This window comes from Flavobacterium galactosi, from assembly GCF_048158585.1.
Lineage (GTDB): Bacteria > Bacteroidota > Bacteroidia > Flavobacteriales > Flavobacteriaceae > Flavobacterium > Flavobacterium galactosi.
This window is the reverse complement of record NZ_JBLNKV010000006.1, coordinates 288,358-346,028: the sequence shown is the minus strand read 5'-3', so window position 1 is coordinate 346,028 and position 57,671 is coordinate 288,358. Positions and strand designations below refer to the sequence as shown.

General features: G+C 33.7%; 54 protein-coding genes (2 of these 54 only partly in view). 23 read left to right on the top strand and 31 right to left on the bottom strand.

All coding sequences use genetic code 11. The features are described from left to right. The 4 genes from ACM55M_RS14735 to ACM55M_RS14720 form a co-directional block, all read right to left on the bottom strand. Positions 1 to 1,548, bottom strand: partial view of a translocation/assembly module TamB domain-containing protein gene (locus ACM55M_RS14735; RefSeq protein ID WP_416858411.1) — the start only. It extends 3,453 nt beyond the left edge of the window; 1,548 of the gene's 5,001 nt are visible here — the first part of the coding sequence; it begins with the start codon at positions 1,546 to 1,548; the stop codon falls past the left edge of the window. A gap of 205 nt (positions 1,549 to 1,753) precedes the next feature. Next, positions 1,754 to 3,436, bottom strand: a complete 1,683-nt coding sequence (locus ACM55M_RS14730) for a Na/Pi cotransporter family protein (protein WP_416858410.1) — start codon at positions 3,434 to 3,436, stop codon at positions 1,754 to 1,756. A 168-nt stretch (positions 3,437 to 3,604) separates the two neighbouring features. Further along, positions 3,605 to 4,405: an NIPSNAP family protein gene (locus ACM55M_RS14725; RefSeq protein ID WP_416858409.1), complete on the bottom strand. Its 801-nt coding sequence runs from the start codon at positions 4,403 to 4,405 to the stop codon at positions 3,605 to 3,607. Between the two features lie 52 nt (positions 4,406 to 4,457). Next, entirely contained in the window at positions 4,458 to 5,162 is a 705-nt protein-coding gene (locus tag ACM55M_RS14720; protein ID WP_416858408.1) for an aspartate/glutamate racemase family protein, read from the bottom strand. A 213-nt stretch (positions 5,163 to 5,375) separates the two neighbouring features. Between ACM55M_RS14720 and ACM55M_RS14715 the strand changes: the two genes are divergently transcribed. Continuing rightward, positions 5,376 to 6,221 carry a transglutaminase-like domain-containing protein gene (locus tag ACM55M_RS14715; RefSeq protein ID WP_416858407.1) on the top strand — a complete coding sequence of 282 codons (846 nt, stop codon included), beginning with the start codon at positions 5,376 to 5,378 and terminating at the stop codon, positions 6,219 to 6,221. Between the two features lie 27 nt (positions 6,222 to 6,248). Here the strand turns inward: ACM55M_RS14715 and ACM55M_RS14710 are convergent, their stop codons facing one another. From ACM55M_RS14710 to ACM55M_RS14690, 5 genes are all read right to left on the bottom strand, one after another. Beyond that, positions 6,249 to 6,803 carry a hypothetical protein gene (locus ACM55M_RS14710; RefSeq protein WP_416858406.1) on the bottom strand — a complete coding sequence of 185 codons (555 nt, stop codon included), beginning with the start codon at positions 6,801 to 6,803 and terminating at the stop codon, positions 6,249 to 6,251. An 88-nt stretch (positions 6,804 to 6,891) separates the two neighbouring features. Beyond that, on the bottom strand, positions 6,892 to 7,812 hold the full coding sequence (locus ACM55M_RS14705; RefSeq protein WP_416858405.1) for a helix-turn-helix domain-containing protein: 921 nt from the start codon (positions 7,810 to 7,812) through the stop codon (positions 6,892 to 6,894). Between the two features lie 69 nt (positions 7,813 to 7,881). Continuing rightward, the gene (locus ACM55M_RS14700) at positions 7,882 to 8,892 is read right to left on the bottom strand and encodes an aldo/keto reductase (protein WP_416858404.1); all 1,011 of its coding nucleotides are present in this window, start codon (positions 8,890 to 8,892) and stop codon (positions 7,882 to 7,884) included. Between the two features lie 167 nt (positions 8,893 to 9,059). Continuing rightward, entirely contained in the window at positions 9,060 to 9,428 is a 369-nt protein-coding gene (locus ACM55M_RS14695) for a nuclear transport factor 2 family protein (RefSeq protein WP_416858403.1), read from the bottom strand. A 38-nt stretch (positions 9,429 to 9,466) separates the two neighbouring features. After that, positions 9,467 to 9,904: an acyl-CoA thioesterase gene (locus tag ACM55M_RS14690; RefSeq protein WP_416858402.1), complete on the bottom strand. Its 438-nt coding sequence runs from the start codon at positions 9,902 to 9,904 to the stop codon at positions 9,467 to 9,469. Positions 9,905 to 10,172: 268 nt separating this feature from the next. Here ACM55M_RS14690 and ACM55M_RS14685 point away from each other — a divergent pair, with 268 nt between their 5' ends. Continuing rightward, complete coding sequence (locus ACM55M_RS14685; protein WP_416858401.1) at positions 10,173 to 10,535, top strand: hypothetical protein; 363 nt, start codon at positions 10,173 to 10,175, stop codon at positions 10,533 to 10,535. 160 nt (positions 10,536 to 10,695) lie between these two features. Here the strand turns inward: ACM55M_RS14685 and ACM55M_RS14680 are convergent, their stop codons facing one another. The 4 genes from ACM55M_RS14680 to ACM55M_RS14665 form a co-directional block, all read right to left on the bottom strand. Further along, the gene (locus tag ACM55M_RS14680; RefSeq protein ID WP_416858400.1) at positions 10,696 to 11,256 is read right to left on the bottom strand and encodes a TetR/AcrR family transcriptional regulator; all 561 of its coding nucleotides are present in this window, start codon (positions 11,254 to 11,256) and stop codon (positions 10,696 to 10,698) included. A gap of 69 nt (positions 11,257 to 11,325) precedes the next feature. Further along, complete coding sequence (locus ACM55M_RS14675) at positions 11,326 to 12,387, bottom strand: MBL fold metallo-hydrolase (protein ID WP_416858399.1); 1,062 nt, start codon at positions 12,385 to 12,387, stop codon at positions 11,326 to 11,328. 188 nt (positions 12,388 to 12,575) lie between these two features. Continuing rightward, positions 12,576 to 13,196, bottom strand: a complete 621-nt coding sequence (locus ACM55M_RS14670; RefSeq protein ID WP_416858398.1) for an HAD family hydrolase — start codon at positions 13,194 to 13,196, stop codon at positions 12,576 to 12,578. A 57-nt stretch (positions 13,197 to 13,253) separates the two neighbouring features. Next, positions 13,254 to 14,204, bottom strand: a complete 951-nt coding sequence (locus tag ACM55M_RS14665; RefSeq protein ID WP_416858397.1) for a phytanoyl-CoA dioxygenase family protein — start codon at positions 14,202 to 14,204, stop codon at positions 13,254 to 13,256. A gap of 147 nt (positions 14,205 to 14,351) precedes the next feature. Here ACM55M_RS14665 and ACM55M_RS14660 point away from each other — a divergent pair, with 147 nt between their 5' ends. After that, the gene (locus ACM55M_RS14660; protein ID WP_416858396.1) at positions 14,352 to 15,212 is read left to right on the top strand and encodes an AraC family transcriptional regulator; all 861 of its coding nucleotides are present in this window, start codon (positions 14,352 to 14,354) and stop codon (positions 15,210 to 15,212) included. Between the two features lie 178 nt (positions 15,213 to 15,390). Here ACM55M_RS14660 and ACM55M_RS14655 read toward each other — a convergent pair whose 3' ends face one another. The 3 genes from ACM55M_RS14655 to ACM55M_RS14645 all read right to left on the bottom strand — a co-directional run bounded on the left by ACM55M_RS14655 (position 15,391) and on the right by ACM55M_RS14645 (position 18,371). After that, positions 15,391 to 16,863 (bottom strand): serine hydrolase, encoded by a 1,473-nt coding sequence (locus ACM55M_RS14655; RefSeq protein ID WP_416858395.1) that lies wholly within the window; start codon positions 16,861 to 16,863, stop codon positions 15,391 to 15,393. Positions 16,864 to 16,903: 40 nt separating this feature from the next. Continuing rightward, positions 16,904 to 17,227, bottom strand: coding sequence for a nucleoside triphosphate pyrophosphohydrolase family protein (locus ACM55M_RS14650; protein WP_416858394.1), 324 nt, complete (start codon positions 17,225 to 17,227; stop codon positions 16,904 to 16,906). Positions 17,228 to 17,420: 193 nt separating this feature from the next. After that, on the bottom strand, positions 17,421 to 18,371 hold the full coding sequence (locus tag ACM55M_RS14645) for a C1 family peptidase (protein WP_416858393.1): 951 nt from the start codon (positions 18,369 to 18,371) through the stop codon (positions 17,421 to 17,423). A gap of 681 nt (positions 18,372 to 19,052) precedes the next feature. On the opposite strand from ACM55M_RS14645, the gene dnaK reads away from it, so the two are divergent. Then, entirely contained in the window at positions 19,053 to 20,939 is a 1,887-nt protein-coding gene (gene dnaK / locus ACM55M_RS14640) for a molecular chaperone DnaK (RefSeq protein ID WP_416858392.1), read from the top strand. A 186-nt stretch (positions 20,940 to 21,125) separates the two neighbouring features. On the opposite strand, the gene fumC is transcribed toward dnaK, so the two are convergent. After that, entirely contained in the window at positions 21,126 to 22,523 is a 1,398-nt protein-coding gene (gene fumC / locus ACM55M_RS14635) for a class II fumarate hydratase (RefSeq protein WP_416858391.1), read from the bottom strand. Positions 22,524 to 22,770: 247 nt separating this feature from the next. On the opposite strand from fumC, the gene ACM55M_RS14630 reads away from it, so the two are divergent. Then, complete coding sequence (locus ACM55M_RS14630) at positions 22,771 to 22,941, top strand: hypothetical protein (protein WP_143386564.1); 171 nt, start codon at positions 22,771 to 22,773, stop codon at positions 22,939 to 22,941. Between the two features lie 148 nt (positions 22,942 to 23,089). Here the strand turns inward: ACM55M_RS14630 and ACM55M_RS14625 are convergent, their stop codons facing one another. Together ACM55M_RS14625 and arsC are read right to left on the bottom strand one after the other, a co-directional pair. After that, complete coding sequence (locus ACM55M_RS14625) at positions 23,090 to 25,552, bottom strand: TonB-dependent receptor (protein ID WP_416858390.1); 2,463 nt, start codon at positions 25,550 to 25,552, stop codon at positions 23,090 to 23,092. A gap of 82 nt (positions 25,553 to 25,634) precedes the next feature. Next, entirely contained in the window at positions 25,635 to 25,976 is a 342-nt protein-coding gene (gene arsC / locus ACM55M_RS14620; RefSeq protein ID WP_416858389.1) for an arsenate reductase (glutaredoxin), read from the bottom strand. A gap of 99 nt (positions 25,977 to 26,075) precedes the next feature. Here arsC and ACM55M_RS14615 point away from each other — a divergent pair, with 99 nt between their 5' ends. Continuing rightward, entirely contained in the window at positions 26,076 to 27,035 is a 960-nt protein-coding gene (locus ACM55M_RS14615) for a CPBP family intramembrane glutamic endopeptidase (RefSeq protein ID WP_416858388.1), read from the top strand. Then, entirely contained in the window at positions 27,028 to 28,074 is a 1,047-nt protein-coding gene (locus ACM55M_RS14610) for an AMP-binding protein (protein ID WP_416858387.1), read from the top strand. Before ACM55M_RS14615 ends, ACM55M_RS14610 begins: the two co-directional genes overlap by 8 nt. A gap of 68 nt (positions 28,075 to 28,142) precedes the next feature. On the opposite strand, the gene ACM55M_RS14605 is transcribed toward ACM55M_RS14610, so the two are convergent. The 5 genes from ACM55M_RS14605 to lpxD all read right to left on the bottom strand — a co-directional run bounded on the left by ACM55M_RS14605 (position 28,143) and on the right by lpxD (position 33,973). After that, positions 28,143 to 28,565 carry a DoxX family protein gene (locus tag ACM55M_RS14605; RefSeq protein WP_416858386.1) on the bottom strand — a complete coding sequence of 141 codons (423 nt, stop codon included), beginning with the start codon at positions 28,563 to 28,565 and terminating at the stop codon, positions 28,143 to 28,145. 140 nt (positions 28,566 to 28,705) lie between these two features. After that, positions 28,706 to 29,338 carry a hypothetical protein gene (locus ACM55M_RS14600; protein WP_416858385.1) on the bottom strand — a complete coding sequence of 211 codons (633 nt, stop codon included), beginning with the start codon at positions 29,336 to 29,338 and terminating at the stop codon, positions 28,706 to 28,708. 207 nt (positions 29,339 to 29,545) lie between these two features. After that, positions 29,546 to 31,108 carry a S41 family peptidase gene (locus ACM55M_RS14595; RefSeq protein WP_416858384.1) on the bottom strand — a complete coding sequence of 521 codons (1,563 nt, stop codon included), beginning with the start codon at positions 31,106 to 31,108 and terminating at the stop codon, positions 29,546 to 29,548. Positions 31,109 to 31,177: 69 nt separating this feature from the next. Beyond that, the gene (locus tag ACM55M_RS14590; protein ID WP_416858383.1) at positions 31,178 to 32,806 is read right to left on the bottom strand and encodes an acyl-CoA carboxylase subunit beta; all 1,629 of its coding nucleotides are present in this window, start codon (positions 32,804 to 32,806) and stop codon (positions 31,178 to 31,180) included. A 168-nt stretch (positions 32,807 to 32,974) separates the two neighbouring features. After that, positions 32,975 to 33,973 (bottom strand): UDP-3-O-(3-hydroxymyristoyl)glucosamine N-acyltransferase, encoded by a 999-nt coding sequence (lpxD, locus tag ACM55M_RS14585; protein WP_416858382.1) that lies wholly within the window; start codon positions 33,971 to 33,973, stop codon positions 32,975 to 32,977. Between the two features lie 230 nt (positions 33,974 to 34,203). On the opposite strand from lpxD, the gene ACM55M_RS14580 reads away from it, so the two are divergent. After that, positions 34,204 to 34,917, top strand: a complete 714-nt coding sequence (locus tag ACM55M_RS14580) for a L,D-transpeptidase family protein (RefSeq protein ID WP_416858381.1) — start codon at positions 34,204 to 34,206, stop codon at positions 34,915 to 34,917. Between the two features lie 165 nt (positions 34,918 to 35,082). On the opposite strand, the gene prfB is transcribed toward ACM55M_RS14580, so the two are convergent. Further along, a protein-coding gene (prfB, locus tag ACM55M_RS14575) for a peptide chain release factor 2 (RefSeq protein WP_314897553.1) occupies positions 35,083 to 36,181 on the bottom strand; the annotation gives its coding sequence in 2 pieces (ribosomal slippage) (positions 35,083 to 36,117 and positions 36,119 to 36,181; 1,098 coding nt in all). A 196-nt stretch (positions 36,182 to 36,377) separates the two neighbouring features. On the opposite strand from prfB, the gene ACM55M_RS14570 reads away from it, so the two are divergent. Further along, entirely contained in the window at positions 36,378 to 37,400 is a 1,023-nt protein-coding gene (locus ACM55M_RS14570) for a threonine aldolase family protein (RefSeq protein ID WP_416858380.1), read from the top strand. A gap of 84 nt (positions 37,401 to 37,484) precedes the next feature. Here the strand turns inward: ACM55M_RS14570 and ACM55M_RS14565 are convergent, their stop codons facing one another. Further along, the gene (locus ACM55M_RS14565; protein ID WP_035671607.1) at positions 37,485 to 37,805 is read right to left on the bottom strand and encodes a YbaB/EbfC family nucleoid-associated protein; all 321 of its coding nucleotides are present in this window, start codon (positions 37,803 to 37,805) and stop codon (positions 37,485 to 37,487) included. Positions 37,806 to 37,946: 141 nt separating this feature from the next. On the opposite strand from ACM55M_RS14565, the gene ACM55M_RS14560 reads away from it, so the two are divergent. Both ACM55M_RS14560 and ACM55M_RS14555 read left to right on the top strand, forming a co-directional pair. After that, positions 37,947 to 40,007 (top strand): S9 family peptidase, encoded by a 2,061-nt coding sequence (locus ACM55M_RS14560; protein WP_416858379.1) that lies wholly within the window; start codon positions 37,947 to 37,949, stop codon positions 40,005 to 40,007. Between the two features lie 71 nt (positions 40,008 to 40,078). Further along, entirely contained in the window at positions 40,079 to 41,119 is a 1,041-nt protein-coding gene (locus tag ACM55M_RS14555) for a PLP-dependent cysteine synthase family protein (protein ID WP_416858378.1), read from the top strand. Between the two features lie 246 nt (positions 41,120 to 41,365). Here the strand turns inward: ACM55M_RS14555 and ACM55M_RS14550 are convergent, their stop codons facing one another. Continuing rightward, positions 41,366 to 42,079 carry a YebC/PmpR family DNA-binding transcriptional regulator gene (locus ACM55M_RS14550; protein ID WP_416851363.1) on the bottom strand — a complete coding sequence of 238 codons (714 nt, stop codon included), beginning with the start codon at positions 42,077 to 42,079 and terminating at the stop codon, positions 41,366 to 41,368. Between the two features lie 182 nt (positions 42,080 to 42,261). After that, positions 42,262 to 43,344: a glycine cleavage system aminomethyltransferase GcvT gene (gene gcvT / locus ACM55M_RS14545; protein ID WP_416858377.1), complete on the bottom strand. Its 1,083-nt coding sequence runs from the start codon at positions 43,342 to 43,344 to the stop codon at positions 42,262 to 42,264. A gap of 260 nt (positions 43,345 to 43,604) precedes the next feature. On the opposite strand from gcvT, the gene ACM55M_RS14540 reads away from it, so the two are divergent. Together ACM55M_RS14540 and priA are read left to right on the top strand one after the other, a co-directional pair. Further along, positions 43,605 to 44,039: a DUF2147 domain-containing protein gene (locus ACM55M_RS14540; RefSeq protein WP_416858376.1), complete on the top strand. Its 435-nt coding sequence runs from the start codon at positions 43,605 to 43,607 to the stop codon at positions 44,037 to 44,039. Positions 44,040 to 44,097: 58 nt separating this feature from the next. Next, entirely contained in the window at positions 44,098 to 46,548 is a 2,451-nt protein-coding gene (gene priA / locus ACM55M_RS14535; RefSeq protein ID WP_416858375.1) for a replication restart helicase PriA, read from the top strand. A gap of 8 nt (positions 46,549 to 46,556) precedes the next feature. Here priA and ACM55M_RS14530 read toward each other — a convergent pair whose 3' ends face one another. After that, a complete protein-coding gene (locus tag ACM55M_RS14530) occupies positions 46,557 to 47,252 on the bottom strand; it encodes a LytR/AlgR family response regulator transcription factor (RefSeq protein WP_416858374.1) in 696 nt (231 codons plus the stop codon). A gap of 167 nt (positions 47,253 to 47,419) precedes the next feature. On the opposite strand from ACM55M_RS14530, the gene rpsF reads away from it, so the two are divergent. The 5 genes from rpsF to ligA all read left to right on the top strand — a co-directional run bounded on the left by rpsF (position 47,420) and on the right by ligA (position 51,261). After that, entirely contained in the window at positions 47,420 to 47,761 is a 342-nt protein-coding gene (gene rpsF, locus ACM55M_RS14525) for a 30S ribosomal protein S6 (protein WP_035671622.1), read from the top strand. Positions 47,762 to 47,766: 5 nt separating this feature from the next. Next, the gene (gene rpsR / locus ACM55M_RS14520; protein ID WP_007138295.1) at positions 47,767 to 48,063 is read left to right on the top strand and encodes a 30S ribosomal protein S18; all 297 of its coding nucleotides are present in this window, start codon (positions 47,767 to 47,769) and stop codon (positions 48,061 to 48,063) included. 66 nt (positions 48,064 to 48,129) lie between these two features. Beyond that, complete coding sequence (gene rplI, locus ACM55M_RS14515) at positions 48,130 to 48,573, top strand: 50S ribosomal protein L9 (RefSeq protein ID WP_416858373.1); 444 nt, start codon at positions 48,130 to 48,132, stop codon at positions 48,571 to 48,573. Positions 48,574 to 48,709: 136 nt separating this feature from the next. Beyond that, complete coding sequence (locus ACM55M_RS14510) at positions 48,710 to 49,183, top strand: DUF6495 family protein (protein WP_416858372.1); 474 nt, start codon at positions 48,710 to 48,712, stop codon at positions 49,181 to 49,183. 74 nt (positions 49,184 to 49,257) lie between these two features. Beyond that, positions 49,258 to 51,261, top strand: coding sequence for an NAD-dependent DNA ligase LigA (gene ligA / locus ACM55M_RS14505; protein WP_416858371.1), 2,004 nt, complete (start codon positions 49,258 to 49,260; stop codon positions 51,259 to 51,261). 665 nt (positions 51,262 to 51,926) lie between these two features. Here ligA and ACM55M_RS14500 read toward each other — a convergent pair. After that, positions 51,927 to 52,838 (bottom strand): bifunctional metallophosphatase/5'-nucleotidase, encoded by a 912-nt coding sequence (locus tag ACM55M_RS14500; protein WP_416858370.1) that lies wholly within the window; start codon positions 52,836 to 52,838, stop codon positions 51,927 to 51,929. Positions 52,839 to 52,976: 138 nt separating this feature from the next. Beyond that, the gene (locus ACM55M_RS14495) at positions 52,977 to 53,786 is read right to left on the bottom strand and encodes a 5'-nucleotidase C-terminal domain-containing protein (RefSeq protein ID WP_416858369.1); all 810 of its coding nucleotides are present in this window, start codon (positions 53,784 to 53,786) and stop codon (positions 52,977 to 52,979) included. 101 nt (positions 53,787 to 53,887) lie between these two features. On the opposite strand from ACM55M_RS14495, the gene ACM55M_RS14490 reads away from it, so the two are divergent. The 5 genes from ACM55M_RS14490 to coaBC form a co-directional block, all read left to right on the top strand. Further along, positions 53,888 to 54,352, top strand: coding sequence for a DUF6913 domain-containing protein (locus tag ACM55M_RS14490; RefSeq protein ID WP_416858368.1), 465 nt, complete (start codon positions 53,888 to 53,890; stop codon positions 54,350 to 54,352). A 6-nt stretch (positions 54,353 to 54,358) separates the two neighbouring features. After that, positions 54,359 to 55,246, top strand: coding sequence for a 4-hydroxy-tetrahydrodipicolinate synthase (gene dapA / locus ACM55M_RS14485; protein WP_416858367.1), 888 nt, complete (start codon positions 54,359 to 54,361; stop codon positions 55,244 to 55,246). A gap of 131 nt (positions 55,247 to 55,377) precedes the next feature. Continuing rightward, positions 55,378 to 56,172, top strand: a complete 795-nt coding sequence (locus ACM55M_RS14480; RefSeq protein WP_416858366.1) for an outer membrane protein assembly factor BamD — start codon at positions 55,378 to 55,380, stop codon at positions 56,170 to 56,172. A gap of 8 nt (positions 56,173 to 56,180) precedes the next feature. Then, positions 56,181 to 56,498: a DNA-directed RNA polymerase subunit omega gene (locus ACM55M_RS14475; RefSeq protein WP_035671643.1), complete on the top strand. Its 318-nt coding sequence runs from the start codon at positions 56,181 to 56,183 to the stop codon at positions 56,496 to 56,498. Between the two features lie 8 nt (positions 56,499 to 56,506). Beyond that, positions 56,507 to 57,671: the 5' portion of a bifunctional phosphopantothenoylcysteine decarboxylase/phosphopantothenate--cysteine ligase CoaBC gene (gene coaBC / locus ACM55M_RS14470; RefSeq protein ID WP_416858365.1), read on the top strand. 53 nt of this gene lie beyond the right edge of the window; the window shows 1,165 of its 1,218 coding nt (coding positions 1-1,165); its start codon is at positions 56,507 to 56,509; its stop codon lies off the right edge, out of view.

The following is a 57,671-nucleotide window of genomic DNA, read 5'->3' as shown; positions in this document are numbered from 1 at the left end:
AATATTCAAATCAAAGTAGGCTTTGTTGACATCTGGTAAACCGATTATTCTGCCGCTTGCAGCCACTTTTGTGGTTCCAATGCCACTGATTTCGATGGCCGGAAATACAAAGTTTTTTAATTTCCCGGAAACTTTACCATTGACAAGCAGTATCGCGTTGGGATAGCTCATGAAAGGATTCGTCTTCGATACCATGGGAGCAAAAAGCAAAATATCTTTAACGCCCAATTTACTTTTTTTCAAATTAGCGATAAGACCTAATTCCCCAGGATTTTTAGCCAATGATTGAATGGAAGGATACCCTATGAGAATTTCATCTCTCAATTCAGTTTGAGGTGTTTTTAAATATAATTTTTTAAGCGAGGCATTTCGTCTACCGTAGAAAAATTCAGCATTAAACGCTTGAACATTCAAACCACTTTTTTCTCTGAATGTTAACGAATTGGCATCTCCGGAAATTTTTTCTGGATTGTAATACAAGGCATCAACTTGTACGTTTAATTTAGTGAAATCTAAATGGTTGTAATCGATCCCTTGCTTAGTCGCGGCACTGTTATTATTGTCATAACGGAAGTTAATTCGGTTAAACGTTGTTTTGTTTACTTTTACTTCCCAGTTGTTAGTTTTGTCATTAGATTGATTTTTTACATTTTTTTGGTCTAGTTTTCCAAAAGCCAATCCACCTTCCACACCCGTCAAATCAATACTTTCGATTAAAAGTAATTGATTGTTAAGGTCAATTTTATTAATTTTAGCTAACAGTTTTTTCAAATAGAAATTAGTGGATAACTTGGTTTCGTCACTTTGATAATCGAAATCAATTTTGGATAAATCAATTTCGCCCAACTTTAATTTTAAGATAGCGTCCGGAGCATTTTTTGCAGCAGCAACTTTGGTTTTATTGGATATTTGAACCAAACCTTGTTTTAATTTAAACCTTAAACCATTAATTTTAGCTTTCGGAATTTCAAAGTTCATTTGATCTAAATCAAATGTTTTTACTGTTGTTTCAAAATGATTTAGATTGGCATTTAAATCATTTTTTGTAACGGCATCGTTATAATTAAATTGTATTCGGTCTAGCTTAATTTCCTCCACAGAAAATTGCATTGGGGGTGAATCGCTCTTTTGTTTCTCTGGTGAAGCAAAAGCTTTGAAGATGTATTCGAAATTAAAAACCGCTTTAGTATCTCTATTTAAATTGGCAGTGATACCTTCGAGTTCGAGGGAATTGATTTCTATTTTGTTATTCATCAATTGCAACAAACTAATATCAGCCGCTAATCGCTCTCCGGCTAAAAGGGTGTCTTTTTTTTGATCTTGAAAATAAACACCTTTGAGTATTATTTTTTCGGGAAACCCAATTTTTAAGGTGTCAATGGAAACTTTGGTTTTAATCTTCCCTTCGAGATAAGTTACTGCTTTTTCTTTGGCAAAATTTTGAACTGAAGGCATTTGAATAGCAAGAAGTAACAATAAAAACAATACGATTATAGTTCCTATTATCCAGAGGAAAATTTTAAAACTTCTTTGTAAGTATTTTTTCAAAAGGTCTTGATTTTAGGCCTAAAATTAGCCAATTTAGACTAGAAAAGCAATTTAAATTCTAAATTGAATTAAACACAAAGGTGAAAATTTAAATCAGAAATGGTTTATATAATTTGGATATTAACTTACAAAATTTTTGGATTAAAGTGTCCCAAAAACAATTTTATGACCTGGCTAATTGAAAAGGAACCAAATTTTGTGTGCGTTAGGTTCTGTAAATTGGGATCTCATTAAAATATTCGGCTTGTTTTTCCTCCAATAAAATTTCTTTTACTGCCATAAGCATCGCTTTATTCGAGGTGAAAAGTTCCCGGTTAAAATTAATGACTGTAGTGATATCAATATCTTCAATGGATGCGTTTTGTGCCTCTGTGTAAAAATTATTGAGCGCTGAGCTATAATTATTCTGAATGGAATCAAATAGATGCTGTAGTTCTTCAAAGCTTGCTTTTTTATCCTCGGAGAGGAATGCATTCAACTGAAGGTATAGATTTTCGGTTTCTTTTTTATGGTGTATAAAAAAATTATATTTGATGTCTTTTGACGAATGTCTGAGATTCGTAATATTGGTTCCAATGTCTTTCACGCTTTTCACAGAGTGCATCGAACTGCGCACGGCAGAAATCAGTTGGTTGAGTTCAGCCTGCTTTTCTCCTTCTAATTTTGTTCTCAGTTTCAAATAAAAAATCTGTAATTCCCCCTGTAATTGTTTCAGGAATTCATATTTTTCTTCTTCGGTTTTCGTAAAGAAATTTCTTTTTTCATTGATGGCTTTAAAATCATCATTTTTTAGAATCGGTAGCGTATCAATTTTGAATAATTCCAAATTAAAAAGCATCGAATTATGAATGAAGTATTTTGTTTCTCTTCGGAACAAATCGAGCGCAGTTTCCGGTTCATTAATAGAAGCGTGGCTTATAAAAGCAACTGTTGACCCATTAGAATTTTTAAAAAAACGTTCTAAAAATTTCGTGAAAAGTTCAAGAAAAGGAAGGAAGATTACAATAGCTAACAGATTTATTAAACTCGAAAAAGTAACCAACCCAATGACTGGATCTTTGATTTTTATAATATCAGTTATCAGTAAAAGAATAGGTCTAAGCAATACAAAAGCAATGGCAGTGATGAAAATATTAAATAATAAATTGCCAAGTGCCACTCGTTTTTTGGAAGCATTCCCGCCAATAGCACTCAATACTATTTTAATAATGGTCCCAGTTTCACTGCCCAGAACGATTGCGGCTGCCATTGGAAACCCTATCGCTCCGGCGTGAAGTGCGCTCAATGTAAGCGCCATAGTTACGGAGCTAGATTGAACAACCAGCGTAATCAAAAAACCAATTATCAAAAAAATCACTAATGGCTTCGAAGCATATTGTGAAAAATCAAAATATTGAACCTGCGTTTCCATAGCCGTTTTCATGAAGGAAAGCCCAATAAACATTAAACCAAATCCCAAAAGAAAATAGGAAACATATTTTATGGTTTTGCGATTCCCAAGAAGGATTAGGAGAAAACCTCCTAAACAAACTGCCGGGTAAGCAATCACTTCTATATTGGTTTTAAAACCAAGTGTTGCCACCAGCCAGCTTGCAAGTGTTGTTCCCAGGTTTGCCCCCAAAATAATGGCCATAGCATTTTTCATGGTGAAAACACCGGCGCCAACAAATGCCAAAACCATCAACGAAACCATAGAACTACTCTGTAGAATACCAGTTATAATTGTTCCTCCTGCAACCGCACCAATGTTGTTTTTTGTGATTCGCTGCAGAAACAGTTTGAAGTTTCTCCCGGAAAGATTTTTTAAGGATTCCTCCACAAGATACATTGCAAAAAGGAACAGTCCCACGCCGGCGGAAAGTTTTAATGTTATATTGAGAGTTTCCATAGTTAAAAATAGAAATAAAGATACTTAAAATTAATGATTTAATCTTTTCTTAATGAGGTATTTGTACTTGTTTTTATTCGGGAAAAAGTAAAAATTTTAAGGTTTTAAATAAAAAAACTACAACTTTTTAAAGGTTATAGTTTAGGATTAAAATTATGATTTGCAAAACTAATAATCAGAATAATCAGTTGGGTACAAAAAAGTAATGTCTATATGTGAAATATTGTTTTTGTATTTTTCCATAGCTATTAATCCTTTCCATTCTGGGGAATCTACAAAGGATTTCCAGTGCTCATCTCGGCTGGCCTGATCCGCAAAAGTGGTCATGTACATCAAGTTTGGCATTTTGGCTCCCGAAATCACTTCGCCATAAAAAACAGGATTAAAAGCAAGTCGGTCAAAGAGTTTTGTTTCCCCACCGGCATTGAACATATCCACTTTATTTCTATAAATCGCTTCGGTTGCTGATTCGTAACTTCTTAATTCATAGACCCGATTTGCTCTTGGACTATTTAAAGCTGGAGTTGTCATCAAGGGATGATTAGCGAATGCTTTCAATAAAACAGACTCAATACGCGCATAAGGTGCTTGTTTATAAGTGGCATTCAAATAATCTGCTCCTGCAGCCAAATAGGTTTTGTCTTTGGCCAGTTTTTCTTCCAATCCAAGAAATTGTGATAGGGACGAAAAAGGAATTAGCACTATAATTTTTTTTAACGTGTCAGTAGCATTTGGTTTTGGTTTGAAAACCCCAATATTCTTTATTCCCAGTTTTTTTAATCCTGGCAAATACGCTTCTTTCAGAAACTTATCAGTAGTTTGTACCTGCTGTTCCGTTTTGAAAATATAGGTTTTGAGTTGGTAGAATTCTCTTGATGGCGCTACGATTTTAGAATCAGAAGTTATTGTTTTAAAGCTGGTAATGGCTAAAGCGATACCCATTAGGAATAGTAATTTTGTTACTTTCATATTTTATTTTTGATTTATATTTAATTATATTTTAATTAATAATAATTGAGAATTACAGCGATATGTTTTCGCCTAAAGCAAATTCCACTGCAGCTGCCGAATGAATTATGGCAGTGTCGAAAATAGGAACGGCAATATCCTCTTGTTGAATTAATAATGGAATTTCAGTACAACCCAGAATAATTCCTTCAGCACCATTTTCTATTAATTTATTGATGATACTGATGTAACGCTGTTTCGTTTCGGGGTTAATGATTCCTTTTCCCAGTTCATGGTAAATGGTATCTTGAATAAAATCTCTGTCATCTTGCTCCGGTATGCAAGTTTCAATATTTTGATTACTGAGTTTAGAGGTAAAAAAATCCAGCTCCATTGTGAATTTAGTTCCTAAAAGCCCTACTTTGGATAGATTCAATTTTTTTATTTCTTTTGTAGTTTCAGTGGCGATATGAATTACGGGTATCGACATTTTTTCCTCAATTCGATCGGCTAAAAGATGCATTGTATTAGCACATAAAACAATTGCTTCGGCACCACTTTGTTGTAGGTTTTCACAGGCTTCGGAGAGCATGATAAATGTTGATTCCCAATCATTGTTGTTATTATTTCTTATAATATCTGCATAATTGAAAGAATGGATTATGCATTTGGCAAAATTGATGCCTCCCAGTTTCTCGTTTACTCCTTCATTAATAAGTTTATAATAATCAGCAGTAGAAACCCAGCTAATCCCACCAATAAGTCCCAATGTTTTCATCTCTGTTTATTTTTGTTTGTCGATTTATAATCCTTTTTTCAAAACCGATCGTAATTCTTGTTGTGTTTATAAAAGTATAAAAAAAAGCATCACTTTTTTGGAATTGCATAAATAGATTCTATCCGATTTAAGAATCTGATAAAAGCGAATAGCGGCGGAGAATAAATCAAGCAATCGTATTTAGTGGCAGTTGCAAATTGGTACATTTACAAAATGAAATTTAAAGTATACAGTGAATTATCATATGAAGTCTTTTCTCCAACTACCTTTATTTTTAATATACAGGCAGCAAAATCAGCAAGCCAAATAATTATTTCGGAATCTATTACTGTTACTCCCGCCATAAAGTTTGAGGAATTTACTTTGAAAAATTCGGGTATTCGGTTTGTGAAAATGGAGGTAGAGCAAGGCCTATTTTTTACAATAATTTATCAAGCAGAAGTAGAGGTTTTTTATAAAATTTATGATGAAAAAGTACTTTTGAAATCGATACCAATTATAAATCTGGATCACGAAGTATTACCCTTTATTTCTCCAAGCAGGCATTGTGAATCGGATAAATTATTGGAATTTACCACGAATGAATTTGGATATTTGCCCAATGAATATACTAAAGCAAAAGCCATAAATGAATGGATTTTCAATACTGTAGAATACAAAACCGGCGTTACTAATTCCAGTACTTCTGCCTGTGATACGTTGCTCAATAAAGTGGGTGTTTGTAAAGACTTTGCCCATTTAGGGATTGCATTGTGCAGAGTGTTAGACATACCGGCACGCTATTTTACCGGATATGCCTATAATCTTAATCCACCGGATTTTCACGCCTGTTTTGAAGCTTATATTGGTGGACAATGGTTGTTTTTTGATCCCACTAAATTAGCTGTTGCTAATGGATTAGTAAAAATAGCGAATGGGAAAGATGCTTCAGAAGTAGCGGTAGCCAGTTACTTTGGGAATGTTAATTGTACGTTCATGAAAATTGAATGCCATCCCACTACAGCTGACTTTATACCTTTTAATTCTGAACTTGATACCAAAGCGATTTCTTATGAATGAAATTCTATTGCTTTATTTTAGAAGTTTTTAATCTAAAATTTTTCTGACTGTGATTCGGTTGTCGTCTCCCATCTTCCAGATTTCTCCAAACAAAGTGATGTTTTCTCCTATTTTAAATTCACGGTGTTTTTCGGGGCTTCCAAGATTTGGAATACTGATTACAGCAAAATAGATTGCGCCTTCAGTTGTTTTTATTTTGGTAGTATAGCCATCTTTTCCTTTTTCTACAGATTGTACTATTCCGGTGATTTTAGCTTCAGCAATGTTTTTCTTTTTCAGTTCCAATATTTCTCTGACAGTAATTTGTTTTTCTTTTCTCATTTTCCAAACTTCTCCTTTCACAACTATTGTATCTCCAATTTCCGCCTGTTTGAATAATTGAGGATTGCTCAAATTGGGAATACTAATTGTTCCAAAATAAATGCGTCCTTTTGCATTTTCAATTGTCGCAGTATAACCATCTTCCCCTTTTTGAATAGCCGAAACTTTCCCACTAACGGTAGCTGTTTTTCCTGATGAGCATGATACGAAGCTTAAAATAATCAGACTTAAAATACTGTTCTTTAGTATGGGATTTTTCATGTTTTTTGTTTTTGTGCTTTGTAATAATCGCTAAATGTATCATTAGTTTTCACAAAAACAACACGCTATCAATAATACATTTTTATGTTTAATTGAACGAACTTCTAAATTCTAAAGGCGAAACATTGGTTTTGCTTTTGAATAATTTGCTAAAAGACTGTGGGTATTCAAAGCCCAATTGGTACGCTATTTGACTAACTGATAAAGAAGTTGTAGTCAAAATTTCTTTGGATTTTTCTATCAACTTATCGTGAATATGCTGCTGCGTACTTTGTCCAGTGAGTGATCGGAGCATGTCACTCAAATAATTTGGAGAGACATTCAATTGCTCTGAAATGTATAAAACAGTAGGAAGGCCAAATTCCTGAACTTTGTTACCATTAAAATAATCCAAAAGCAATTTTTCTAAATTACTCAACAAATCATTACTGGCATTTTTTCGGGTAATAAACTGTCTGTTATAGAATCGGTTGGAATAATTGAGTAATAATTCAATGTGTGAGAGTATAACATCCTGACTAAAACCGTCTATTACAGAACAATATTCGGTATCAATTTTTTGCATAATGTCTGTAATCATTGCTTCTTCTTTATCCGAAAGGTGTAGCGCTTCATTTACAGCATAAGAGAAAAATCCATAGCCTTTGATGCTTTTTGCCAAGGCATAATTTTGGATAAAATCTGGGTGAACGACTAACCATATTCCCGAAAGCGCTATATCTTCATCGACAACAGTCGAAATTACCTGACCCGGTGAAAAAAAAGTCATTATACCTTCGTCAAAATCATAATAGTTTTGTCCATATTTCAATTTACCTTTAAAATCCTTTTTAGTACAAATCGAATAAAAATTATAAATGAAACTTTTTATGCTTTCATCAAAATGACATTTTATTTCATTCAGATTAATAACACTAACTAACGGATGTTTTGGTTTAGGTAATTCCAATAAACGATGCAACTCAGAAATGGAATTGATAATATACGGAGAATTGGTCTCTTTTTTCATGATGCGAATTATAAATTCAGTAGGAAAAGTGAATAGTAAAGATAGCTTTTCCTACTGAATAATGTTGTTTTATTGATCAATAGCGACCATATTGGCAGCATCATAACGATCACCTGTGATGGTTCCTAAGGGGATGATGGTTTCTAAACGGTTTAGGTCTTCAATGCTTAATTTAATCTCGGCAGCAGCATTATTTTCTTCGATATATTTCACACGTTTTGTTCCCGGAATTGGTAAAATACCTTTTGAAACAATCCAGGCAATCGCTAATTGTGAAGGTGTTATTTTTTTTTCGGTAGCCAATGTTTTTATTTCATTTACCAAGGCAATGTTTTTGTAAAATTGTTCACCTTGAAAACGAGGTAAATTTTTTCTAAAATCATTATCAGGAAAATCATCAGGGCTTTTGATATCGCCAGAAATAAATCCTCGGCCTAATGGGGAATAAGCCACAAACCCGATTCCAAGATCTTGAAGTGTTTTTAAAATTCCTGATTCTTCTACGCCACGCTCAAACAAAGAATATTCTGTTTGTACCGCAGTCAAAGGATGAATAGTATGGGCTTTTTTTATTGTCTCCGATGAAACTTCCGAAAGTCCGATGTGACCAATTTTTCCTTCTTTTACTAATTCAGCCATTGCCGCAACAGTTTCTTCAATTGGCGTGTTTGGGTCTAAACGATGCAAGTAATACAAATCAATATAATCTGTTTCCAAGTTTTTAAGCGAACGCTCCACGGCTTTTTTTACATAATCTTTTGTACCGTTGAATTGCCAAGTCAGTTGTTCATTGTCATCGATTTCATAGCCAAATTTTGTGGCAATGGTATATTTATTTCTATTTCCTTTAATGGCTTTGGCGACAAGCCTTTCATTTAGTAAAGGACCGTATAAATCTGCAGTGTCTAGAAAGTTATATCCTAGTTCCAATGAACGGTGAATAGTAGCAATAGATTCGGCTTCATCCGCTTTTCCATAAACATCCATTCCTGCAATTTGGGTCATTCCCATACAACCCAATCCTACTTTTGGAACAAAAAGTCCTTGACTTCCCAATTCGATTTTTTTATTAATATTCATACTTTTTTATTTAATTATGGATTTAAATTAACAATGCAAATGTCAGTACAATACTAAATTTAAAAGTAACTCAATCTCTTATAGTTGTATCCAAAATGGGGAAATTGGGTTTAAAAAACAAAGTTAGCCACAAAATAAATCGCATTTAAATGGGATTGTATGATTAGTTATAACGTTGAAGTTGAGTTTGATTTATTCATTAAATAGGATGTTAAATGTTTTATTTTCTCATTTTGCATATGGAAAACATCACAAAATACGGCGTCTAGTAAATTGCCATTTTTTATTTTACATTGGACCGCACCTTCTGCGATTACAATATTATTTTCTTCTGTCATTCTAATAATTTGTATGGTTGGACTACCAATAAAATTGTCGTTTTCTATTTCCTTATCAAATGCTTCTTTCCCAGATAAACGAAACATTCCTGGTACTTCCCAAGTAACATCTTCAATTAAGCAGGATAAAATTTTTTCATGGTCACTAGCCATAAAGGCTTCCATATATTTTTGTATAGTTTGCTTGTTTTTTGTCATGGTTTCCGCTATAATTTAAGTACAGGATTGTCTTAGATTTAAAGACTTACAAAATCATCACTTTTAGGGAAAATACTCAAGGCTTGAACTGCAATTTCGGGAGTAGGAGAAGCTAATTTGCGAAGTTTGGTATCCATCCAAGCGCCATCAACGGTTATGGTTGCACAAAGTTTGTTGTCTTCATTCAAAAACTCATGTACAATAGACCAGCGCGAAGCATCTGCTTTCATTTTGGAGGTTTTGGTATGCATAAAAATTTTGTCCGAAATTTTTATTTCTTTTCTAAAAACACATTCTTCCCTAAAAAGAATAGGGCCAAAACTTTGTGCTTGCATCACCTTCATCGTTAATCCAAGACTTTCCAGAATTTCGATACGGTGTTGTGCTCCAAAATCATAATAAGCGCTATGTCGTACATGAAAATTAGGGTCAAGATCAGACCAACGGAAAGATAATTCTTTTATAAATGAAGTCATTTTTATGTTGTTTTAGGATACTTTCAGGATTAAATTTTTGTGAAAGCATATAGATTTAGAAAATCGAAAATACTAATAAAAAAGGACTGTAATGACGGTAGGTCTTGTTTTTAAGGCTTTTTTATGATAATCAAACAAAAGTAATTTGTTAATTTATTGCTTGTTGAAACGAAAAAATTAATGTGGCCTATCTTTTGTATTATAAATAATAATTATTCAATTCCGGATAATAAAATATAACCTAAGAAGGATGAAAAAAATAATTTCAATGCTACTTATAACTGGCGGTTTGTGTGCTCAAGAACAGGTCTTTAACGTTCAGCGGTATTGCATAGACGAGGAACCTTTCAAAAAAGGAGAATGTGATAGGACGGGAAACGAATATTCTTTCGTGTTCTTAGATAGTAAAAAGAGTAATGTGGTATTCTTTCTTACTGAAATGAGATTAAAATATAAAATTGTTAAGTCAGGTGTTTTTTCTTTCGATCCTAATTATACCGTCTATACTTTAGAAAATGAAAAGGAACAAATAGAAATGAGAATAAATAAGCAGAATACTAAGATCGAATTCCTGTATCCTAATAATCACATTTATTTAACGGTAGGGAAGTCTACTAAGGCAGTAAATTAATTGATTTTTAGTAAATTTAACTTGCAGCAAACTCTTGTTTGCTGCTTTCTATTATCCAAAAGCGAATCGATTTGATTGTCAATTTAATACGTGTCCGTCACAATCGTTTCTTTGTATAGCGTAGTATAATGCTGTTCTAAATTCATTCGTTTACTTGTCTTTATGTTATCATATCCCAAAGCAGCTCAAAAGTGTCATTAATAACCATGTCTTGTTTGGGTTTTGAAAATTCGTTTGCAACTAAATATTGATTGACGCTGAAAGTGTGTCCACAGATTAATGTGAAAATGAGGTCAACATCCATCGGCTTTATGATTTTGTCTTTTACTCCTTTTTCTAAAAGAGCCATAATTGGTTTAATGTATTTCTGAATTTCTTCTTCTGCAATTTGTTTTAAGTAAGGGGAAGAATTGAATTGTTCTATGAAACGGAACTCTGTCTTGTGCTTTAATGCCCAATGAAGTGTAGCAGAATAATATCCTTTCATGATTACCTGCAACGATTTTTCGTCTTTAATTGTTTCTGAAATATGTTCATTCAGGCGGCTTTTAATGTCAATATATAAGGCCTTGACTAATTCGTCTTTTGTTGGAAAAAAGTAAAACAAGGTGCCGCTGGCAATGCCTGCTTCCTTTGCAATTTTACTTGTTGGTGTATCGTGAAAACCAAACTCAACAAATAGTTTGAGTGCCGCCGCCAGTAATTTTTCTCTCTTGTCCATTATTCAGATTTTATTTTTATCGAATCTTAAACCGCTAGGGATTGCTTTATTCACAAGTAATTTATGTGGTTATTTTACCCCTTTCCACCATTGGGAAAATTGTTGTTTTGTATCTTTTAAATTTACCTGTTCACCGATCATCGGTGTGATGAGGTTTAGGTTTTCTTGTTTGTTATTTTCTGTTATCAATTCCAGAGGTTCATACCAAGGATGATTCCCTAGCGCAAATTTTGATGAATGGACTGGGAAAATTCGTTTGGCATTTAAGTCTTTTGCTGCTTGCAAAATTTCATCTGGCATCAGGTGAATGTATTTCCAACTCTTGTCATATTGACCGTTTTCTAAAATGGCTAAATCAAATATGCCAAACGTTTTCCCAATCTCGGCAAAGTGTTTGTCGTACCCACTGTCACCACCAAGAAAAATTTGCATTGTTGGTGTTTGTAAAACATACGAGGTCCAAAGTGCCTTGTTTCTAGTTAGTCCACGACCCGAAAAATGTCTTGAAGGAACCGTATGTGCCGTAAAACCTTCGTCCAAAACTATTTTCTCGTTCCAGTCTTTTTCAATGATTTTAGTGGTGTCAAAACCCCAATATTCAAAGTGTTCGCCGGTGCCAAGTCCGCAGATTATTTTTTTGATTTTAGGTTTTAGCTTTGAAATAGTTTTGTAATCCAAATGATCCCAATGGTCGTGCGTAATAAAAAGGTAATCAATTTCGGGAATGTCATCCGTTGTGTAACGATCAGTTCCTTTGAAAGCTTTTGTTGAAAATGAAAAAGGAGAAGCAACACCACTTAAAACGGGATCAACTAAAATTCGTTTTCCATCAATTTGAATGTAGTAGGAGGAATGCCCAAACCAAACCAAAATATTTTCGTTTAGGTCTACATTCAAAAGGTCTGTTTTTTTGGTTGGAATTTCATCAACTGGTGTAACGTTCTTATGTTGCCCAAAAAAGAACTCTTTACTAACGGTATAATAGCTTGCTCCTTCCGTCAGGTCAGGAGTTATACTTTGGTTTTGAAAAGAACCGTTTTTATAATTCGGAGATTGTTTAATTTTTTCCAATCTTTTGCCTGTAGGCAGTTTACCGAATTTTACTTGTTTTAAATAGTATAATATACTCATTATGAATAAGATAATTAAATAAATTGAAATAAAAACATATTTATTACTGACTAATCAGTCAGTAAATATAAATCTATTTTTTCAATTGGCAATAGTTTTTCTAAAAAGTAAATTTATTGGGATTCTTTTTCATTTCGAGTGTAAAACATAAATGCTTCTATAGACTGCACCCAAAAAGGTAGACGAATTTATAAATAATTTTGGAGTTGGTTGAAATCAGAAATTTTAGGGTTTTTAAAGTAATTGGCATATAAATTTAATTTGTCATAAACGATTGCATCAATTCCCAGTTCTTCGGCAGCAGCGATTTCCGATTCAGGGTCATCGCCAATCACTAATACTTCAGAGGTATCATACTTATAGTAATGTAAGATATTTTTAAAAACATTTTTTTTAGTATCCTTGGTCATTATTGCATCCACAATATATATTCCTTTGAAGTTTTTTTCTATCCCAAGTTGTTTTATCTTACTGTTTTGTAATTTGGGAAAACCGGAAGTAACCAAAAATTTATCACACTGGATTTTAGTAACTTCATTGTAATCTGGAAATGGTTCAATCGTTTCATTATAAGTAAGCTCACTCAATAGTTGTAATGCATCTTTGTATAATGATTGGGTCATTTTATATTGCTTGGCAACCACAGGAAAGGGTTTTCTGTTAATATCTTTTTTGATGTCTTCCAAATCTCCATCAAACTCGTTTAGATTGATTTCCAGGAGATAATAAAGGTCAGCAAATAGTTTGTCTCCAATGGATGGTGTTGAAAATATTGTATTATCTAAATCTAAAATTATCGCTTTTTTCATCTTTTCATTTTTTTAATTAAAAAACATGTGGCGATGGTTTCACCGCCACAATTGTAGTTACCATTTTTCAATTCCAAGAAGTTTTTTACCTAAATCGGAAAGCTCAGCAACAGGCTGTTTACTTTCACGGTTCAAAGGGTCTCCGGGAAAAGCATATCCTTCAGGTACATGTTTGTTTTTCCAAGCATCTATTCTCCATTGAAGCATTTCCTCATTATCTTCATCTGCAGGAATCATAGCTATATACTGTGCCATTCGGACTTTATCTTTACTGTTATTTGGTCTGATGCCGTGCGGTTGTGAGCTGTTGAAAATCAAAAGATCGCCTGCGTCCATTTTAACTTTTACCAATTCAAAGCCAGTAGTGTCAGGTTTGAAATGATCACGGTCTTCAGGTTGTGTAAGTTTCCAGGTATCGTAGGTTCTGAACAGTTCAGGGATACATTGAAAACCACCCATATTTTCGTCATTTTGGTCCGCTAATGCCAATACACCCTGAACATTTTGAGGTTTCGTTTCAGGATCATAATCCCAATGAATAAAACCTTTGTATTCATGCCCTGGTCGAATTGGGAAGTTAAGGTTGGCACGATCGATAGTGACCCACAGCTTTTCAGTTCCCCAAATATCGGCAAAAGCTTGGTGCACTTTTGGAAATTGACGGTTATCCCATAAATGCTGATGGTTGTATATTTCCACCATTCCGGTGTTGTTCAGTTCCGACATTTTCATGGAAAGTGTTGGCTTGTACCATGTTTCAGAATCATTTTGTTTTTTATCTTCATATTCCCATAAATAATTAGCCAGTTTCTCTGCCTGTTCTCTTGGAACTGCATTTTTTACGACTACATACCCATTGTGAATCCAAAAAGCCCATTCCTCTTCGGTCAATACGCGTAACTTTTCCCCATTGCTCCGGTCGCTTAATTTCACTTTACTGCTAGTTGCTACTGACGGATTTCCGGGAATTTCTTTATGTCCCTTATTTAATCCGTTGTTGGTTGTCATTGTCTTCATTTTTTTATTTCTTTAAAATTGATATAGCAAAGGTCAGGTTAATAGTATAAGTTGATGAATTCTAAAATGACGTATATATGCTCTGTATTGACTATTTTTATTAATTTTGTATTTGATAATTTATAAAATGAAGCTATAATGAAAATAAAGAAAGAAGAAATCACGATACAGCCCGGAAAATCATTCCGCATTTTTACCCCTAGTTTACGTAATTATTTTTTTTGGCATTATCACCCTGAATTCGAATTAGTCTATGTAGAAGCGATTGCAGGAATTCGCCATGTTGGTAAAAATATTTCAAGTTTTGTAGAAAGCGACCTTGTATTAATAGGTTCTAATGTTCCCCATTTAAATTTTGATTATGGATTGCAAACGGAGTATAAACAAATTGTAGTACAGTTTAAGGAAGATTTTTTCCCCAATACTATTGCGCCCACTACAGAATTTGCCGACATTCGTGCGCTCTTTGATAAAGCTTATTTAGGTTTGTCTTTTTATGGCCAAACAAAAGAACAAGTTGTTATCAAGCTAAAAGAAATACAGCATAAGAATAATTTCAACTCTTTACTGGAGCTTTTTGAAATATTAAATATTATGGCTACCTCATCTGAAGTGAATCAATTGAATACTGAGGATACAAGAATTAAGCTGTTTATGAATGACAAAATCAGAATGGGAACCATATACGATTATATTCAGGAGAACTATGACAAAAAGCCTGATGTTAATGCTATTGCATCGAATGTACATTTGAGTACGGCAGCTTTTTGTCGTTATTTTAAAAAGCAGACAAACATGACGTTCACGGAATTCGTAAATCAATACCGAATTACACAAGCGAAAACGCTACTGCTAAAACACCATAATGTATCAGAAGTTGTATATGCTGTTGGGTTTGAAAGCATGTCTTATTTTAATAAACTTTTTAAATCGTTGGTAGGAGAAACGCCTTCCTCCTTTAAAAAAAGAGTGTTCACTCAAGTAAATTCGGATATTTGATGTACTGCGTGCCTCTCGCTCATGCCGAAAACTTAAATGTTTTTTATTTAAGAAATTGAAATGTTAGTTTGTCCCAATACGTGCCAATTAACTATTTTTAAGGAACTAATTTGTTTTGAGCACTAGCGATACCCTTGTGCTCACGATTGAAGAAAAGGACTTTATAATTTTCAATGATTTATGATTTTGAAATTTCTTCCAATACTTTTTTTCCGTTTTCATTATTTGGATCAAGTTCTACCGATTTTTTATAATTTATAATGGCAAGGTTTCTATCTCCATTTTTCAAATAGGCTTCTCCCAAACTATCATAGGTATTTCCTGATTTTGGAAATGCTTCCACATTTAGTTTGAAAACTTCTATAGCTTCTTTTACTTTTCCGGTTTGTAATAATTGGTATCCTGCACTGTTCATCTCATTTTCGTTGATAGCATAGGTACTTGAATTTTTATTTTCTTTAAAATAAGTTAGTCCAGATGTGACCCCCTTTTCCAGAATAACTTCTACTAAAGTATTGGCCAATGATTTTTTAGGCATACTGTATGGTTTATTGTATAGGATATTTCTAATTGCTTTATTCATCTCGTTTAAGTTTGCACCACCCGTATTGTTTAATAGTATAACTAGATTTTTGTCAGACGGAATACGGGAAACCAAAGTGTTAAATCCATTTATTCCGCCGCCATGCTCAATAACTGTTATGCTGTCATTCTTTTCTCCATTGAAAGCCTTATTGATAAACCATCCGTATCCATAATGTCCCGGTCCTGCAGGGATATAGGAATTAAATAACAGCTCTTTATATTTTTTCGAAAGTAACTTTTCTGTGTATAGCGATTGGTCCCATAAATACAAATCTTCTACGGTAGAATACAAAGAACCGGCAGCATATGGGATAGACAAATCAAGATAACTGGCATTATTATAGTTTTTACCGTTTTTCTCATAACCGGAAGCTCTATTTTTTAGAATCGTTTCATGATGATCGAATCCTGTATTATCCATTTTGAGTGGCGTAAGAATATTGTCTTGTAAAAACTGCTCAAAGGTTTTACCGGAAACTTTCTCTATGATGTAACCCAATAAAAAATAACCGGAATTGCTGTACGTAAATTTTTCACCTGGCGTAAATTCAAGCGGCAAGTCAGCGAATTTTTTTACAAATGCTTCCGGGCCATACGGATTGATACTTAATTCTTTTACGAAATTAGGAAACGAAGTATAATTTGGAATTCCTGATGTGTGTGTCAGTAAGTGATGAATAGTGATTTTATCGCCCGATGCTTTAGGATAATCAGGAAGATACTTTGCAATAGGAGTATCCAACTTTAATTTCCCTTGCTCGACTAATTGAAGTATCAGCATAGAAGTAAACTGTTTGGTAACGGAGCCCAAGCGGTGTTTGGTATCCGGTTGATTTGGAATATTCCATTCCATGTTTGCCATTCCGAAACCTTTTTTATAAATAACTTTTCCTGCATCAGCGACAAGGATAGAACCGTTAAACTGCCCGTATTCCGAATATAGATTCATTAATTTATCGATTTGCTCCGTTTTGGTTTGTCCAATGGAAACCGTCAATGTAGAGAGTTGAATGAATAAACCAATTAAGATTGTCTTTACTGGAAAATGCTTGGAACGTTGTTTCATAATGATTGTTGATTTTAGTGATTGATGTTGTGTGCTATTTTTATTCCTCTAATAAATTTTCAGTTTTTGTCAAAAAAGCTTCTATTGATTCATTAATGTCTATGTCCATTCGGTCAGCAAGGACTGTAAGCCACCAAATACATTCACCCAATTTATGCTGTAGTTCAGGGTTTGTATTTCCTTTTAGCCAACGACCTTGTTGCGACATGGTGTAACGTCCTACTAATCCCGCATCAGTAAGAAAAGCCAAAGCATCTTCTTCTACTGTCCATTCACTACCGTGGTGGGTTTTTTCAAGTTGATGGTATTGTTTTCTGATTTTTAACGCTCTTTCTTTGATTTCTTTTAAATCTAAATTCTTCATTTGTTATTTTTTTTGGGTTAATTAGCCATATTGGCTTTTTGTATGAGTGTTTTTAATTAAAATAGGGTAAAAAAAGAAATTAAAGTTGTGAATTTGTCATGGTAATCTGGGGTTTACCCGGTCTGGACGAGATATTTTTATACTTTAAATTCTTCCTGATTCTAAAATTAACAGGAAATAGTACTTTATATATTTAAACCCAGATGCCGTATCCTTCGCAAAATGCTGCCGCGACATAATCGTTAGATGCATAAGCATAACCATTATCTCCCCAATCAGTTCCCCAACTGTTGCGAATGATAAAATGATTTTTAGTATAACCAACAATTGCAATTGCGTGTCCTGTATCTGGAACAACTGTTGATAAATCATAAAAATCCAGTTTTCCGCCATTATGATAGTTTCTAAAGTTCCAGTCGGTATCAGTCATTGCTATTATTGGGCCAATACTTGCTAACCACATTCTAAGATGATCTAAATTGACATCGTATTCCTTGATAATGCTGTAATAACTATTGATAGAAAATAGAGAAGCGATCGAATAAAAAGTTTCAGCATCCATTTGTGGGTCAATTATTCTTCCACCAAATGGAAGGTGTTTTTCTAGAACAGCACCATACTTTTTTAAAACATTTAAAGCACCTTTAAGAGGTGTACCTGAATTTTCAATAAAAGTTTCAGGATAGGTTACAAAATTATCAGTTTCTTTTGCCGCCATCCAAGTAAATTGGACTGAAAGCCTTTCTGTTTCTTGTATTTTCTTAGCTCTTACTAAATGCCATCTTAATAATGAATCTGTAGCGGCCCATGCAGTACAAGAACCCGTGTACCCTTGATTACCTATTTCCCACCAATTATTACCTGTTCGTAAATCTACTTCTTCGGGAAAATCCTGCTTTACAATGCCATTAACTATTGCATGTATAATGGTCCAATCATTTTCTTTTTCTCTTGATCTAACACAGTGAGCAATTGGTTTTTTTATTGTTTCTTCTACAAATCCTCTAGCTTTTTCTTTTAAACTGTCTTCAGTTTTTCCTCCCACTCTTCCTCCTGCCATACCTCCTCTTGTCCCACCTTTTCCGCCTTTTCCTCCAGATGTGCCTCCTTTTCCTCCTGAACTTCCTGCTATTCTTTCTGACATATTTAATTTATTTAGGGGTTAAAATAGTTACCCAAACGGTGCGTTAGTTTTATAACTTGACGAATAAGGAGCAATACTATTGTTTTGTAGTAAATGTAGGTGATTTTTGCTTTTTTGAGAATAATTTAAGAGGATTAATAAAAAGTTCGATTCACTGAAATATTGTTTCTCCTTTACTAGAAGAGATTCTTGCCGATTTGATGTATAATCTTTTATTTTTCCTCTTTAGATTGGCTGTTGCTGATTTTGACTCGTTATGTTTGCTCGTTAAATCTTGGGAGCTTATCAAATTGGATTTTTTTGAAAGTATTAATAGAAATGCCTAATTCCAAAAAAGGGGATTGAAACCCAAATGCCCTAGCCCTGATTACTTCACTTTACTTTTATCTTAATTGGAGTTCAGTGAACTTCGTTTGTAGTGAAAATCCTTTTTTCTGGTTTTTTTGAACTGGAAAAAAGATTGTAATGAATAGCAGGAAATAGCTCCAACCCTAAACTAAACTTTGAATGACAACTTTGGTTATAATGACAAACCCTCTGAAATGTCATCTTGTCAGATTTTTTTACGCCAATTTTAACATAAACTGACAATTTATGGACGTGTATTGCATTGGCACAAAGATTGACTTATCGACTTCGAGCTATTAAAATGAGTATATAATAAAATTAAATATATTAAAAATGGGTAAAATAATCGGAATTGATTTAGGTACAACAAACTCTTGTGTTTCTGTAATGGAAGGTAATGAAGCAGTAGTTATCCCTAATGCTGAAGGAAAAAGAACAACGCCATCTATCATTGCATTTGTAGAAGGTGGAGAAATTAAAGTAGGAGATCCTGCTAAGAGACAAGCGGTAACTAATCCAACTAAGACTATTGCTTCTATCAAACGTTTTATGGGTCATTCTTTTTCAGAAGTTTCTGCTGAAGCAAAAAGAGTTTCTTACAAAGTAGTAAAAGGGGACAACAATACACCACGTGTTGATATTGATGGCCGTTTATACTCTGCACAAGAATTGTCAGCAATGACACTTCAAAAAATGAAAAAAACTGCTGAAGACTATTTAGGTCAAACAGTTACTGAAGCAGTTATTACTGTTCCTGCTTACTTTAATGATGCACAACGTCAAGCTACGAAAGAAGCGGGTGAAATTGCAGGTCTTAAAGTTATGCGTATTATCAACGAACCTACGGCTGCAGCTTTGGCTTACGGTCTTGATAAAAAAGGTAAAGATCAAAAAATTGCTGTTTACGATTTAGGTGGAGGTACATTTGATATTTCTGTTCTTGAATTAGGAGACGGAGTTTTTGAAGTATTATCTACAAACGGAGATACTCACTTAGGTGGGGATGATTTTGACCACGAAATTATTGACTGGTTAGCTGCTGAATTTTTAACTGAAGAAGGTATTGATTTACGTTTAGATCCAATGTCTTTGCAACGTTTGAAAGAAGCTGCTGAGAAAGCAAAAATTGAATTGTCTTCTTCTACTGAAACTGAAATCAACTTACCTTACGTAACTGCTACAGCTTCAGGACCAAAACACTTAGTTAAAAAATTAACTAGAGCTCAATTTGAAAAATTAACTGATTCATTAGTAAAACGTTCTATGGCACCAGTTGCTAAAGCGTTGAAAGATGCTGGTTTATCTGTTTCTGATATTGACGAAGTTATTCTTGTAGGAGGTTCTACTCGTATGCCAAGAATTGCTGACGAAGTGGAGAAATTCTTTGGTAAAAAAGCGTCTAAAGGAGTTAACCCTGATGAGGTTGTTGCTATTGGAGCAGCTATTCAAGGTGGAGTTCTTTCTGGAGATGTAAAAGATGTATTGTTACTTGATGTTACACCTTTATCTTTAGGTATCGAAACTATGGGTGGTGTTATGACAACTCTTATTGAGTCTAATACAACTATTCCAACTAAAAAATCTCAAGTTTTCTCTACAGCTGCAGATTCTCAACCAACAGTTGAAATCCACGTTTTACAAGGAGCTAGAGCAATGGCTGCTGATAACAAAACTATCGGTCGTTTCCACTTAGATGGTATTCCACCAGCACCAAGAGGTGTTCCACAAATTGAAGTTACTTTTGATATTGATGCGAATGGTATCATCAAAGTTTCGGCAACTGACAAAGGAACTGGTAAATCTCATGATATTCGTATCGAAGCTTCTTCTGGTTTAACTGCTGAAGAAATCGAAAGAATGAAAAAAGATGCAGAAGCTAATGCTGATGCTGACAAAATTGCAAGAGAAAGAGCTGAAAAATTGAACGAAGCTGACGGAATGATCTTCCAAACTGAAACTCAATTGAAAGAATTAGGTTCTAAATTATCTGATGAAAACAAAGTTGCTGTAGAATATGCATTAACTGAATTGAGAATGGCTCACCAATCTCAAGACATTCCTGCAATTCAAACGGCTCTTGACAACATCAACGCTGCTTGGAAAAAAGCAACTGAAGCGATGTATGCTCAAGGAGAACAAGGTCAAAGTGAAGCACAACCACAAGGGGATGCTGCTCAAGGAGACAATGTTGAAGACGTTGAATTCGAAGAAGTAAAATAATAAATTTCTGTAGAGACGCGATTACCGTGTCTTTGCATTGTATAAAGAAAACCGTTCGCCTTTGGTGAACGGTTTTTTTCTTTGGTAGAGACGCGATTTATCGGATGACTACATCATAAAATAAAAACCCTGCAACATATTACGTTGCAGGGTTTTTTGATAAAAATGCTGATCTGTCAGCATCAATTATTTCAAGCTTCCAACCATATCTTCCGGTTTAACCCAAGCATCAAAATCCTCTGAAGTTACATAACCCAAACCAACGGCTTCCTCTTTTAAAGTGGTTCCATTTTTATGTGCGGTCTGAGCAATTTCAGCAGATTTATAATATCCAATTTTAGTGTTTAAAGCGGTAACCAACATCAATGAATTGTCAACCAATTCTTGGATTCGTTTGTAGTTGGGTTCAATACCTTGTGCGCAATGTTCGTCAAAAGACATACAAGCATCACCTAACAATCTAGCTGATTGCAAGAAGTTTGCTGCCATCAAAGGTTTGAAAACATTCAATTCATAATGACCTTGCATTCCTCCAACAGAAATCGCTACATCGTTCCCCATTACTTGTGCGCAAACCATAGTTAATGCTTCACATTGTGTTGGGTTTACTTTTCCGGGCATGATAGAAGAACCTGGTTCGTTTTCCGGAATAATGATTTCTCCAATTCCAGAACGTGGTCCAGAAGCCAACATACGAACATCATTGGCAATTTTATTCAATGAAACCGCTAATTGTTTCAATGCGCCATGCGATTCTACGATGGCATCATGTGCAGCTAGAGCTTCAAATTTGTTTTCGGCAGTTACGAATGGATGACCCGTAAATTCAGCGATATATTCGGCTACTTTTACGTCGTATCCTTCTGGCGTGTTTAATCCGGTTCCCACGGCTGTTCCTCCTAAAGCCACTTCGGATAAGTGTGCCAAAGTATTTTTAACTGCTTTTAAACCGTAGTTCAATTGCGCTACATAACCTGAAATTTCTTGTCCTAATGTCAATGGTGTAGCATCCATTAAATGCGTGCGACCTATTTTAACCACAGTATTAAATTCCACTGCTTTGGCATGAAGGGTGTCTCTTAGTTTTTCAACACCAGGAATGGTGATTTCTACTACTGCTTTGTACGCTGCAATATGCATTCCAGTTGGGAATGTATCATTCGAGGATTGTGATTTATTTACATCATCATTGGCTTTAATGAATTGCTCGCCTTCGCCAATGTTGAATCCTTTTAGTACTTGTGCACGATTAGCAACCACTTCATTTACGTTCATGTTACTTTGCGTACCTGAACCCGTTTGCCAAATTACCAATGGAAATTCGTCATCCAGTTTTCCGGCTAAGATTTCATCACAAACGGCTGCAATAGCATCGCGTTTTTCGGCTGGTAAAACGCCTAAATCGCAATTAGCGTAAGCCGCTGCTTTTTTTAAGAAAGCAAAACCTTCAATAATTTCTTTTGGCATGGAAGCCGATGGACCTATTTTGAAGTTGTTGCGGGAACGTTCTGTTTGTGCGCCCCAATATTTGTCTGCAGGAACCTGCACTTCACCCATCGTGTCTTTTTCTATTCTAAATTTCATGGTGTTGTTATTTATAAGTATTAAGTAGTTTAATAGATTTTTAGCCCCGATAGCAGTGAAAATCCTTTTATGCCGGGGTTCGGCATAAAAGATTGCAACGGATAGCGGGATCAGCTCCAAATTCTGAGCCCAAAAATACGGATAATTCCCTTTTTATAAAAATTGATTGGTAGTTTTTGTTACTTTTTATTGGTAAGAAAAGGAATTAAACTTACATTTGTGGCTACATTCAAAAATTCCGGAAAACATGTTTGAATTTTCACAGTACTTAGGCTTTTTACTTTTCTTAACCGTTCTTACAATAGGATTTTGGTTAATGTTTTTTCTTGTTGGTTTCGTATCCTATTGGGTAGGAGGAGCGACTTGGGAAGCATATAAAGAGAAAAGAGCAAAAAAGAAGCAAGAACAATCAGTATAGTCTAATTGTTTTATAAAAAAAGGACCCGTGAAAACGAGTCCTTTTTTTTGTGGTAAAAAATACTTCCGGAGCTCTTAATGAAGAGCCTTAATTGCAATCGATTTATTCTTAAATAAATAAGGACCCGTTTTCACGAGTCCCTATTATTTTATCCTTGAAAATCACCTCCATCGCCATTTTCATTTTGATTTTTCTTAGGTTTTTCTTTTTCATTTGCAGGTTTGTTAAAACGATACGTGAATGATAGGTTAAACTGTCTCACTCTCCATTGCATTTCAGAATACGAGTTGAGTATGCCGGGAAGATTCGTTTCCGAAATTCTTTTTCTGGAATTGAATACATCGCTTATATTAAACGAAACGGTTCCTTTGTCCTTCATCACATCTTTGCTGAATGCTAAGTTGGCACTAAAATTCCCTAAATTTCTACCTTGAGCGTTGTTTTGTGGACCATTATAAGTTGCATTCGTTTGCCAGTCAATTTTGTAGGGTAAATTAACTTTTGAGGTTACACGGGCAAACCATGACGTAGTTGTATTGTCAAAATTTTGAATGACTTCTTTATCATTAAAATCAATATAAGTAAAATCACCCTGTGTTTGGTTTCTGAAGAAATTGAAGTTCCCGTTTAATTTCCACCATTTGTAGGGAGAATAGTTTAAGGTAAACTCAAATCCAGTTCTGTATTCTGTGGCTAAGTTTATTGGTGAACTGATAATGATTGGTGTTCCGTTTACAAAATCGCCGGACTCTCTTCTTGCAAATTGAAATGCGCCACTGGTTTTGTTCACGTATAATGAAGTATTAAAAGTCAATTTAGCCCAACGTTTGATATATCCTAAATCAATAGCATCAGAAAATGCCGGATCTAAATCAGGATTTCCCATGAAAATATTGATGTTACTGGATAAATTACTGAATGGATTGATCATTCGTCCTCTAGGCCTTTGAATTCTTCGGCTGTAGCTTATGGAAGCGCTGCTTTTATCTGAAATTTCATAGGTCAAGAAAGCACTAGGGAAGAAGTTATTGTATTTTTTAGTGTTGAAATCATTCGTTGCCAATTGGTTGATTTCTATATTCGAATCTTCAAAGCGCAATCCCAAAAGGGCTGAAAATTTATTTACTTTCATACCATATTGCGTGTAAAACGCATTCACTTTTTCTTTATATTCTAAAGTATTGGTGAAATTTGGGTCAATTACTCCATCATTTTGTACTTGGTAATCAGTCACTAATTTAGAGAAATCGCCACGATATCCTGCCTCAAACTGACTTCCTTTTCCTAAAGGCAAAACATAATCTGCTTGAAGTAAATTTCTGTTTTGAGTTTGATTGTTTATCGTTTTATCAAATAAAACTGCACTTGAATTGGTGGCAGTATCCGTAATTAAAGCGTTGTTTTTATCCTCGTTAGAGGAAAACGAACCGTCAATAGTTAATTTATGTCCGTCTTTTTTGAAGTTTTTGGTGAAATTTGTTGCAAACTCTACGTTTTCACTTTTACTGTCTTCCTCATTGATACGGGTTCGAGTATAGTCGTAAACATAGTTAGCATTATAATATTTTTGGAAAACATTATCCGTGTTATCTCCATTATTTTTTCTGTAATTAAACGTATTAGTCCACGAAGTAGATTGGTCGATATACAATTCAATACCAAAATTTCCATTATAGCCGTTACTGAATCTATCGTTATCTCTATTTTCATCTACATAATTTCGAATCGAATTATCTGAATTTAAATATTCAGTATTGGTAATCATGTTTCCAGGACTACTTCTATAATTGTACCCTTGATTGGTGAAAAGATTGAAATTCTTTGATTTATAATTTAAAGTCCCACTCAATCCATAATTTTCAGGGTAACCTGTAGAAGCAATGAAAGTTCCATTTAGACCAAGATTTTTTCCTTTTTTCAAAATGATATTCAATAATCCACCTCCGCCTTCAGCATCATATCTGGCCGAAGGATTCGTTATAACTTCTACTTTTTCGATAGCATCGGCAGGAATTAGTCGCAATGCATCGGTTATATTTATCGCATTTGAGGGTTTTCCATCGATAAGTATTTTAACATTATCATTTCCTCGAAGGCTCACATTTCCTTCTACATCCACAGATACAGAGGGGATGTTGTCAAGAACATCACTAACGGTTCCTCCTTTTACCATTAAATCACTGCCCACATTATAGACTTTTTTGTCTAATTTTATTTCTACGGTAGTTTTTTCAGCTCTTATGACTACTTCATTCAATTGAGCCGCATCTTCATCTAAGGCAGTTGTGCCTAAATTAATATTTTGCTGAATGCTTTTTTCCTTGATTTCAGATAATTTGAAAGAGATAAACTCAATTTTTATATTATAAATGCCAGGATTCACATCAATACTGTATTCTCCTTTTGCATTTGTAATTCCGCCGGCAAGTGCTTTTGGGTTTTTAGCGTTTATGAATGTGATTGTTGCGTATTCTAACGGTTGCTTGCTAACTTTTTCAATTACTTTTCCGCTTACTTTTACTTTTTGTACAGGGCTAGATTCCTGAGCAAAATTTATTAGGCTTGTAAATAAGAATGCAAGCGCTAAAAGGGTTTTTAACTTTTTGGGCATTTTTGTAGTTTTAGTTTTTCTTTTTAGATTGTAGAAAACAGCTTTGGTTTAATTTGTAAATCATAAAAAAGTGTTAATTTAATTATAGAAAATCAGTCACATGATCTAGATCTCTTCCTATTAATGCTTTGTTTCCTTTGATTACAATAGGTCTTTCAATCAGAATTGGATTAGTCACCATTGCTTGAATGATTTCGTCATTAGTCATTGTTTTATTTTTGAAATTTTCTATCCAAATTTTCTCTTTTTGGCGCACTAATGCAAGAGGTTCAAAATTTAGTTTTTGAATAAGACTTTTTAATTCATCAAATGTGGGACCGTTTTCAAGATAATTAATGACTTCAAATTCTTTTTCGGATTCTTTTATAAAAGCGAGGCAGTTTCTTGATTTTCCGCAACGCGGATTGTGGTATATTTGTATCATCTGTTTTTTAAGTAAATTGAGAATTAAAATTTTATTGTTAGAGTGACAAAAGTAAAATTTGTTACTCTAATTTTAATACTATATAAAAATAAAAAATCTATGTTTATAGAACTAGGAATAAAGTCTGAGAATAAGTTTTGGAAGTATATTTTAGGATCAGTAATAATTATTTGTGCTTCTTTTTTAGGTCAGGCACCTTTACTAATTGCGTTGTTTTATGAAACACTTGTAAAAGGGAAACCATATCCTACTACCAATAATGATATTATGCGTTTTTTTGAACCAAATTTGACTTTGTTTTTGATATTAATTTCATTTGTTTTTGCAATGCTTGGAATTTTATTTGTTGTCAAATATTTGCACCGTCAAACGATGCTTTCCATAACTACATCAAGAATTGAGGTGGATTGGAACAGGGTATTATTTTCGTTTTCTATTTGGTCAATTTTCACCATTCTGTCAACAGTATTATTTTATTTTTCGAATCCAAGTGATTTTGTAATTAATTTTAAACCCATTCCATTTGTAATTTTAGTTATTATAGGAACGTTATTAATACCAATTCAAACTAGTACCGAAGAATATATTTTCAGGGGCTATTTGATGCAGGGTTTTGCGAATCTTGCTAAAAATAAATGGTTCCCATTAATTATGACTTCTGTTATTTTTGGAGCCATGCATATTTCAAATCCGGAAGTTTCTAAAATAGGAAATATTGTTTTAGTATATTACATCGGAACAGGATTATTATTAGGAATCATTACCTTAATGGATGAAGGAATGGAATTAGCTTTAGGTTTTCATGCCGCCAATAATTTAGTTAGTGCGTTATTAGTGACTTCAGATTGGTCCGCGTTTCAAACCCATTCTATTTTTAAAGATATTTCGGAACCCTCAGCAGGGGCAGACGTTATTTTACCAGTTGTTATTATTTACCCGATACTTTTATTTATCTTTAGTAAAAAATATAATTGGACAAACTGGAAAGAAAAATTAACAGGGAAAATTGAAGAACCAACACTTTATAATCATTTAAATCAATATAATCGCCATGGATAAAATCACTTACAAAAACGTGAATAATCATTTTAAGCTAAATGGTTTTCATCTGAATCGAAAAGATTTATGTAGAGTAGCGTACAGTTTTATAAAAGAAGGAGAGGAGTACGAAAAATCTGTCGGGGATTTTATACTCGATTGGTTTGATAGAAAAAGCTATATCGAATTAAACACATCTGGAACTACAGGAAGCCCGAAAATTATTCAGATGGATAAACAGGCCATGGTAAATTCGGCTTTGGCTACAGGCGATTTTTTTGATTTACGTCCAGGAGATAAAGCATTACATTGTTTGCCAACGAAATATATTGCGGGGAAAATGATGTTTGTAAGAGGCTTTATTTTGGGTCTTGATATGGATTTTGTAGCGCCAAGTTCTCATCCCTTACTGCACAATGAAACTAAATATGATTTTGTTTCGATGGTACCTTTACAGGCTCAAAATTCGTTAACGGAATTAAAAAACGTAAAAAAAATGATTGTTGGCGGAGCAAAAATGAGTAAAACGCTAGAGAAAAGTCTTTCTAAATTGAATACCAAAGGGTATGAAACGTATGGTATGACAGAAACAATCACTCATATTGCCGCCAAGAAAATAGGAGAGAAGGCATTCTCAGTTTTGCCTGACATAAAAATTTCTCAGGACGATAGAAACTGCCTAGTGATTGATGCGCCAAAAATTTCAGAAGAAACAATTGTAACGAATGACTTGGTCGAATTAGTAAATGAAAATGAATTTGTTTTTTTAGGAAGAATTGATAATGTAATAAATAGCGGAGGAATTAAACTGATTCCGGAGCAAATCGAAGAAAAATTATCGAATAAAATTCACTCAAGATTTTTTGTGACTGGAATTCAGGACGCTACTTTAGGCGAAAAACTAGCTTTAATTATTGAAGGGGAAAAACAACCTTTAGACGAAACTATTTTTGATGGTTTAGACAAATATGAAAAACCTAAAGAAGTATTTTATGTGTCAAAATTTATTGAAACCCAAAACGGAAAAATAAAAAGAAAAGAAATTTTGGAGCTTATTTAGTATTCTATCTGCTTATTAGATATAAAAAAGCATTTCGTTTTCAAAACGGAATGCTTTTTTAGTTTTTATTATTGTTGCATTTTAAAATAGTAATCAGCCGAATGTTTCCCACTTCCATAAAATAAGAAAAAGACGCAAATTCCAAGTACAAGTATTGCTAACAATAAGTTTTGGGAATGCATTTGTCCCATAAAATTCACAATAATTGCTCCAATGAGTATCGGTAATTGAGCTATAATTGCCCATCTGGTCAGTAAACCGAATGCAATCATTATTCCTCCAACCATATGTGCCGGTGCAATATAATGGATCAGAAACATTCCGCCACCAATTTTGTCAATTGGAGATATTAAATCGTGTAAATATTGGATGTTTGTTATAAAAGAAATTCCTTTCATAAATAAAAATACACCAAGTGCTATTCTTACTAAATCTACTGGTAAATAAGTGTGCGAATTTGCCCATTTATTCAAGCTTTTTACGTTAGTCATAATACTATAGTTTAAAATATTTAATACTAAGTTACTGATTTTTATAGATATATTGAAATATTTTTCAGATGTAAATTTAAAATAATTGTTATTGAATAAGATTGTATTCTCCGTAAAAAGTGATAATATGGATAACGAAGTTAATTAATAAAACGGTATTTTACTTTTAGACCAAGACTATTTTCAGCATGACCATGAGCTAAAAATTGGGTAAAATCGGCTGATAAACCTAGTTTGTTTGTTTTATTCCCAATGATAAAATACCTTCCTAGGTAAAAAGCAGAAGAGAGTCCAAATTGCTGGGCTCCTCCGCCAAATTCGGATACAAACCCGAGTCCGAATTTGCGATCTGCGTCCGAAAGAGCATAGCCTAAACCTGATTCAATTCCCCAATACCATTTGGGGGTAAAACTATACTGGGTATTACCTTTTATAGAAAAAATACTAAAGTTACTATATAATGTTCTTTCTTCTAATGTGCTTTCAGAGGTTAGTGTTGGGGCGTTTCTTTTGATAAGCCAATAATCATAATCGACTTTAAGACCCAAGTCCCATTTTGGAGAAACTTTTTTAAATGCTCTAATATTAACGCCAATTTCAAATTTATGGGAACGATACATTTGAATATGTACCGGTATTGATAGATTAATACCTGACTCTAAGTAAATTTTTTTGTATTTAGAGGAAACATCACTTTCAGGTACCGTTTGTGCAGCAATGAACTGTACAACCAGTAGTATAATGCTTAAGGATACAATCGGAATCTTTTTCATTTTTTCTGATAATTAAATAATTCAAATGTTCAGAAATACTTTTATTGCATTGAAAAAATGTTAAGGTACAGAGGATTAGTATTTGCTATTTTAAAGTTTAAGTAAAGATACAAATAACTATTAATCAATGATATAAAGATTAATTAAATGTTGATTTTAAGTTTTTGTTGAGTGTGTAAAGTATACTATAAATTTGGAAACGATTTTTTAAATGCCTGATTTTATATCATCTAAAATCCAATTCATTTCAGGGTCATTTTCTTTTGTTCGATCTTCAATTGTAGGAATTATTTGCATATCAGGAAATATGCCACGACCTTCTAAAGTTGTTTTGAAATAAGGAGCCATATACATTAATCCAATGCGAATTTGGATGTTAGTATTTGGCAATTTTACACGAGGCATAAAACCAGCAACGGTCCCATTATAGGCTCCACCTGTTTCTTCGCCTACAAAATAGGCTCTTTTGGAACCTTTTAAATTAGAAGAAATAATGCTTGAAGCCGAAAAACTTCCGCCATTGATAAGAACATAAATTTTTCCTTTGAAAGCATTTTTACTCACTTTATGAGGTTTAGTTTGTGTTGCATAATAATTTTTACCGTTTTGGCTTTTATGAACAGTCAATAGTAAGTACGTATACATTATTGGAGAAAAAACAGTTTTTAAAGCTTTAAAACCAAAAGAACCGCCGCTTAAATAGGCTCCCTTGAATACGCTTGCTTTTGAAACTACTTCGGATTTATCCAAAAAGACGAAAGTAGAGTCAGCTAAATAGGAATATAAATCAGCAATTTCACTTACTCGTCCGCCACCATTATTCCTTAAATCCAGAATAAGTGTTTTAGACTGATACTCCGCAATTTTAGAAAAGCTTTCTTTGTAAAAAGTTTTATAATCGCCAATTTTGAAACTTCTAATTTTCATTATGGCTATACTGCTGTCTTTTTCTAAAAAGCGCAGGTTCCGATTATAATTTTTTTCAACGGAATAATAACCATTAACCTTTTTCTTTTTTCTGATTTCTTTCGACTTGGCTTTATCTTTAAGAACCCGCTTTTTTTTAATTTTTTTAGAATGCGTGCCATTTGTATCTTTCTTTTTTCTTTTTATTGTAATGGTTTTTAAGCTATCATTAAATTTGAAATCAAATTTTAGACTATCCTTAATTCCATTTTCATTGGAAAAAAACGTAGAAAACCGTTTACCCGAATAATTGGTTTTGAAAGTGTTATTATAACCGTCGGAACTATAGTATTGGTTGTGTTTTTTTATTAAATCGATTGGTTTCGTACCGTTTACAGCAAGGACTTCGGTTCCTGATTGTATCGTTTTATCGTAGGACTTGTTTTTTACAACATACAATTTTTCATTAAAAAGTTCAAAATCAAATTGTGAAAAAGGGCCTGTTCCTTTTTTAATTAGTGCTTTAGTTTCTCTCTTTGTCAATAATTTTGTTGGAGGGTAAACCACAAGATGTCCTTGTCGCACCGCAGCAACTACAGGACTCAATTTTTTATAAAAATTAAAAGAGGTTATTGGTTTTGTAAGGGTCAATTTTAGACTGTCAAATTTATAATCTAAGGCTTCCTTACTTATATACCAGTATAAATTGGGGTGTAATTCCTGTAATTTTCGATAAGTAAAATCAACATCCGATTTTAACTTCTCTTCCGCTATCAAATCATTCAAATGCTTGTTGTGCTTTTTTATGGAAGCACATTGAACAAAAAAGAATACTATAAAGAGGTAAAGAGCTGTTTTTTTCATGTTTTTAACTACGTAAGTTTTTCCTGAACACTGACTGCGATCTAAATTTAGAAATTTGCTGTCCGGAATTTAAACCTGAATAACTCCTAAATTAAATTTCTTTTCAATAGGGGAGTGGTTGGCCGCTTCGATGCCCATAGAAATCCAGGTTCGGGTGTCTAAAGGATCAATTATGGCATCAGTCCATAATCTGGAGGCCGCATAATAGGGCGAAACTTGTTCGTCATATCGTGCCTTTATTTTATCGAATAATTCTTTTTCTTTAGTTTCATCCACAACTTCCCCTTTTGCTTTAAGCGAAGAAGCTTCAATTTGTGCCAATACCTTGGCTGCTTGCGTTCCACCCATAACGGCTAGTTCCGCACTTGGCCAAGCAAAAATTAATCTTGGATCATAGGCTTTACCACACATGGCATAATTTCCTGCACCATAGGAGTTTCCAACAATAACTGTGAATTTTGGAACAACTGAATTGCTCACAGCATTCACCATTTTCGCACCATCTTTAATAATTCCGCCATGTTCTGATTTAGATCCTACCATAAAACCGGTAACATCTTGAACGAATACTAAAGGGATTTTCTTTTGGTTACAATTAGCGATAAATCGGGTGGCTTTGTCCGCGCTATCGGAATAGATTACGCCTCCAAACTGCATTTCGCCATTCTTTGTTTTCACCACTTTTCGTTGGTTGGCAACAATTCCTACTGCCCAACCGTCAATTCTGGCATAACCGGTTATAATGGTTTGTCCGTAACCATCTTTGTATGCTTCAAATTCGGAATTATCAACTAAACGATTGATGATTTCCATCATGTCATATTGTTCATTACGAGCTTTTGGCAAAATACCATAGATTTCATTTTCGTCCAATGCTGGTTTTTCCGATTTAATTCGGCTGTAACCAGCTTTGTCAAAATCACCTATTTTATCAACTATATTTTTTATTTTGTCTAATGCATCTTTGTCATCTTTGGCTTTGTAATCTGTCACACCTGAAATTTCACAATGTGTGGTAGCTCCGCCCAATGTTTCATTATCAATGCTTTCGCCAATGGCAGCTTTCACCAAATAACTTCCCGCAAGGAAAATACTTCCCGTTTTTTCGACAATTAAAGCTTCATCGCTCATAATTGGCAAATAGGCCCCGCCGGCAACACAACTTCCCATTACAGCAGCGATTTGGGTAATTCCCATGCTGCTCATTTGGGCATTATTTCGAAAAATCCGACCAAAATGTTCTTTATCCGGGAAAATTTCATCTTGCAAAGGCAAATAAACGCCTGCACTATCTACTAAATAAATGATTGGTAGCCGATTTTCCATCGCAATTTCCTGCGCACGTAGGTTTTTCTTTGCGGTAATTGGAAACCAAGCACCCGCTTTTACGGTAGCATCATTGGCCACAACAATACATTGCTTTCCTTTGATATAACCTATTTTAACCACAACTCCACCTGAAGGACATCCGCCGTGTTCGGCATACATTCCTTCACCAACAAATGCGCCAATTTCTATGCTTTTAGCTTTGGTGTCAAGCAAATAATCGATGCGTTCCCTAGCGGTCATTTTGCCTTCACCATGTAATTTTTGGATGCGTTTTTCACCACCACCTAATTTAACGACCGTTAATTTTTGTCGCAATGCCGAAAGTAAAAGTTTATTGTGGTCTTCGTTTTTGTTGAAATTCAAATCCATGATGAAAGAATATTAAAAAAATAGTTTGCGCTAAAATACAAAATCCAACGAAATAAATTTTATTATTTTAATTGGTTTAGAAAGAAAATCGAATGTATGTTTGACATTAAAACAAAAAAACAGAAGTTACCTTCTGTTTTTTTATGAATTTAATAAAAAAGTGATGATTTATTTTTTCGAATCATTTACGAGTCTTTTCAAAATTGCCCATTGTTTTAATGCATCACGAGCTTCAACGGCCGGATAGCCTAACATGGTTTTTCCTGCAGGAATATCTCCCGTAACACCAGATCCAGCACCTACAATGGCACCGTCGCCAATAGTGGTGTGGTCTTTTATAGAAGCGCTTCCGCCAATTATAACCCCGTTTCCTAGTGTTACGGAACCAGCCAATCCACTATTTCCGGCCATGATACAAAAACGGCCTAATTTACTGTTGTGGCCAATTTGGACTAAATTATCAATTTTACAACCATCACCTAAAACGGTAGAACTGAATTTCCCTCGGTCAACGCAGGTATTGGCGCCAATTTCAACGCTATTTCCTATAATAACATTTCCAATTTGTGGGATTTTAACCAAACCTCTTTCGGGATCCGGTCGAAAACCAAAACCATCTGCTCCAATTGTCGCATTGGGATGTATAATACAATCATTTCCTATGTGACAACGCTCTCTGATTACAGCTCCTGACCAGATTATAGTATTTTTTCCTACGGTACATTCATCCAAAACAGTAACATTAGGATATAGTGTTGTATGGTCACCAAGTACAACTTTAGGGCCTATGTAACAACCTGCGCCAATTCTAACGCCATTACAAATAATCGCTGTTTGGTCGATAACTGCAGTTGGATGAATATCAATGTTAAATAACGGGGTTGGAGGGGCAAAAAGAGCTAAAACTTGCGACATGGCTAAATCCGCATTTTTCACCTTAATAAAAGCTCTGTTTTCTCCTGGCTCTATCGAAATATCCTCGTTTACAACTGCAACACAAGCTTTAGAAGTTGCCCAAAGTTTTTCGTATTTTTTGTTTCCAATAAAAGAAATTTCGGATTCATTAGCTGCTTCAAGTTGTTCAGGAGCAGTGATATTTTGGATCGTACTTCCAACAATAACCCCTTTTAAAATTTCATTTATTTCTTGGATGGAATAGGATTTCATTACGTATTAGATTTGAATTTGGTAATTTTATCAAATAAAGCAATTTAGAGTTAAAATTCCTAATGCTTTATTTAGTACCAAGTTTTAAAATTCGTAGAATAAAAAATTGGAGTTAGAACAGTATAATAGTTTTATGATAAATTTGCTACGTTTGTGAGTAAGAATACAATTCGAATTTAGAATGCTAATGTGATTTTCTTGATGGCTATTTAATAATATCCCCAAAATAAATGAAACTTTTAAACCCATTTTTGTTTTTGCTTGCAATACTATTTTTTTGTGATACCCTAAAGGCTCAAACAAATACTACTACGATTAAAAATGCATTATTAATTGCAGCGCATAATAAAAGTAAGTTAGAAAATAGCAAACAATTATTGGTAGTGTACAATTATCAACCGGAAAGTTCTACTGCTTTTTTTGTAGCATTAGAGAAAAAAGATAAGTGGTTGGTGAAATATGGTCCAGTAAAAGTTGGTATTGGTAAAAATGGTTTTGCACCGCCACTTAATAAACGTGAAGGTGATGGAAAATCCCCAACAGGAATATTTAGTTTAGGAAAATTATATACGTATGAAAAACAACTAAACACACTATTGGAAAACCAACAAACAACTGCCGAAGATAAATGGATTGATGATCCTAATTCAGAGGACTACAATACGTATGTGAAAGGTGCTACCAATGCAAAATCGTATGAAAATCTATTATTAAAGACTGATGCTTACAAGTATTGTATGGTTATAGAATATAATATGAACCCAATTATAAAAGGAAAAGGGAGTGCAATATTTTTTCATTTGGCTGTTAAAAAACCTTTTTTTACTGCTGGTTGTGTTGCTATTGATGAAGAAAATATGAAGTTGATGGTAAATTGGTTAGATCCTAAACGAAACCCAACAATTATTATGGGGAATTTTAATGTTTTGAAAAGCGGTTTGTAAATCTTAGAACATTAAACGTCTGAAAATAAGCTATTATAATTAAAAAAAAATCCTCTCAAACATTTCGATAAACGAAAGTGGAGAGGATTTGTATATGAAATTTGGGATTTCTCCTTCTCCCGAAACTTCGGGAGAAATAATAAGTTAGAGACTGAAAGCTGAAAACTATTCCTCTTCTTTCTGTCCCATCATCATTAAATAGGCTTTCAAGAATTCATCAATTTCTCCATTCATAACGCCGTCAACATTACTAGTTTCATAACCGGTACGAACATCTTTTACTAATTTATAGGGCTGCATCACATAATTCCTGATTTGTGAACCCCATTCTATTTTCATTTTACCAGCTTCGATATCAGCGCGTTGTGCCTGTTTCTTTTTTAGCTCAATTTCGTATAATTGAGACCGTAACATTTGCATCGCACGTTGTCTGTTATCTTGTTGGGAACGTGTTTCGGAACATTGTATTTGAATTCCCGTTGGTTTGTGAAATAATTGTACTTTGGTTTCGACCTTATTTACATTTTGTCCACCTGCGCCACTGGATCTTGAAGTTGTAATTTCAATATCAGCCGGATTAATATCAATTTCGATACTGTCATCTACAAGCGGATAAACATAAACGGAAGCAAATGAGGTGTGACGCTTAGCATTACTGTCAAAAGGCGAAATTCGAACCAATCGGTGTACGCCGTTTTCTCCTTTTAAATAGCCAAAAGAATAATCGCCTTCAAATTCGAGTGTTACGGTTTTTATACCCGCAGATTCTCCTTTTTGGAAATTCAGTTCTTTTATTTTGTATCCATATTTTTCGCCCCACATCATGTACATGCGCATGAGCATTTCGGCCCAATCGCAACTTTCGGTTCCACCCGCACCAGCAGTTATCTGCACAACAGCACTCAAAGTATCGCCTTCGTCCGAAAGCATGTTTTTGAATTCTATTGCTTCTATATGATTGGCAGTAGTCGAGTATTGCTCGTCTAATTCTTCGGCCGTAAGTTCTCCTTCTTTATAAAAATCATAGGCGAGTTGCAACTCATCAGTCATTTCGACTGCTTTGTTGTAATCTTCAATCCACTTTTTCTTGTTTCTAAGGTTTTTTACAATGACTTCAGCTTCTTTTGCATTGTTCCAAAAGTCGGGAGCAAAAGTTTTTTCTTCTTCGTTTGAAATTTCAATTAGTTTGGCATCAACGTCAAAGATACCTCCTCAACGCACCAAGGCGCTCTACAATACCCTTTATTTGTTCGGTAGTTGTCATAAATTATATTATATTAAATTAAATAGGTCGGTTTTCCAATATTTATACAAAATGCCGTTATATCATTCATTTAGATTAGTTTTAACTGAACTAGCTTGAATTAACAAACGGTATTATGTAATTTTGTGGCACAAAAATAGAAAAATTTTACGAAGGGACAATTCAAGAATTGTCCGTACTGAAAATAAAAATAGATATGGAAATAAATTTAGTTAGCGATACGATTACCAAACCTTCTCGCGAAATGTTAGTGCATATGTTGAATGCCAAAGTTGGAGATGACGTATACAAACAAGACCCGACTGTAATTGAGCTCGAAGCTAAAGTTGCCGAAATGTTCGGGATGGAAGCAGGCCTTTTTTTTCCATCAGGAACTATGGCAAACCAAACGGCTATAAAATTACATACACAACCAGGGGAACAATTAATTGCTGATAAATATGCGCATGTCTATCATTACGAAGGAGGTGGTGTTTCTTTTAACAGCGGTGTCTCCTGCTGTTTATTAGACGGAAATCGCGGAATGATAACTGCGGAACAAGTGGCCGGAGCAATTAATGATCCGGAGTTTTATCACAGTCCGTTAACGAGTTTAGTTTGTGTGGAAAACACAACTAACAAAGGCGGCGGAGCTTGTTATGAATTAGAAGATCTACAAAAAATAAAACAGGTTTGTGATGCCAATAATTTGAAATTTCACCTGGATGGTGCCCGAATATGGAATGCATTGGTGGCCAAAAAGCAAGATCCTAAAGCATTTGGAAAACTATTCGATACGATTTCAGTTTGTTTGTCCAAAGGTTTAGGAGCGCCAATCGGGTCGGTTTTATTGGGTGACAAAGCGACGATTCACAGGGCGTTGCGAATCCGAAAAATATTAGGTGGCGGAATGCGTCAGGTAGGCTATTTGGCAGCAGCCGGAATTTATGCTTTGGATAATAATATTGAGCGTCTTGCCGAAGACCATCGAAGAGCTAAAGAAATTGCCGAAGTATTAAAAAAAGTAAGTTGGGTAGCTTCGGTAGAACCGGTTGAGACTAATATTTTGATTTTCTCATTAGTGCCAAATTGCATTGAAAAGAATTTAATTGAATTGTTAAAACAAAAAAATATTTCAATCAGTTCTATGGGACATGGAAAATTGAGAATAGTAACGCATCTTGATTACCGTGAAGTGATGCATACGTATGTTATGGAAACCCTACAAAAATTAGTGTAATTCTGTTTGGAAAATTTGTTTGAAGTTTAAGGTTTAAAGTTTTTATCGCAATCAAAAAATGTTAAACCTTAAACTTTAAATTTTTTATTTAAAAAGATTATCCATTCCTGGAATCATTGGCATATCCATTTTTGCAACAGCATCAAGTTCCGCTTCATTTGTTTTAGTTGCTTTTTCAATAGCTTTATTTAGGACTAAAATCATATAATCTTCTAGTTGTTCTTTGTCTTCTAATAAAGAATCGTCAATTGTGATTGATTTTATTTTTCTATTGGCAGTCAAAGTAACTTTTAATAAACCATCAGTGCTTTGTTCATCAATAAGAACAGTGTCTAAACGTTTTTTAGTATCTTCTATTTTTTGTTGGGTTTCCTTAAGTTTTCCCATCATTCCCATTAAATCCATTTTGATAAATTTTAATTATTGAATTACGAAATTACTACATTCGATGTAATAAGCATGTTAAATTAGATAGAAAATTGAATCGTTTTAAAATGTCTTTGTGTTATTTTTGTAGCTTCACTTATTAAAATAAACGCGCAAACGATGCCAGAAAATATACAACCGCCAGTCGCTAAAAGAATTCCGAAAACTTTAGAGAACTTAGGGGATGCAAGAATTGATGATTACTTTTGGTTGAATGACAGAGAAAATCCTGAGGTTATTGATTACCTGAATAAAGAGAATGAGTATTACCATAAAATGACGGATCATACCAAAGATTTCCAAAAGGAATTATTTGAAGAAATGAAGGGCAGAATCAAGGAAGATGATGAGTCTGTTCCCTATTTATATAATGGATATTACTACATCACCCGTTTTGAAACTGGAAAAGATTATCCTATTTATTCTCGAAAAAAGGAAAGTCTTTCGGCAAAAGAAGAAATCATGTTTGATTGCAATGAATTGGCCAAAGGACAATCCTATTTTCAATTGGGCGGTTTGAGTATTAGTCCGGATAATAAATTAGCTGTTTTTAGTACCGATACAATTGGAAGAAGAATTTATACGGTTCAGGTTAAAAGCTTAGAAACCAATGAAATTCTTGAAGATAAAATAGAAAGGGTTACAGGAACTGCAGTTTGGGCAAATGACAATAAAACCATTTTTTATTCTTCGCAGGACGAAGTTACGTTGCGGTCTGATAAAGTCTTCAAACATAAATTAGGTTCAAAACAAGCGGATGATGTTTTAGTTTATTTTGAAAAAGATGATACGTATAATGTTGAAGTTGCAAAATCTAAATCCAGAAAATATCTGGCAATTGAGTCTGGAAGTACCCTTACAACCGAATATAGAATTCTGAATGCAGACAATCCTGACGGAAAATTTGAAATTTTTCAAAAACGAATCCGAGGAGTAGAATATAGCATTAATCACTATAAAGACAGTTTTTATATTTTAACCAATAAAGATGATGCCGAAAATTTTAAATTGATGAAAACGCTGGAAACAGCCACATCACAAGAAAATTGGACGGAAGTTATAGCGCATCGAGAAGATGTTTTATTGGAAGACATTGAAATTTTTGCTAATTATTTAGTAGTTGAAGAACGCTCGAATGGTTTGAACAAAATCAGGATTATGCCTTGGAATGGGGAAGGGGAGTATTATTTGCCTTTTGAAAGCGAAACCTATACCGCTTACACCACAACCAATGTTGATTTTGAAACAGAAATTTTGCGTTATGGATACCAATCGCTCGCTACACCATCTTCGGTTATTGATTTCAATATGCGAACCAAAGAAAGAGAAATTAAAAAGGAACAACAGGTTCTTGGAGGTAAATTTGATAAAAATAATTATAAAGAAGAACGTGTTTGGGCAATAGCAAAAGATGGAACCAAAATTCCAATTTCGATGGTGTACAGAAAGGAGTTGAAAAAAGACGGAAATAATCCATTGTTACAATATGCTTATGGTTCTTATGGGCATTCTATGGATGCCACTTTTTCTTCTACACGATTAACATTATTGGACAGAGGATTTATGTTTGCGATAGCGCACATTCGAGGCGGTGAAGATTTGGGACGACAATGGTATGAGGACGGAAAATTATTAAAAAAGAAAAATACGTTCACTGATTTTATCGATTGCTCTAAATTTCTGATTGATCAAAAATACACTTCCCCGGAACATTTATATGCCGAAGGTGGTTCTGCTGGAGGATTATTAATGGGAGTTGTGGTGAATTTAGCACCTGAATTGTATCATGGAATAATAGCACAAGTTCCTTTTGTGGATGTAATTACTACCATGCTTGATGATAGTATACCACTTACAACCGGAGAATATGATGAATGGGGGAATCCAAATAAAAAGAAATATTACAAATACATGTTGTCGTATTCTCCTTACGACAATGTAAAAAAACAAAATTATCCTAATATGTATGTATCTACAGGTCTTCATGATTCACAAGTACAATATTGGGAGCCAGCGAAGTGGGTCGCAAAATTACGAACAATTAAAACGGATGCAAATGTTTTATATCTCGATACTAATATGGATGCAGGTCACGGAGGAGCATCTGGGAGGTTTGAAGCTATAAAGGAATTAGCAAAAGAATTTAGTTTTTTATTAGATTTAGAGAAAATTAAAAAGTAATTAGATTTTTTTTGTTAAATTTGCAACGTTCGTGGCTAAATTAAAAATTGCCTGCGACTAACTATTTTTTTATGAAAGAAGAAATAAACGCTTATAATAATGTTTTAGAATTAATAGGTAACACCCCACTTATTAAGCTAAATAAAGTCACCGAAGAGTTAGAAGGTAATTTCTATGCAAAGGTAGAAGCTTTTAATCCGGGACATTCTTCTAAAGATAGAATAGCATTATACATAATCGAAGAAGCTGAAAAAAGAGGGATTTTATCTCCTGGTGATACTATTATCGAAACTACATCCGGAAATACTGGTTTTAGTTTAGCGATGGTAAGTATCATAAAAGGGTATAATTGTATTCTGGCGGTTAGCTCTAAGTCGTCTAAAGATAAAATAGATATGTTACGTAGTTTGGGGGCAAAAGTTTATGTTTGTCCTGCACATGTCTCCGCTGATGATGAGCGTTCGTATTATAATGTAGCCAAACGTTTGCACGAAGAGACGAAAGGTTCTGTTTATATTAATCAATATTTCAATCAGTTGAATATTGATGCACATTATAAATCTACAGGTCCTGAAATTTGGAAACAAACAAATGGTAAAATCACACACCTAATCGCATGTAGTGGAACTGGAGGGACAATTTCCGGAACTGCAAAATACTTAAAAGAACAAAATCCTAATATTAGAATTCTTGGAGTTGATGCTTTTGGTTCCGTATTAAAAAAATACCATGAGACCAGAGAATTCGATAACGATGAAATTTATCCTTATAGAATTGAAGGTTTAGGAAAAAACTTAATTCCATCTGCAACTGATTTTGACCTTATTGATAAGTTCATGAAAGTTACTGATGAAGAAAGTGCGCATTCTGCCAGAGAGATTACCAGAAAAGAAGGTCTATTTGTAGGATATACTTCTGGAGCAGTATTACAAGCAATAAAACAATATGCTGACGAAGGTGAATTTGATAAAAACAGTAATATAATTGCCATATTTCCGGATCATGGTTCTCGTTACATGAGCAAAGTATTTAGCGATGACTGGATGAATGAACAAGGTTTCTTTGATAGTATTAACGAAGAAGAAGCTCAAAAAATTGAATTTATAAAATAAGTACTGAGATTTTAGAATCAAGTATTAAGATAGAAAACTCCATCAGCTTTAAGTTGATGGAGTTTTTCGTTTTTCAGTAATATTCTGTTTCTTTGTCATTCCTATAAAGGAGAAATCCCACATAAAACAAGTTACTCTGATGAGATTCCTCCTTCGTTGGAATGATAAATTGTAAGGTATTAAAAACAAAAAACTCCGGATTTCTCCAGAGTTTAAAGCTATAATTTCAAGACTTCAATTTGATAGCTATTCTTCTTCCATAGTATGATAGACGTTCATCACGTCATCATCTTCTTCCAATTTTTCAATTAGTTTTTCTACATCAGCAACTTCAGCTTCGGATAGTTTTTTAGTAATTTGAGGAATTCTTTCAAATCCGGAAGAAAGAATTTCTAATCCTCTGTTCTCTAATTCTTTTTGAATAGTTCCAAAACTACCAAACGGCGCATAAATTAATATACCGTCTTCATCTTCAAAAACTTCCTCTGCACCAAAATCGATTAATTCTAATTCTAATTCTTCCGGGTCAATTCCGTTTGCTGGAATCCTAAAGTTACACGTATGGTCAAACATGAATTCAACCGAACCTTGTGTTCCCATTGTGCCATTGCATTTGTTAAAATAACTTCTAACATTAGCAACGGTTCTGTTATTGTTATCAGTAGCCGTTTCCACCAAGATTGCAATTCCATGCGGGGCATATCCTTCAAACAGAACTTCTTTATAGTTAGCGGTATCTTTATCGGTTGCTTTTTTGATGGCGCGTTCTACATTTTCTTTTGGCATATTCACCGCCTTGGAATTCTGAATGACCGCTCTTAATCTTGAGTTGGCATCAGGATTTGGTCCGCCTTCTTTTACTGCCATTACAATATCTTTACCAATTCTGGTAAATGCTTTGGCCATTGCTGACCAACGTTTCATTTTTCTTCCTTTTCTGAACTCAAACGCTCTTCCCATTGCTAGTTTATTATTTTGAACTGCAAAAATACAGTTATTCCTTATTTTACCAAAATCAAATTAAATTCTTTTATCTAATTAAATAAATTAGTAGGATTATTTTATTTCAAAGTATTAAAATCTTCAATTATTGTAATGGCTTCATTCAAATAATGATTCTTTTTTAAGGACCAGCATGTTTTTTATTTCTTGTAAAAAGGTAGTTTTACCACTTTAGCAGGAACATTATTTTTACGGATTCTAATGAATATATCGCTGTCTAAAGCACTGTTTTCAGTTGTAACGTAGCCTAAACCGATTCCTTTATTCATTGATGGAGACATTGTTCCCGAAGTTACAATTCCTATTGGATTGCCTGAAGCATCAACGATTTCATAATCATGTCTTGGAACGGCACGTTCCTGCATTTCAAAAGCTACTAATTTTTTAGAAACTCCTGCTTCTTTTTGTTTTTTCAGGTTTTCTGAATTCGTGAATTCTTTTGTGAATTTAGTAATCCATCCCAAACCAGCTTCAAGTGGAGAAGTAGTGTCGTTGATGTCATTTCCGTACAAACAAAATCCCATTTCTAATCGTAACGTATCACGAGCGGCAAGACCTATTGGTTTAATCCCAAAAGATGCACCTGCTTCAAAAACTTTATTCCATATTTGCTCTACTTCTGAATTTTTGCAATAAATCTCAAATCCTCCAGAACCGGTATATCCTGTTGCTGAAATAATTACATTGTCAATCCCTGCAAAATCACCTACTTCAAAATGGTAATACGGAATAGCATATAAATCCTTAGATGTCAATGATTGCATGGCTTCAACAGCTTTTGGGCCTTGAATTGCCAACAATGAATAATCATCAGATAAGTTTTTCATTGCTACACCCAAATCGTTATGTGCAGCAATCCAATCCCAATCTTTATCAATATTCGAAGCATTTACAACTAATAAATATTCTTCCTCTTTCATTTTGTAAACAATCAAATCATCTACGATTCCACCGTCATTGTTTGGTAAACAAGAATATTGTGCTCTTCCAATTGTCAAAACCGACGCGTCATTAGAAGTTACTTTTTGTATCAAAGCCAATGCATTTGGTCCGGTAAGCAAGAATTCGCCCATATGTGAAACATCAAAAACACCCACAGCATTTCGAACCGTTTCATGTTCTGCATTCACACCTTCATATAAAATAGGCATATTGTATCCGGCAAACGGAAGCATTTTTGCTCCCAAACTCTCGTGTATGTGCGTAAGCGCAGTATTTTTCATTATTATTTTGTATAGAATTTCAAGTGGCTAATTTATTGATTTTATTTCGGGTGACAAAGGCGTAAAGACGCAAAATTTAAAGTTTCAAACGTTTTCGTAATAGCAGACGGAACAATTTTTTTAAAATAATTTTAAGGAATTAATCCAATGAAGTTAGGAAGCTATTTCCTGCTATTCATTACTATCTTTTCCTTTTTAATGTTTAATTTTACAATTAATTAATTTGAGGGCTTTAATTTGCGAGAGTAAAATCAACCATCATGAAAAAAAGTAGATTAGTTATTATAGCACTGTTTTTTGTTACCATTTTCTATGGTCAAAATCAAACGATTATTGGTAAATGGAAAACTATTGATGATGAAACTGGAAAAGCCAAATCAATAGTGGAAATCTATGAGAAATCTGGAAAGATTTATGGTAAAGTATTTGAAATTTTGGAAGAAGAACATAGAAAAAAAGTTTGTACTAATTGTTCAGGCGAGGATAAAAATAAACCTATTCTTGGGATGATAGTAATAAAAGGATTGACAAAAGAAGGAAATCAATATACAAGAGGTAAAATCTTAGATCCTAAAAACGGGAAGCTTTATAAATGTTACATTACTTTAGAATCAAAAGACAAACTTAAAGTTCGGGGTTTTATAGGGATTTCATTGTTTGGGCGAACACAATATTGGTACCGTGTAAAAAGTTAATTCAAATAGAATGAGTTCAATACCTATCCAAATAATAATAAATACCTAAAACTTAAAAATGCATTTCGTCGAAGTAATTTTACCCCTTTCTCTTGCTAAAACTTTTACCTACAGCGTTTCTGAAGCCGAATTTCATTATATCAAGAAAGGAATGCGTGTGGCAGTGCCTTTTGGTAAAAGTAAAATTTACACGGCGCTGGTTATTGAAATTCATCAAAATGAACCCACTTTATACGAAGCCAAAGAAATTCACCAAATCCTGGATGAAAAACCTATAGTTACTGAAATCCAAATTACCCATTGGCAATGGATTGCTTCTTATTATATGTGTGCTATCGGTGATGTGTATCGAGGTGCTATGCCAAGTGGACTTTTGCTGGAAAGCGAAACTATAATTTCTCAAAAGCAAGATTTGTTTGTGGACGAAAGCCTGCTATCCGATGATGAATTTCTGGTTTATCAAGCCTTGCAACAGCAAAATTCGCTCAAGGTACAAGACGTTATAGCTATTTTAAACAAGAAAAATATTTTTCCTGTTATTCAAAAATTGATTGACAAAAATATATTGGTTCTTCAGGAAGAAATTTCAGAAAGTTACAAACCAAAGTTAGTTCGTTACGTGCGTTTGCATTCTAAATACGATTCGAATGCAGGTTTGGGGGAGTTGTTGGAAACGTTGAAAAGCGCCAACAAGCAAAAGGAAATAGTACTGCGTTATTTTCAATTAAGCGCTACCGAGAAAAAACCGATAACCGTTAAAATATTGGTTGAAGCGGCTAATTCCTCTTCGGCAATTATAAAAGCATTAATCGAAAAAGAAATATTTGAGGATTATTTTCTGCAGGAAGACCGAGTAAATTTCAATGGAAAAATAAGAGAAGATCAACTGCAATTAAGTCAAGCGCAACAAACTGCTTTTGAAGAAATTAAAGATAGTTTTACTCAAAAAGAAGTCTGTTTGCTACATGGTGTAACTTCCAGTGGAAAAACCGAAATTTATATTAAGCTCATTGAAGAATATCTGGAAACGGGAAAACAGGTATTGTATTTATTGCCCGAAATTGCTTTGACGACGCAATTAGTAGGGAGATTGAGGACTTATTTTGGAAATAAAGTAGCCGTTTTTCATTCGAAATATAATAATAATGAACGTATCGAGGTCTGGAATCAAGTTTTGGCAAATTACCAGAAAGCGCAAGTGGTAATCGGAGCGCGATCCGCTTTGTTTTTGCCTTTTCATAATCTGGGATTTATAATTGTAGATGAGGAGCACGAACAAACTTTCAAACAAGTAGATCCTGCACCGCGTTATCATGCGCGTGATGCTGCGGTGGTTTTGGCTCATTCGCATAAAGCAAAAGTTTTATTGGGTTCGGCAACACCAAGTATTGAGACTTATTTTAATGCAAAATCAGAGAAATATGGTTTAGTCGAAATTTCGAAACGCTTTGGAAACGTGATGATGCCCAATATTGAATTGGTGGATTTGAAAGACAAATACTTTCGCAAAAAAATGACGGGGCATTTCAGTGATGTTTTAATTGAAGAAATCAACACAGCTTTGTCTTTAGGCGAACAAGTGATTTTATTTCAAAACAGAAGAGGGTATTCACCTATAATAGAATGTATCACTTGTGGCAATGTTCCACAATGCCAGCAATGCGATGTGAGTTTGACCTATCACAAACATAAAAACCAGTTGCGATGTCATTATTGTGGATATACAATGGCAAAACCTACGCATTGTCATTCGTGTTCCAGTGTTGATTTGACTACAAGAGGCTTTGGAACAGAACAAATAGAACAAGAATTGATTTCGATTTTTCCAAATTCAAAAATGGGAAGAATGGATCAGGATACCACGCGAGGAAAATTTGGTTTTGAGAAAATTATTGATAGTTTCAAGAATAGAGAGATTGATATTTTAGTGGGAACGCAAATGCTTGCCAAAGGATTGGATTTTGACAATGTAAGTTTAGTGGGGATCATGAATGCGGATAATATGCTGTATCATCCTGATTTTAGGGCATTCGAAAGAAGTTTTCAAATGATGACTCAAGTAGCAGGTCGGGCAGGACGTTCTGAGAAACAAGGAAAAGTTATTATTCAAACCTACAATCCCAATCATAATACGATACAGCAAGTAACTAATAATGATTATCGGGGAATGTATCAGGAGCAATTGTATGACAGGCAAATTTATAAATATCCTCCTTATTTCAGAATCATAAAACTGACCTTAAAACAGCGCGATTTTGATAAACTAAAGGAAGGTGCTATGTGGTTGTATCAAGTAATGAGTCAAAATCTTACTATGCCGGTATTAGGTCCTGAGGAACCCGCTATAAATAGAATTAGGAATGAATACATACGAACAATTATTATTAAAATTCCACAAAACGTGTCTGTAGTAAACACAAAAAAAACTATTCAAAAGATATTGAATAGTTTTGAGGCTGTTGCTCAATACAGAGCTATAAAAGTTACGCTAAACGTCGATTTTTATTGAAAGTAATTTTAGGCAAATGATAGGGCTTTAACTAAATCTTCTTTTTTATTTCTACTTAAAGGTATTTTGGTAACTCCAATTTCGGCAAACTTGCTATTGAAACGTTCTACTTTGTCGATATTTATAATATAGGACTTATGAACTCGGATAAATTTTTCTTTAGACAAATCATTTTCAAAAGATTTCATCGTTGAAAGGACTAAATTACTGTCTTCTTCGGTAACAACTCTAACGTAGTCGCCAAAAGCTTCAATCCATTTGATTTTAGCAGTGAAAATTTTTAATTTTTTAAGATTGCTCTTAATAAAAATATGTTCCCCTTCTTCTTCTTTATTTTCTTTTTTAAGAGAATATAGATCGATTGCTCTTCTAACAGATGCATTGAAACGATCTATAGCAATAGGTTTTTGTAGATAGTCGGTAGCATCATAATCAAAAGCTTTCATGGCATATTCCGCTTTAGAGGTAATGAAGATTATTTGGGGTTTAATTTTTAAACCGTCTAAGAAATCGAAACCGCTTATTACAGGCATCTCAATGTCTAGAAATATTAGATCCACATTATGCACGGACATGCAGCTTCTAGCTTCAATTGCATTAGAAAAATCACCAATTAAATGCAGATTTGGATGATTATTCACTAACTTTGCGATGATCATTCTTTGAATGGAACTATCGTCAACTACTACACAATTAAGTTTCATAATTTTTGAATTTTAAGATTTGGAATAGTAAATTTAATAATCATTTATTTAAAAAACTAATTTTCGTCGGTTTTTTTTACCATACAACGAATAAAGTGAAATTGTTATTGTTTGTTTAAAATAATTGATTACTTTCGCAGCCAAATTAACAAATAAATAAAATATTTATGAATCATTATGAAACTGTTTTCATTTTAAATCCCGTTTTATCTGAAGTTCAGGTAAAGGAAACAGTAAGCAAATTTGAAGATTTTCTTACTAGTCGTGGAGCTGAAATGGTATCGAAAGAAGACTGGGGTCTTAAAAAGATGGCTTACGAAATTCAAAACAAAAAAAGTGGTTTTTACCATTTATTCGAATTCAAAGTAGCAGGAGAAGTTCTTATTGCTTTTGAAACTGAATTTAGACGTGACGAAAGAGTAATGCGTTTCTTGACTGTAAGTTTAGATAAACATGCTATATCTTGGGCTGAAAGAAGAAGAACTAAATTAAAATCTACAAAAGCTTAATTATCATGGCAACATTACAACAATCGGCTTCAGGAAAAAAAGACGGAGATATCAGATATCTTACACCTTTAAACATAGAAACAAACAAAACTAAAAAGTATTGTCGTTTCAAAAAATCAGGTATCAAATATATTGATTATAAAGATGCTGATTTCTTATTGAAATTTGTAAACGAACAAGGAAAAATTCTTCCTCGTCGTTTAACAGGAACTTCATTGAAATACCAAAGAAAAGTGTCAGTTGCAGTTAAGAGAGCACGTCACTTAGCTTTAATGCCATATGTGGCGGATTTATTAAAATAATTAAAAATTAACAGTTGTTGGTTTTCTGAAATATGAAACCTAACTTCTCAAATAAAGGACAACAACATGGAACTTATTTTAAGAAAAGATGTTCAAAATTTAGGATTTAAAGATGACGTAGTAAACGTGAAAAACGGATATGGTCGTAACTTTTTAATCCCACAAGGTCACGCACATTTGGCAACTTCTTCTGCAAAGAAAGTATTAGCTGAAAACCTAAAGCAAAGAGCTCACAAAGAAGAAAAAGTAGTTAACGATGCAAAATCATTAGCTGAAACTTTAAAAGCTATCGAAATTAAAATTTTCGCAAAAGCAGGTGGTGAGAAATTATTCGGTTCAATCACGAATATTGACATTGCTGAAGCTTTAGCAAAAGGTGGTCAAGTAATTGACAGAAAATTTATTACTAGTGGAATTGTTAAACGTACAGGAAAATATGCTGCTAACGTTAGATTACACAGAGATGTAATTATTGAATTACCTTACGAAATTGTTGCTGAAAAAGCATAATTAGTAAATTTATATAATTAAATCCCGATGGAAGTCGGGATTTTTTTTTGTTTAATCTGAACTGGTTTCAGATTCTTTAACTTATAAAAAAAAGAGCATCTTAATTATTTAAGATACTGAAATAAATTCAGCATAAATGAAATACTCAAGATTAACAAAAGAGCAATTTGAAGAATTAGTACCTGAATTTACTAATTTTCTAGCTACTCAAGCAATTGATAAAGCGGAGTGGGATAAAATTAAAAATGAAAAACCGGAAGTGGCCGAACAGGAACTTGATGTTTTTTCTGATTTGGTTTGGGAAGGGGTTCTAACAAAAGCAGAATATTTAGAACATTTTTCTAAAAATCATATTTTTCTTTTTCATTGTTTTGAGACTTATGTTCAATCTATTGTTTTGAAATCATTGGTTCCAGAAACAGATTTTCTGACCAAAGAAGGATTGCAATGGCTTAGCGATAACATGTTTACCGAAACAATTGAAATGAAAGTGGGAAAAAAAGAGTTTACCGATGAACGTAATACCTCAGTTTTCGAATTAATCCAACAAGGTTCTTTTTTAAGTGATGGTCTTTTATACAAACAAATAAATACGATTATACAGTCATAATTGTATTGCAGTTTCTTTTAATTTGGTTATTTTAGTACACTTTTTCAAATACTAAAATAGCCAATTTATTTTCTATGGATATTCAAAATACGATTCAAACTTTAAGAGAGGAATTAAATCAGCACAATTATACTTATTATGTGTTGGATAAACCAATAATTTCCGATTATGAATTTGATTTGAAATTAAAACAGCTTCAGGATTTAGAAAATAAATATCCCGAATACTTTGATGAAAATTCTCCTACGCAACGAGTAGGTGGTACGATTACAAAAAACTTCCAAACCGTTCCTCATGAACACCGAATGTATTCTCTTGATAATTCCTATTCTAAAGAAGAATTAGCTGATTGGGAAAAACGTATTCAAAAAGTTCTCGGGGAAGTTCCATTAGAATATACCTGTGAATTAAAATATGATGGGGCATCAATCAGCATTACCTACGAAAACGGAAAATTAAAACGCGCCGTTACTCGTGGGGATGGTTTTCAAGGCGATGATGTGACCAATAATATTAAAACCATAAAATCAATCCCGCTCAAGTTGAAAGGAAATTTCCCTGCTATATTTGATGTACGTGGTGAAATCATTTTGCCTTTTGCCGGTTTCGAAAAAATGAATCAGGATTTAATCGAAATTGGGGAATTACCGTATTCAAATCCTAGAAACACCGCTTCGGGAAGTTTGAAATTACAAGACAGTGCCGAAGTTGCCAAAAGACCATTAGATTGTTTGTTGTATTTTTTAATTGGAAACAATCTGCCTTTCAAATCACAATATGAAGGATTAGAGAGGGCAAGGGAATGGGGATTTAAAGCACCTAAAGAGGCAAAACTGGCTCATAATCTAGAAGAAGTTTTTCAATTTATAGATTATTGGGACACACACAGACATACGCTTCCTTATGAAACGGATGGTGTTGTAGTAAAAGTAAATTCTTTTCACTATCAGGATGAATTGGGTTTTACAGCCAAATCTCCGCGTTGGGCAATTGCCTATAAATTCAAATCAGAACAAGTTTCGACAAAGCTAAATTCGATTTCCTATCAAGTAGGACGAACCGGGGCGATTACGCCAGTGGCAAATTTGGAGCCGGTGCAATTGGCAGGAACCATTGTGAAACGGGCATCTTTACATAATGCTGATCAAATTGAGAAACTGGATATTCGTGTAGGAGATACCGTTTTTGTAGAAAAAGGAGGAGAGATAATCCCGAAAATTATTGCCGTTGATTTGAGTCAACGTCCTGCGAATACGGAAACAACAAAATACATCACGCATTGCCCGGAATGTCATACCGAATTAGTACGAAGTGAAGGCGAAGCCAATCATTATTGCCCGAATTTTTATGGTTGTCCTCCACAGATTATCGGACGAATACAGCATTATATTTCAAGAAAAGCTATGGATATTGAGGGGCTTGGCGGTGAAACGGTTGCATTACTGTTCAATAATGGACTGGTTCATAATTATGCTGACTTATATGAATTGACTGTGGAGCAAATTCTTCCTTTGGATAGAATGGCTCAAAAATCAGCTGAAAATTTAGTGAAAGGGGTAGAAAATTCAAAAAGTATTCCTTTCGAAAGCGTTTTATTTGCTCTTGGAATCCGTTTTGTTGGTGAAACGGTGGCTAAGAAATTAGCCAAGCATTATAAAAATATTGATGCATTGAGTCAGGCTACATTAATGGATTTGATTTTGGTGGATGAAATTGGAGACCGAATTGCCCAAAGTGTAATTGACTTTTTCGAAAATCAAGAAAATAGGATTATAATCGAAAGATTAAGAAAACATGGCATACAATTTGAAATTGTTGAAAAAATAAATTCAAATGCCACGGATAAACTTTCTGGAAAAACCTTTGTAGTTTCAGGTGTTTTTGAGAAGTTTTCTAGGGATGATTTAAAAAAAGCCATTGAAGATAACGGTGGGAAAGTGGCAAGTTCTATTTCTGCCAAAACAGATTATGTTGTTGCCGGAGATAATATGGGACCGGCTAAACTAGAAAAAGCCAATAAACTTAATGTCCCGATAGTTTCTGAAGATGATTTTATGAAACTGATAAATGAAAGCTAGCACACCTTCTCTTATACTTTATTTTTCCGCTTGTATATTGACTGTTTTATTTGATTTACTAGGGCAAGAATCATTAGTGCTTTATGCAAATTCTATTGTAGTGCCTTCAATCTTTATTTACTATTTAACAACAAATAATTACAAAATTGATTTAATAAAAGCGAGTGTTTTTCTCTTTTCTTTTATAGGTGATGTTTTTTTTTGGTGAATTATAATGATTCAGAAACAGGTTCTGTTTTAAGTTTTTTGATTGTCTATATGTTATTAATGGTTAATCTTTTTCAAAGCTTAAAAAAAATAAAGTTTGATCGAATAGCTGTTTTTTCATTGATAATTGTAATAATTGCATTGGTCATTTTGTCGACTACAATTTTGAGTTTGCAATTTGAGAAAATGAAAACAGATTTTTCAATTATTATAATTTATAGTATTGTTTTAAGTATGTTGATTTGCATATCTGTTGTAAATTACATTGCAAAAGGAACTTTTGCTTTTCTAAATTTACTTCTAATGTCAGTTTTTTTTATGTTTTATGATATTTTTTATGTTATAAATGGATTTTATCTAAAGCTTTCTGTTTTTAGTCTAATCGAAATGGCAACTCACGTATTTTCTTATTTTTTATGGTAAATTACTTTATTGCAAATGATAAATCTATCAATAAATTAAACAATAATTGATGTTCCTTTGGATGCATTCCGTTTATTGTTATCCAAATAAAAATCAATTCGGCCTAAATTAATTCCATAACAGCCCACTTGATTTACTAAAACTTCTTTACCTGCAAGATTTTTTGCAACTGTCGGTTTATCAAGAAAAGTATGGGTGTGACCACCTATTATTAAGTCAATATCTTGCGTCAGTTCGGCCAATTTTAAATCACAAATTTTATTGGGCTCGTCTTTGTATTTATATCCTAAATGCGACAAACAAATCACTAAATCACATTGTTGTTCTTTTTTTAAAATCCGAACCATATCTTGAGCCGCCTCAACAGGATTGTTATAAACAGTTTCTTTATACATTCCTTTATCCACTAATCCATTGAGTTCAATTCCAAGGCCAAAAACACCAACTTTGATTCCGTTTTTATTAAATATCTTAAACGGTTTTACAAAACCGTCCATCACAGTGTTTTTAAAGTCATAATTTGCTGATAAGAATTCAAACGTGGCGTGAGGCATTTGCGCAACCAAACCTTCAACGCCATTATCAAAATCATGATTTCCTATCGTTGAAGCATCATAGTGCATCATACTCATCAATTTGAATTCTAATTCTCCGCCGTAATAATTAAAATACGGTGTTCCTTGAAAAATATCGCCGGCATCCAGCAATAATACATTTGGATTTTCTTTTCTGATGGATTCAATAAGTGCTGCTCTTCGTACCACGCCGCCCATATTAGGATTTCTGGGATGATCCGCCGGAAAAGGATCAATGTAACTGTGAACATCATTCGTATGTAGAATTGTCAAGTGTTTCGTCTCACTGGATGTAAAGCTGGATAATGGTAATCCTAAACTCAATAAAGCTGTACTTGCAGCGGTTTTTTCTATAAAATCTCTTCTTTTCATTTTCCTTTTTTTGGAGCTATTTCCTGCTGTACGCTATATCTTTATGTTTTTAAAGAAAAAACACAAAGGATGCCGCTTTCATCAGGGCTAGGGCTATTATTTATGAAACTATTTTCTTCTTTTTAACTGAAGCCTTTTCTATTCAACAGTAATCCTGATATCATTTATAACAGGAATGGTATCCACTTCTTTGAAATAATCAATTAGAATATTTCGTAACTTATAATCCAAAACATATTTCTGAACGCCTTTTTTGAAGAAATCCATATTGTCGCCACCATTGGATAAATAATCATTGGTACCCACATGATAAATTTTGTCTTTTTCAATTGGTTTTCCTTGAACTAAGATGTTCTTGGCTGTGTTATTTTTGTCAATCGTAAAGGTTATACCAGATAAAGGATGTGGTTTTTTTTCGGAGATAAAATAATTTACTAATTCAAAAATTTGCGCTCCTTTTAAAGCAATGACCACCATACTGTTTTCAAAAGGCATCATTTCAAAAGCAGTTCTGCTGGTAACATTTCCTTTAGGAAGAATTGAGCGAATACCGCCATGATTCAGTAAACAGATATCGATATTCTTTTTTTCTCTGATATTAAAAACTAAATTGCCTCGCATTAAGCTAACATCAGCCAGTAAATTTCCAATAGTTGTCTGCCATTTGCCGGAATTTTTATCTAAAGTTACCGGACAATACGCCAGAACGCTGTCTAAATCTTTATTAATGTGTTCGCGGTAGGGTTTGATAAAGTGCTCAATTTGCTTCGTTTGTTCCCTATCTGGGCTCGTGTCAGGAGCTTGGTTTTCCTTTTCAGTAATTGGAATTCTTTTACCTTCTATCTTCGTAGTATAATAATTTTGTTTACTACAGGAAGTAATAAAAACAAATGTTAAGAATATAACAAAAAGTTTTAAAACATCGTTATACTTTTTTAGATTTACCATTTCAAATGCGACTTAATTAATTAATTTTGTAATCAAGTAAAAGTAATATGTTTTTAAATTACATAAAGGATTTTTCTGTAAAAAAAATATTAAAAAACAGCTTGCATAATGTTAAAAGCAGCTCGCTTTCAACTTCTATACAAACTGTAGGTTTACTTATAGATGCCAGTTATTTTTCGGAAAAGGAGGCCTTGATTAACGAGTTAATAGCAAATGGAATTCCAGCAGACAATATTAAAATTATTGTTTACAAAGATAAATTTAAAAAAAGCGATGCGCTGGCGAATCCGGCTTTTGGAGCGAAACATCTCAATTGGAAAGGAGAGATTACGCATCCACAAGTAAATGATTTTGTAAACGAAAAGTTTGATTTGCTAATCAATTATTACGATGTTGAAAAAGCAATTTTAATGGTTGTTACTCATAATTCAAAAGCACAATTTAAAGTTGGATTTTCATCAATAGATAAAAGATTAAATCATTTTATGATTAATACCAATGTCGAAAATTATAAAGTTTTCACTCACGAATTATTTAAATATTTAAAAATATTAAACAAATTATAATCCAATATGCAATCATTAATAGGAACAGGTGTTGCCCTTGTGACGCCATTTAACGAAGATTTTTCAATTGATACTGAAGCATTAAAAAGAATTGTAAATTTCTCCATTGATAATGGAATTGAATATCTTGTCATACTTGGTACAACTGCTGAAAATGCAACATTGTCCCAAGGCGAAAAAGAATTAGTTATCAAAACGGTAATAGAAACTAATAATGGAAGATTGCCATTGGTATTAGGCGTTGGAGGTAACAATACAATGAAAGTCGTAGACGAGCTTAAAACTAGAGATTTATCAAAATTTGCTGCTATACTTTCGGTTTCGCCATATTATAGTAAACCAACCCAGGAAGGAATTTACCAACACTTTAAAGCTGTTGCTGAGGCTTCTCCAATTCCTGTGATTTTATACAATGTACCAGGGAGAACTGCAAGTAATATGTTGCCTTCAACTGTTTTGCGTTTAGCAAATGATTTTGAAAATGTGGTTGCTATCAAGGAAGCGGCTGGTGATATTGTTCAAGCGATGCAAATATTAAAAAACAAACCAAAGGATTTTCTTGTGATTTCTGGCGATGATATGATTGCCTTGCCAATGATTTTGGCTGGTGGATCTGGCGTTATATCTGTAATTGGACAAGGTTTTCCAAAAGAATTCTCTGAAATGATTCGATTGGGTTTAAATAGAAAAGTAGAGGAAGCATTCAAATCACAATACCTTTTGTCGGATTGTATCGATATGATTTTTGAACAGGGGAATCCTGCAGGAATCAAACAAGTGTTTCTATCACTGGGAATCGCTGAAAACACAGTGCGTTTGCCATTAGTAAAAGTAGATGAATCATTGGCTGACAGAATTGGACAATTTGTTAAAAAAATGAATAAACAAGCGTAAAAAGCAGTGTGTTTTTTTATACAAAAATATATTTTGTAGTAGCTAAATTAATAACTAAATTTGCCACCGAAACTTCGGTATGATTTTCTGTAGGTTGAACACAACACAGAAATCGTAAAAAAAGTAAAAAAATGAAAAAAATAATATCTCTATTGCTTCTTGTTACCCTTTTTTATTCTTGTAACGAGTATCAAAAAGCACTAAAAACCGAAGATGTTGCTGTAAAATTTGACATAGCTACTAAATTGTACGATACAGGTAAATATTCAAAAGCGATTCGTCTTTTTGAACAAATTGCCCCGGCATACAGAGGGAAACCACAAGCGGAAAAGTTGTTTTACATGTTTGCACAATCGTATTACAAAACCAAACAATATTATTTAGCAGGATACCAATTTGAAAGTTTTGTTTCTGGTTATCCAAAAAGTGAAAAAATACAAGAAGCGGCTTATTTAGGTGCAAAAAGTTATTCAATGCTATCTCCAGTTTACAGCTTGGATCAGGCAGATACAGTGAAAGCGATAGATAAATTACAAGCATTTATTGATACTTATCCTAATTCGGAATACTTAGCAGAGGCTAATGCAACTTTAAAAGTGCTAAGTGATAAAATAGAGAAAAAGGTATATGAAAATGCAAAAGGGTACAATACTATTTCCGATTTTAAATCAGCGATAGTTGCTTTTGATAATTTTATAGCTGATTATCCCGGAACAAAATTCAAGGAAGATGCATTGTTTTACAAATATGATTCAGCTTATCAACTGGCAATCAATAGTGTTCCTGCAAAAATGGAAGAGCGCTTAAATGTTGCGAAAGTGGCACATTCAAATTTGGTTAAATTTGATGCCAATACAAAATATAAAAATAAAGCAGACGAAATGTTCGCTAGAATTGAAAAAGATTTACAAAAATTTACTAAATAAATAAAGTCATGGATTTAAAAAAGACGAATGCTCCGGTAAATACAATAACATACAACAAAAATGTTATTGAAGAACCTACTGGAAACGTGTATGAAGCGATAACCATTATGGCTAAAAGAGCAAACCAAATCAATTCTGAAATCAAAAAAGAATTGACTGAGAAATTGGAAGAATTTGCTACATATAATGACAGTCTTGAAGAAGTTTTTGAAAACAAAGAACAAATTGAGGTTTCAAAATTTTACGAAAAATTGCCTAAGCCTCACGCTTTAGCGGTTCAAGAATGGTTAGATGGTAAAATTTACCACAGAGATTCAAATAAGTAATAGTAGTAATGTCAGTTTTAAACGGTAAGAAAATTTTACTAGGGATTTCTGGTGGAATTGCAGCCTATAAAACCGCTTCATTAGTACGACTTTTCATAAAAGCAGGTGCGCATGTCCAAGTGATAATGACACCTGCTTCTAAGGATTTTATAACTCCATTAACGCTATCTACGTTATCTAAAAATCCGGTATTTTCCAGTTTTTACAATCAAGACGACGAAAATGAGAAATGGAATAATCATGTTGAATTAGCAGTTTGGGCTGATTTGATGGTTATTGCTCCAGCAACTGCAAATACCTTGTCAAAAATGGCACATGGTACTTGTGATAATCTTTTGATTGCAGCTTATTTATCAGCAAAGTGTCCCGTCTATTATGCACCAGCAATGGATTTGGATATGTACAAACATCCATCCACCATTGCGAATTTTTTCTCGCTGACTGAATTTGGAGACACTATAATTCCTGCTGAAAGCGGAGAATTAGCCAGTGGACTTTCAGGAGAAGGAAGAATGGCTGAACCGGAACATATTGTTGCCTTTATAGAAGCTGATTTAGAAAGCAGATTGCCATTAAAAGGAAAAAAAATATTAATTACTGCCGGTCCCACATACGAAGCTATAGATCCCGTACGTTTTATAGGAAATCATTCTTCAGGGAAAATGGGTTTTGATATTGCCTCAAGCGCTGCTAATCTGGGAGCTTCAGTAGTATTAGTTACTGGCCCTACACATTGTAAAGCTACTAATCCATTAATAAAAGTGATTCCAGTGGTTTCTGCTCAGGAAATGTACGATGCCTGTCATCTTTATTATACTGATGTGGATGTTGCGATTGCTGCTGCTGCAGTTGCGGATTATAAGCCTAAGAATGTAGCTTTGCAAAAGATCAAAAAGAATGATGATGATTTCACTATTGAATTGGAGAAAACAAAAGATATTTTAGCTTCATTAGGTCAAAGTAAAAAAAATCAGTTTTTAATTGGTTTTGCTTTGGAAACAGAAAATGAAATTGAAAATGCGAAGTTGAAAATTCAGAAAAAAAACTTAGATTTGATAGTTCTAAATTCATTGCAGGATAAAGGAGCCGGTTTTGGAAAGGCAACCAATAAAGTGACCTTCATTGACAAGTTTTTTACTATCGAAGCAATGGAATTGAAATCGAAAGAATCAG

What these genes read in the sequence shown, in the direction of transcription:
- ACM55M_RS14500 (WP_416858370.1), bottom strand. Translation starts at nt 52,838, where the DNA reads ATGAAAAGAAGAGATTTTATAGAAAAAACCGCTGCAAGTACAGCTTTA.
- ACM55M_RS14690 (WP_416858402.1), bottom strand. Translation starts at nt 9,904, where the DNA reads ATGACTTCATTTATAAAAGAATTATCTTTCCGTTGGTCTGATCTTGAC.
- rplI (WP_416858373.1), top strand. Translation starts at nt 48,130, where the DNA reads ATGGAACTTATTTTAAGAAAAGATGTTCAAAATTTAGGATTTAAAGAT.
- ACM55M_RS14720 (WP_416858408.1), bottom strand. Translation starts at nt 5,162, where the DNA reads ATGAAAACATTGGGACTTATTGGTGGGATTAGCTGGGTTTCTACTGCT.
- ACM55M_RS14660 (WP_416858396.1), top strand. Translation starts at nt 14,352, where the DNA reads ATGAAAATAAAGAAAGAAGAAATCACGATACAGCCCGGAAAATCATTC.
- ACM55M_RS14565 (WP_035671607.1), bottom strand. Translation starts at nt 37,805, where the DNA reads ATGGATTTAATGGGAATGATGGGAAAACTTAAGGAAACCCAACAAAAA.
- ACM55M_RS14655 (WP_416858395.1), bottom strand. Translation starts at nt 16,863, where the DNA reads ATGAAACAACGTTCCAAGCATTTTCCAGTAAAGACAATCTTAATTGGT.
- ACM55M_RS14665 (WP_416858397.1), bottom strand. Translation starts at nt 14,204, where the DNA reads ATGACAACCAACAACGGATTAAATAAGGGACATAAAGAAATTCCCGGA.
- ACM55M_RS14670 (WP_416858398.1), bottom strand. Translation starts at nt 13,196, where the DNA reads ATGAAAAAAGCGATAATTTTAGATTTAGATAATACAATATTTTCAACA.
- ligA (WP_416858371.1), top strand. Translation starts at nt 49,258, where the DNA reads ATGGATATTCAAAATACGATTCAAACTTTAAGAGAGGAATTAAATCAG.
- ACM55M_RS14480 (WP_416858366.1), top strand. Translation starts at nt 55,378, where the DNA reads ATGAAAAAAATAATATCTCTATTGCTTCTTGTTACCCTTTTTTATTCT.
- ACM55M_RS14710 (WP_416858406.1), bottom strand. Translation starts at nt 6,803, where the DNA reads ATGAAAAATCCCATACTAAAGAACAGTATTTTAAGTCTGATTATTTTA.
- ACM55M_RS14675 (WP_416858399.1), bottom strand. Translation starts at nt 12,387, where the DNA reads ATGAGTATATTATACTATTTAAAACAAGTAAAATTCGGTAAACTGCCT.
- ACM55M_RS14530 (WP_416858374.1), bottom strand. Translation starts at nt 47,252, where the DNA reads ATGAAACTTAATTGTGTAGTAGTTGACGATAGTTCCATTCAAAGAATG.
- lpxD (WP_416858382.1), bottom strand. Translation starts at nt 33,973, where the DNA reads ATGAAATCCTATTCCATCCAAGAAATAAATGAAATTTTAAAAGGGGTT.
- ACM55M_RS14730 (WP_416858410.1), bottom strand. Translation starts at nt 3,436, where the DNA reads ATGGAAACTCTCAATATAACATTAAAACTTTCCGCCGGCGTGGGACTG.
- ACM55M_RS14680 (WP_416858400.1), bottom strand. Translation starts at nt 11,256, where the DNA reads ATGGACAAGAGAGAAAAATTACTGGCGGCGGCACTCAAACTATTTGTT.
- ACM55M_RS14615 (WP_416858388.1), top strand. Translation starts at nt 26,076, where the DNA reads ATGTTTATAGAACTAGGAATAAAGTCTGAGAATAAGTTTTGGAAGTAT.
- ACM55M_RS14645 (WP_416858393.1), bottom strand. Translation starts at nt 18,371, where the DNA reads ATGTCAGAAAGAATAGCAGGAAGTTCAGGAGGAAAAGGAGGCACATCT.
- ACM55M_RS14705 (WP_416858405.1), bottom strand. Translation starts at nt 7,812, where the DNA reads ATGAAAAAAGAGACCAATTCTCCGTATATTATCAATTCCATTTCTGAG.
- ACM55M_RS14510 (WP_416858372.1), top strand. Translation starts at nt 48,710, where the DNA reads ATGAAATACTCAAGATTAACAAAAGAGCAATTTGAAGAATTAGTACCT.
- dapA (WP_416858367.1), top strand. Translation starts at nt 54,359, where the DNA reads ATGCAATCATTAATAGGAACAGGTGTTGCCCTTGTGACGCCATTTAAC.
- ACM55M_RS14695 (WP_416858403.1), bottom strand. Translation starts at nt 9,428, where the DNA reads ATGACAAAAAACAAGCAAACTATACAAAAATATATGGAAGCCTTTATG.
- ACM55M_RS14595 (WP_416858384.1), bottom strand. Translation starts at nt 31,108, where the DNA reads ATGAAAAAAACAGCTCTTTACCTCTTTATAGTATTCTTTTTTGTTCAA.
- ACM55M_RS14630 (WP_143386564.1), top strand. Translation starts at nt 22,771, where the DNA reads ATGTTTGAATTTTCACAGTACTTAGGCTTTTTACTTTTCTTAACCGTT.
- ACM55M_RS14495 (WP_416858369.1), bottom strand. Translation starts at nt 53,786, where the DNA reads ATGGTAAATCTAAAAAAGTATAACGATGTTTTAAAACTTTTTGTTATA.
- ACM55M_RS14725 (WP_416858409.1), bottom strand. Translation starts at nt 4,405, where the DNA reads ATGAAAGTAACAAAATTACTATTCCTAATGGGTATCGCTTTAGCCATT.
- ACM55M_RS14475 (WP_035671643.1), top strand. Translation starts at nt 56,181, where the DNA reads ATGGATTTAAAAAAGACGAATGCTCCGGTAAATACAATAACATACAAC.
- dnaK (WP_416858392.1), top strand. Translation starts at nt 19,053, where the DNA reads ATGGGTAAAATAATCGGAATTGATTTAGGTACAACAAACTCTTGTGTT.
- ACM55M_RS14570 (WP_416858380.1), top strand. Translation starts at nt 36,378, where the DNA reads ATGGAAATAAATTTAGTTAGCGATACGATTACCAAACCTTCTCGCGAA.
- ACM55M_RS14580 (WP_416858381.1), top strand. Translation starts at nt 34,204, where the DNA reads ATGAAACTTTTAAACCCATTTTTGTTTTTGCTTGCAATACTATTTTTT.
- ACM55M_RS14610 (WP_416858387.1), top strand. Translation starts at nt 27,028, where the DNA reads ATGGATAAAATCACTTACAAAAACGTGAATAATCATTTTAAGCTAAAT.
- fumC (WP_416858391.1), bottom strand. Translation starts at nt 22,523, where the DNA reads ATGAAATTTAGAATAGAAAAAGACACGATGGGTGAAGTGCAGGTTCCT.
- priA (WP_416858375.1), top strand. Translation starts at nt 44,098, where the DNA reads ATGCATTTCGTCGAAGTAATTTTACCCCTTTCTCTTGCTAAAACTTTT.
- gcvT (WP_416858377.1), bottom strand. Translation starts at nt 43,344, where the DNA reads ATGAAAAATACTGCGCTTACGCACATACACGAGAGTTTGGGAGCAAAA.
- rpsR (WP_007138295.1), top strand. Translation starts at nt 47,767, where the DNA reads ATGGCAACATTACAACAATCGGCTTCAGGAAAAAAAGACGGAGATATC.
- ACM55M_RS14715 (WP_416858407.1), top strand. Translation starts at nt 5,376, where the DNA reads ATGAAATTTAAAGTATACAGTGAATTATCATATGAAGTCTTTTCTCCA.
- rpsF (WP_035671622.1), top strand. Translation starts at nt 47,420, where the DNA reads ATGAATCATTATGAAACTGTTTTCATTTTAAATCCCGTTTTATCTGAA.
- ACM55M_RS14700 (WP_416858404.1), bottom strand. Translation starts at nt 8,892, where the DNA reads ATGAATATTAATAAAAAAATCGAATTGGGAAGTCAAGGACTTTTTGTT.
- ACM55M_RS14560 (WP_416858379.1), top strand. Translation starts at nt 37,947, where the DNA reads ATGCCAGAAAATATACAACCGCCAGTCGCTAAAAGAATTCCGAAAACT.
- ACM55M_RS14650 (WP_416858394.1), bottom strand. Translation starts at nt 17,227, where the DNA reads ATGAAGAATTTAGATTTAAAAGAAATCAAAGAAAGAGCGTTAAAAATC.
- ACM55M_RS14555 (WP_416858378.1), top strand. Translation starts at nt 40,079, where the DNA reads ATGAAAGAAGAAATAAACGCTTATAATAATGTTTTAGAATTAATAGGT.
- ACM55M_RS14590 (WP_416858383.1), bottom strand. Translation starts at nt 32,806, where the DNA reads ATGGATTTGAATTTCAACAAAAACGAAGACCACAATAAACTTTTACTT.
- ACM55M_RS14625 (WP_416858390.1), bottom strand. Translation starts at nt 25,552, where the DNA reads ATGCCCAAAAAGTTAAAAACCCTTTTAGCGCTTGCATTCTTATTTACA.
- ACM55M_RS14600 (WP_416858385.1), bottom strand. Translation starts at nt 29,338, where the DNA reads ATGAAAAAGATTCCGATTGTATCCTTAAGCATTATACTACTGGTTGTA.
- ACM55M_RS14605 (WP_416858386.1), bottom strand. Translation starts at nt 28,565, where the DNA reads ATGACTAACGTAAAAAGCTTGAATAAATGGGCAAATTCGCACACTTAT.
- arsC (WP_416858389.1), bottom strand. Translation starts at nt 25,976, where the DNA reads ATGATACAAATATACCACAATCCGCGTTGCGGAAAATCAAGAAACTGC.
- ACM55M_RS14685 (WP_416858401.1), top strand. Translation starts at nt 10,173, where the DNA reads ATGCTACTTATAACTGGCGGTTTGTGTGCTCAAGAACAGGTCTTTAAC.
- ACM55M_RS14550 (WP_416851363.1), bottom strand. Translation starts at nt 42,079, where the DNA reads ATGGGAAGAGCGTTTGAGTTCAGAAAAGGAAGAAAAATGAAACGTTGG.
- ACM55M_RS14540 (WP_416858376.1), top strand. Translation starts at nt 43,605, where the DNA reads ATGAAAAAAAGTAGATTAGTTATTATAGCACTGTTTTTTGTTACCATT.